The sequence below is a fragment of the Calidifontimicrobium sp. SYSU G02091 genome (assembly GCF_022631395.1).
Lineage (GTDB): Bacteria > Pseudomonadota > Gammaproteobacteria > Burkholderiales > Burkholderiaceae_C > Calidifontimicrobium > Calidifontimicrobium sediminis.
This window is the reverse complement of record NZ_JALBGB010000006.1, coordinates 109,110-164,250: the sequence shown is the minus strand read 5'-3', so window position 1 is coordinate 164,250 and position 55,141 is coordinate 109,110. Positions and strand designations below refer to the sequence as shown.

The following is a 55,141-nucleotide window of genomic DNA, read 5'->3' as shown; positions in this document are numbered from 1 at the left end:
AGACCAGTGCGCGGTAGGCGCGCAGGCTCGCGTCGCTGATCTCGGCGGCGGCGTCGAGGAACGACCGCGGTGCGCTCTTCGTCGGGTGCAGCAGCGTGGCCTCGAGCGTCGCGGCCACCAGCGTCTCGAGGTTGCGCCGCCCGATCTCGGGGTGGGCGTACTTCGAGTGGATCACCTCGCCCTGCTCGGTCAGGCGGATCTGCCCGTTCACGGTGCCCGGCGGCTGCGCGAGGATCGCGTCGTAGCTCGGGCCGCCGCCGCGGCCGACGGTGCCGCCGCGGCCGTGGAACAGGCGCAGCGTGATGCCGTGCTCGCGCGCCAGCGGCTCGAACATCGCCGCCAGCGCGACTTCGGCGCGGTACAGCTCCCAGTTGCTCGTGAAGAAGCCGCCGTCCTTGTTGCTGTCGCTGTAGCCGATCATCACGTCCTGCTCGCCGCCGGCGCGCTGGATCATCGCGAGCACGCCGGGCAGCGCGTAGAACTCGCGCATGATGGTCTCGGCGCGCCGCAGGTCGGCGATGGTCTCGAACAGCGGCACGACGATCAGGTCGTTGACGGCGCCGGCATCGAGCGTGCCGCGCAGCAGGCCGGTTTCCTTCTGCAGCAGCAGTACCTCGAGCAGGTCGCTGACGTCCTCGGTGTGGCTGATGATGCAGTGGCGCAGCGCCGCCGCGCCGTAGCGCCGGCGGCCTTCGAGCGCGGCTTCGAAGACGGCCAGCTCGCGCTGCGCGAGTGCCGAGTACGCGTGGCCGATCACGCGCAGCGGCCGCGCGTCGTCGAGCAGGCGCAGCAGCTCGGCGACCACCGCCTCGTGCTGGTCGGAACTCTGCCGCAGGTCCAGCGTCGCCAGGTGGAAGCCGAACACCTGCACCGCGCGCATCAGCGGCGCGAGCCGCGGCGCGACGAGCGCGCTGGCGTGGTGGTGGTGCAGCGACGCCTCGATCACGCGCAGGTCGGCGAGGAAGTCGTCGGCGCTCGCGTACGGGTCCTGCGGGGCGACGGCGTGGCGCAGCGCCTCGGTGCCGGTCAGCTCGTGCAGCGTCGCGGCCAGCCGCGCGTAGATGCCGGTCAGCGCGCGGCGGTACGGCTCGTCGGCGCGGTGCGGGTTGCGGTCGGGGCTGCGCTCGGCGAGCGCGAGCATCGCGGGCGTGACCGGTGCGAGCAGCTGCGAGGTCGACAGCTCGGCGCCGAGCTCGTGCACCTCGGTCAGGTAGAAGCGCAGCGCGACCTCGGCCTGGCGCGCGAGCGCCATGCGCAGCGTGCCGGCGTCGACGTTGGGGTTGCCGTCGCGGTCGCCACCGATCCACGCGCCCATGCGGAAGAACGGCGCCACCTCGCGCCCGGGCAGCGCGCGCTCGAGGTCGCGGTACAGCCGCGGCACCTGGCGCAGGAACGTCGTCGGGTAGTACGACAGCGCGTTCTCGATCTCGTCGGTCACCGTCAGCCTGGTGTAGCGCAGCATGCGCGTCTGCCACAGCTGCGTCACGCGCGCGCGCAGCAGCTGCTCGTTGTCGGCGCGCTCGGCATCGGTGCGCAGCGCGTCGCGCTGGCCGACGAGCTCGGCGATCGCGCGCTCGGCGTCGAGGATGCTCTTGCGCTGCACCTCGGTCGGGTGCGCGGTGAGCACCGGCGAGACGTAGGCGTGCTGCAGCGTGCGCGCGATGTCGTCGGGGCGCACGCCGGCGTCGGCGAGGCGCTCGAAGGTGCGCGCCAGCGAGCCGTCGAGCTTGCGCCCGCGGCGGTCTTGCGCGGCGAGCGCGCGCACCTGGTGGCGGTCCTCGGCGATGTTGGCCAGGTGGCTGAAGTACGTGAACGCGCGGATCACGCTGACCGTCTGGTCGACCGACAGGCGCTTGAGCAGGCGGTCGAGTGCGCGGCCGGCGTCGGCGTCGCGCTTGAGCCGGTAGGCCACCGACAGCTGGCGGATGCGCTCGACGAGCTCGAACGCCTCGCGTCCTTCCTGCTCGCGGATCACGTCGCCGAGGATGCGCCCGAGCAGGCGGATGTCGTCGACGAGCGGACGGTTGTGGGCGGCGGCGTCGACGGCGGTCGTCGCGCGCTTCGCGGCGGTGCGTGGCATTTTTCTCCCCCGGAATCCGGGCGCGATGCTAGCGACCCGCGTGCCAGGCGGCCGTGATGCGCGCGGTGCCGGCCCCGATAATGGCCCGCATGAGCCCACCGCTGACCATCGCCACCCGCGAAAGCCGCCTCGCCCTGTGGCAGGCCCACCACGTGCGCGACCTGCTGCGCGAGCGCTTCGGCGCCAGCGTCGAGCTGCTGGGCATGACGACGCGCGGCGACCAGATCCTCGACGTCACGCTGTCGAAGGTCGGCGGCAAGGGGCTGTTCGTCAAGGAGCTCGAGACCGCGCTCGAGGACGGGCGCGCGCAGCTGGCGGTGCACTCGCTGAAGGACGTGCCGATGGAGCTGCCGCCGGGCTTCGTGCTGGCCGCCGTGCTCGAGCGCGAGGACCCGCGCGACGCCTTCGTCAGCAACCGCTACGCAACGCTCGCCGAGCTGCCGGCCGGCGCGGTGGTCGGCACGTCGAGCCTGCGCCGCGAGGTGCAGCTGCGCGCACTGCGCCCGGACCTCGTCGTCGAGCCGCTGCGCGGCAACCTCGACACGCGGCTGCGCAAGCTCGACGACGGCGGCTACGACGCCATCGTGCTCGCCGCCGCCGGCCTCAAGCGCCTCGGGCTGGGCGCGCGCATCCGCGCGCACTTCGACGTCGACGCGATGCTGCCGGCCGCCGGGCAGGGCGCGCTGGGCCTCGAGGTGCGCGACGACGCGCTCGCGCTGCGCCAGATGCTGGCCGCGCTGACGCACGCACCGACGTGGCTGGCCACGCACGCCGAGCGGGCGGTGTCGCGCGCGCTCGGCGGCAGCTGCAGCATGCCGCTGGCCGCGCACGCGCGCTTCGACGGCGGCGTGCTGCGCTTGGACGCGCTGCTCGGCGACGCGCAACCCGACGCGCACGGACGGCGCCGGCCGCTGCTGCGCGCGCGCGTCGAGGCCGCCGTTGCCGACGCTGCGCAGGCCAGCGCGCTCGGCGAGCGCGCCGCGCAGGCGCTGCGCGCGCAGGGCGCGGCCGCGTACCTCGGCGGCTGAGCCGATGCGCGTGCTCGTCACGCGGCCGCAGCCGCAGGCCGACGAGTGGGTCGCGCGGCTGCGCGCGGCGGGCATCGACGCCGTCGCGCTGCCGCTGATCGGCATCGCCCCCGTCGATGACGCGGCGCCGCTCGACGCCGCGTGGCGTGAGCTTGGCGGCGACGCGGCGCCGGCGCTGGCCGTGTTCGTCAGCCCGAACGCGGTCGTGCAGTTCTTCGCCCGCCGCCCGCCGCATGCGCGCTGGCCGGCGGTCACGCGCGCCGGCGCGCCGGGGCCGGGCACCGCGGCCGCGCTCGCGGCACGGGGCGTGCCGGCCGCGGCGATCGTGCAGCCGGCCACCGACAGCGGGCAGTTCGACAGCGAGTCGCTGTGGCTGCAGCTGCGCGACGTCGACTGGCGCGGCGCGCACGTGTGGATCGTGCGCGGCGAGGGCGGGCGCGACTGGCTGGCCGACACGCTGCGCGCCGCCGGCGCCGACGTGCGCTTCGTGCAGGCCTACCGCCGCGGCGCGCCGGCGTGGACGGCTGCCGAGCGCGCGCGCTGCGACGCGGCGCTCGCGGCACCGGCGTCGCACCTGTGGCTGTTCAGCAGCTCGGAGGCGGCGGGCCACCTGCGCACGCTCGCACCCGATGCCGACTGGGCGGCGTCGGCCGCGCTCGCGTCGCACCCGCGCATCGCCGAGGCCGTACGCGCGCTCGGCTTCGGCCGCGTCGACGAGGTGCGGCCCGACTTCGACGCGGTGCGGCGCGCGATCGAGGCGCACGCCGCGCGCTGAGTGCATCCGAGGCGCCGGCGATTGGCCACAATCGCGGCATGAGTACCGTCCGTCAGGCCGTCACGCCCGAACTGCGGCGCTGGATCGTCGAGCAGGCGCGCGCCGGCCAGCCCCCCGAGTCCGTCCTCGCCGCGATGCGCGCCAGCGGCTGGCAGGAAGACGTCGCGCTCGACGCGCTCGAGACGACGCTGCGCGACTTCCTGCGCGAGCACGGCGTCGTGCCGCCGCCGGTGGCGGTGCCGGCGCCGCGGCTCGACGGCTCGCCCAGCGTCGTGCGTGCGGCCGACCGCGACGTGCGCGTGCTGATGCAGATGCAGCTGCCGCGCGTCGTCGTCTTCGGCGGCCTGCTCGCCGACGACGAGTGCGACGCGCTGATCGCGCTCGCGCGCCCGCGGCTCAAGCGCTCCGAGACCGTGCAGCAGACCACCGGCGGCAGCGAGGTGAACGCCGCGCGCACCAGCCGCGGCATGTTCTTCCAGCGTGGGGAGACCGAACTCGTCGCGCGCATCGAGCGGCGCATCGCCGCGCTCGTGCACTGGCCGGTCGAGAACGGCGAAGGGCTGCAGGTGCTGCACTACGCGCCCGGCGCGCAGTACGAGCCGCACCACGACTACTTCGACCCGGCGCAGCCGGGCACGCCGCGCATCCTCGAGCGCGGCGGCCAGCGTGTGGGCACGCTCGTGATGTACCTGAACACACCGCTCAAGGGCGGCGGCACGACGTTTCCCGACGTCGGTCTCGAGGTCGGTGCCGTCAAGGGCAACGCGGTGTTCTTCAGCTACGACCGTCCCGACCCGGCGACGAAGACGCTGCACGGCGGCGCCCCCGTCATCGAGGGCGAGAAGTGGGTCGCCACCAAGTGGCTGCGCGAGGGCGTGTTCCGCTGAGCCGCGCTCAGTCGGCAGCCAGCACGCGCGCGGCCGCGGCCGCGAGCCACGACAGCGCCAGCGTGCCGCCGACCGCGGCGGCGTAGCGCGCGCCGCCCGACGCGAACGCGACGGCGCTGCGCACGACGGTGTTGGTGCCGATCGCGGCGAGCACCGCGAGCGTCGCGGTGCCGACGTCGATGCGCCCCTGGCCGACGAGCCCGCCGAGCGCGACGATGCCCGACTGCGCGTCGACCAGCCCCGACAGCGCGCTGCCGGCGAGCACGCCGGCGTCGCCGAAGCGCGCCTGCGCGGCGCTGACGAGCAGCGTGACGCCGGCCAGCAGCAGCGCGACGGTGGCCGCCTCGCGCACGCGCAGCGGCCCGCGCCCGGCCGCCGGGGTCGCGGGCGTGGCGTCGGCCGGCGCGCGCGACAGCGCGAGCGCGCTGCCCACCGACACCGCCGCGCCGGCCACCGCGGCGGGCCAGAACCCGGCGGCGGCGGGTGGCGAGACGGCGGTCAGCATCACGAGGGCCTGCGTCCACGTCGCCGCGCTCGACATCGCGGCGCCGCCCATCGCGAGGCGCTGCGCCGCCGGCGTGCGCCGCGCGAGCGCGCCCATCGACGCGACGGTGGCGGTGCTCGAGACGAAGCCCGACGCGAAACCGGCCACCAGCAGGCCGCGCCGCGCGCCGAGCCAGCGCAGCGCGACGTGGCCGGCGGCCTGCAGCAGCAGGATCAGCAGCATCAGCGCCGCCAGCGTGTGCGGGCGCAGCCCGGCGAGCCACGGCAGCGGCGCGTCGGGCAGCAGCGGCAGCACGACGAGCGCGAGCGCGGCCAGCAGCAGCGCGTCGTGCAGCTCGGCCTCGGTGAGCAGCTGCGTCGCGAAGCGGTGCAGCCGCGTGCGCGCGGCGAGCACGACGGTCAGCACGACGGCCGCCGCGGCGGCCAGTGCCGGCTGCGAGACGGCGAGCACGCCCAGCGCGTAGGTCACGACGAGCGCGAGCTCGGTCGTCATGCCCGGGTCGCGCGAGCGGCCGCGCGCGTAGGCGATCGCCACCAGCGACACCACCGCGAGCGCACCGAGCAGCACCAGCCAGCCGGGCCGCGCGCCGCCGTCGGCGACCTGCGCCAGCGCGCCGCCGAGCGCGGCGATCGTGAACGTGCGGATGCCGGCCGGCTCGCGACCCGGGCCGCGCCCCTTGCGCCGCTCGCGCTCGAGACCGACGAGCAGCCCGGCGCCGAGCGCGACGGCGACGCCGACCACGGCGTCGGACGCGAGCGCGGAGCCGTTCACACGTCGAAGCGCCCGCCGTGAGGCGGCACGCGCACGCGCCAGCGCAGCTCGTCCTGGATGCGCACGCGCAGCGCGTCGGCAGCATCGGGTTCGCCGTGCACGACGAAGGTCTGCCGCGGCGCACGGTCGAAGCCGCGCAGCCACTGCATCAGCCCGTCGGCGTCGGCGTGGCCCGAGAACACCTCGAGGTGGCTGACCTGCGCGCGCACCGGCACGTGCTCGCCATGGATCTTGACCGTCGGCTCGCCGGCGATCATGCGCGCGCCGCGGCTGCCGGGCACCTGGAAGCCGGGGAACACGACGTGGTGACGCGGGTCGGGCGCCATCGCCTTCAGGTGGTGCAGCACGCGCCCGCCGGTGGCCATGCCGCTGGCGGCGATGATGATGGCCGGGTAGTGGCGGTGTGCCAGGCGCATCGACTGCTCGGCCTTCGCGACCATCGTCACGCCGTCGGTCAGCGTCGCGATCTCGCGCGCGGGCACGCGCAGCAGCCGGCGGTGGCGCTGGTACAGCGTGGTGGCCTCGATCGCCATCGGGCTGTCGAGGAAGATCGGCAGCTTGGCCGGGATCTGGCCCGCGGCCTTCAGGCGCTGCAGCACGAGCAGCAGCGCCTGCGCGCGGCCGACCGCGAACGAGGGCAGCAGCACCGAGCCGCCGCGGCCGATCGTGTCGCGCACGACCGCGCCGAGGTGCTGCATCGCGTCGTCGCGCGGGTGGTTGCGGTTGCCGTACGTCGACTCGACGAGCAGCACGTCGGCGTGCGGCACGCGCTGCGGTGGCGGCATCAGCAGGTCGTCGTCGCGGCCGAGGTCGCCCGAGTAGACCAGCGTGTCGCTGCCGGCGCGCAGCGTCACCGCGCACGCGCCGAGCAGGTGGCCCACCGGGGTCAGCCCGACGCGCACGCGGCCGATCGCCAGCTCGCGCCCGGGCGCAAGCGGCACGATCCTGGCTAGCGTGCGCTTCGCGTCGGCGGCCGTGTACAGCGGCAGCGCCTTCTCGTGCTTCGAGTAGCCGTAGCGGTTCGCGCGCCGCGCGTCCTCTTCCTGCAGGCGCGCGCTGTCGAGCAGCAGCACCTCGGCGAGGTCGCGCGTTGCCGGGCTGGCGTAGATCGGGCCCTTGAAGCCGGCCTTCACGAGCCGCGGCAGCCAGCCGCTGTGGTCGAGGTGCGCGTGGCTGAGCACGACGGCGTCGGCGGCGAGCATCTCCGCCGGCGGCGGCTGCCAGTTGCGCTCGCGCACCACCTTGAAGCCCTGGAACATGCCGCAGTCGAGCAGCAGCCGCGTGCCGGCCATCTCGACGACGTGGCGCGAGCCGGTGACGGTGTCGGCGGCGCCGAAGAAGTGCAGTCTCATGGCGCGAGCATGCCACGTCGCCGCGCATGGCCCGCTCCGGCGTGCCGGCTGGGAGTGCGCTCAGCGCTTGGGCTGTGTCAGCCGCGGCCCCGGGCGCGGTGCGTCGCGCCGGCCGTGCGGCTGACCGTGCGGTGCCGGTTGCGTCGAATGGCCGGCACCGGCACGGTCGTGGCGGTGGGCCGGCTCGTGGCGCGCCGCGGTGTGGTGGCCGCCGGCGTTCGGGCCGCGCGGCGCCTGCTGCTGTTGCGGCGGATGGCCGTGCGCACGGCCGCTCGCCGGCCCGCGCGCCGGAGTGCCTGCGCGCGGCGCGGGGCGGCCGGCACGCCGGGTGACGCCGACGCCGATCGTCATGCGGCCGAGCACGATCGGCTCGGCGCGCTCGCCCGGCGGCGGCTCGAAGCCCGGCACGGTTTCGCGCGGGATCGCGCGCTTGATCAGCTTCTCGATGTCGGCGAGGAAGATTTCCTCGTCGAGGCACACGAGGCTCACGGCCTCGCCCTGGGCGCCGGCGCGGCCGGTGCGGCCGATGCGGTGCACGTAGTCCTCGGGCACGTTGGGCAGCTCGAAGTTGACGACGTGCGGCAGCTGGTCGATGTCGATGCCGCGCGCGGCGATGTCGGTGGCCACCAGCACCTGCAGCGTGCCGGCCTTGAACTCGGCCAGCGCCTTCGTGCGCGCGCCCTGGCTCTTGTTGCCGTGGATCGCCATCGCGCTGATGCCGTGGTCGTTGAGGTACTCGGCCAGCCGGTTCGCGCCGTGCTTCATGCGCGTGAAGACGAGCACCTGGTGCCAGTCGCCGCTGCGGATCAGGTGCGCGAGCAGCTCCTTCTTCTTGTCGCGCCCGACCGGGATCACCTTCTGCGCGATCGTGTCGGCGGTGGCGTTGCGGCGCGCGACCTCGATCAGCGCCGGCCGGTTCAGCAGGCGGTCGGCCAGCGCCTTGATCTCGTCGCTGAAGGTGGCCGAAAACAGCAGGTTCTGCCGCTGCGGCGGCAGCAGCGCGAGGACCTTGCGGATGTCGTGGATGAAGCCCATGTCGAGCATGCGGTCGGCCTCGTCGAGCACGAGGATCTGCACGTGGCTCAGGTCCAGCGTGCCCTGCTGGTGGTGGTCGAGCAGCCGCCCGGGCGTGGCCACGAGGATGTCGACGCCCTGACGCAGGCGGTCGATCTGCGGCTGCATGCCCACGCCGCCGAACATCACCATGCTGGAGAGCTTCAGGTACTTGCCGTAGGTGCGAACGCTCTCCTCGACCTGCGCGGCGAGCTCGCGCGTCGGCGTGAGGATCAGCGCGCGGATCGCGATGCGGCCGCGCGCGTCGCGCGCCGGCGGCTCGCTCGACAGGCGCTGCAGCAGCGGCAGCGTGAAGCCGGCGGTCTTGCCGGTGCCGGTCTGCGCGCCGGCGAGCAGGTCGCCGCCGGCCAGCACGGCGGGGATCGCCTGCGCCTGGATCGGCGTGGGGGTGTCGTAGCCCTGCTCGCGCACGGCGCGCAGGATCGGCTCGGCGAGGCCGAGGTCGGTGAATTTCATCGGTGAGGGGGCCGCACGGGCGGCCAGGTCGCTGCCTGCGGCACCCGGGCGGGCGCACCAGTCGGCAAGGCAGCAGGGCAGGGGGAAACGTCGGAGCGACGGGGTCGCGGCGACTGGGGTCGCGACCGTTGGCCACAGTGTAGCCGCTGTGCCGCGGCGACGAGCGCGCGCCCGCCGGCCGGCGGTGCGGGCCGGCTCACGCCGCCGTGTCGGCGAGCGGCGCGTCCAGCCGCACGTGCAGGCCGCCGAGCGCGGCACTGCGCCCGACGTCGACCTCGATGCCGTGCACGGCGGCGATGCGCCGCACGATCGACCAGCCCAGCCCGCTGCCGCTGGCGGCGCTGCCGGGCACGCGGAAGAAGCGCTGGCCGAGCTGCGCGATCGCGTCGGGCGGCAGTCCGGGGCCGCCGTCGTCGACGTCGACCACGGCGCTTGCGCCGAGCGCGCGCACCGCGACGCGCACCGGTGCGCCGGGCGGGCTGTAGCGCAGCGCGTTGTCGACGAGGTTGCGCAGCAGCACCGCGAGCAGCGTCGCGTCGCCGCGCACTTCGCAGGCGGGCGCGGCGTCGAGCTCGAGCACCTGTTCGCGCGCCAGCGCCTTCGGCGTGAGGTCGGCGACGACCTCGCGCGCGACGGCTGCGAGGTCGACGCGCTGCAGCGCCGGCGCGCTCCCGGCCTCCAGCCGCGACAGCGTCAGCAGCTGCTCGACGAGCCGCGTCGCGCGGTCGCAGCCTTCGAGCGTGGCGCGCAGCGCGTGGCGGCGTGCCGCGTCGTCGGTCTCGCCGAGCGCGACCTGCGCCTGCGTGCGGATCGCGGCGATCGGCGTGCGCAGCTCGTGCGCCGCGTCGGCGGTGAAGCGCCGTTCCGACTCGAGCAGCTCGCCGATGCGCGCGAACAGCGCGTTCAGCGCGTCGACCAGCGGCGCGATCTCGCTCGGTGCACCGTCCACCCGCAGCGGCTGCAGCGACGCCGGCGTGCGCTCGACGAGCGCCTTGCGCAGCCGGCGCAGCGGCGCCAGACCGCGGCGGATCGCCCACCACGCCGCGAGCGCCAGCAGCGGCAGCGCGAGCGCCATCGGCCACAGCGTGTCGCGCAGCACGGCGCGCAGGATCGCTTCGCGCGAGCGCGTGCGCTCGGCGACGTAGACCTGCACGTCGCGCTCGGTGCCGTGCGCGGCGAACACGCGCCACGGCTCGCCACCGAGCCGAATCGTCGTGAAGCCGGTGCGAAAACCGCGCTCCGGCGCGACCAGCGGCGAGGTCGGTGCGTTGGCCGAGCGCAGCGCGAGCTGCCCTTCGTGGAACACCTGGAACGCCACGCGCGGCGCGTAGCGGTGCAGCGTCGGCGCGTCGAGCGTGCGTCCGTCGTCGTGTTCGATCTCGCCGGCGGCCTGCACGACGAGCAGCGCGGCGGCCTGCGCGAGGTGCGCGTCGAGCAGCTCGTCGAGCTCGTGGCCGACGTCGACGTAGACGGTCACGGCCGCGGCCGCCCACACGGCGGCGACGACGGCCAGCGCGAGGGCCAGCAGCCGGCCCTGCAGCGAGCGCCGTCGCAGGTTCACGATGCGGCGTCGCGCGGCAGCAGGTAGCCGACACCGCGCACGGTCTGGATCAGTGCGGCGCCGAGCTTGCGGCGCAGGTGATGCACGTGCACCTCGACGGCGTTGCTCTCGACCTCCTGGCCCCACGCGTACAGGTGCTGCTCGAGCTGCTCGCGCGTCATCACGCGCCCGGCGTTGAGCATCAGCGCGTGCAGCAGGTCGAACTCGCGCGTCGACAGTGCGACCGGCTCGCCGTGCAGCGTCACGGCGCGTGCGGCCGGGTCGACGACGACACCGTGCGCCGCGAGCCGCTCCTGCGGCTGGCCGTGCGCGCGGCGCACCAGCGCGCGCAGCCGCGCGGCGAGTTCGTCGAGGTCGACCGGCTTGACGACGTAGTCGTCGGCGCCGACGTCGAGGCCGCGCACGCGGTCGGGTACCGCGTCGCGTGCCGTCAGCACGAGCACCGGCAGCGTCACGCCGGCACGGCGCGCGGCGGCGAGCACCGCCAGGCCGTCGCGGCCCGGCAGGCCGAGGTCGAGCACGGCAGCGGCGTAGGGTTCGGCGCGCAATTCGCGCTCGGCGGCCAGACCGTCGCGCACCCAGTCGACCTGGAAGCCGCGCTGGCGCAGGCCGGCGCGCAGCCCGTCGCCGAGCAGCGGGTCGTCTTCGACGAGCAAGATGCGCATGCCGCGATTCTGCGTGCCGCGAGGGCGCGACCCCGTCGGGGCGCGCCCTCGCCCAGGTCATCGACGTCAGTCGTCGTCGTCCTCGTCGGCGCGCCCCGCCTTGGCGCCGTGGCCCGCGTCGCCGGTCAGCGCCGGGCGGTCCGCCCCGATGGCCGGGGCCGACTGCCACTGCAGCGCCCAGAAGCCCAGCGCCGCGGCCAGCATCAGCGCACCGACGCCGGTCCACGCGCGGCGGATGCCCTCGCGCGGGTCGCCATGCTTGTAGCCGGTGAACATCGCGCCGACCAGGTTCTCGCGGTGCATCCAGCTCGCGATCGCGACGCCGGCCACGTGCACGAGCACGACGGCCATCATCGCGTTGGCCGCGCCCTCGTGCAGGTCCTCGAGCGCCTCGCCGAAGACTTCGTTGTAGGTGGCCCAGCCGGAGAAGGTCAGCACCGACGCCAGCGCCAGCATCGCGACGATGGCCAGCGCGCCGGCCGGGTTGTGGCCGACGTGGTGCTCGGGCCGGCCGCGCAGCAGCGCGCCGAGGTAGCGCGCGACGGCACGCGGGCCGCGCACGAAGTCGGAAAAGCGTGCGTGCTTCGTGCCGATCAGCCCCCACACGAGGCGGAACGCCACGAGGCCGGCCATCGTGTAGCCGAGCGTGACGTGCAGCAGGCGCCAGCGCTCGCTCTCGGCGGTGATCCACGCGCCGGCGAAGCTCAGCACCATCAGCCAGTGGAACACGCGCACCGGCACGTCCCACACGAGGATGCGCGGGCCTCTCGTGGCGGCGGGCGTCGCGGGCGCGTCAGCGGGGGATGCGGACGTGGCGTTCACTGTAGTCTCCCTGGTCGGCACGGGTGTGGCAGGCCGCGCAGTTCGAGGCGCTCTTGACGGCAGGCGAAGTCCACGTCGCCGGTCGCACCTCGCGGTGCTCGCGCTGGAACCACGCGCTGCGGGTGATGCGGTCTTCGGGTGGCGCGGCGGCCTCGCGCTGCGTCTTGCGGTAGGTGCCGGCGTGCTGGTCGAGCCAGGTGGCGATCTCGGCCAGCGTCTGTGCGTCGAGCGACGCGTCGGTGCCGAAGTGGTTCGGCAGGTTGGACATCAGGCGCTGCCACGACGCCGCGGGCAGCATGCCCGGCGGGTAGGCGGTGTGGCACGCGCCGCACTCCTGCCGGTACTTCGGCAGCAGCGGCACGCGGGCGGCGAGGCCGTCGTCGTCGGCACGGGCGGCGCCGGCCCAGGCGACGGCAGCGAGGGCGCCGAGCCAGGCCAGGCGGCGCCTGGGGGTGGGGGTGTGGGTCATCGCGGCACTCCGGTCGCAGTGGAGGGGGATCAGGGCTTGAGCGTGAGCAGCCACGCGAGCACGTCGGCCTTCTCGCCGGCGGTGCACTCGCGGCCCATCACGTCGTTGCAGTTGCGGCGGAACCACTTCTCGACCTTCGCCGGGTTGGTGAAGCGCTCGGCGTTGGCCGCGGGGGCCAGCGGCTGGATCGCCTTGCCGGTCGACGCGTGCTTGCCGGCGGTGGTCGGCGTGGCCCCGTGGCACGACGCGCAACTCCACTCGCGGCCGTGCGCGACCGTGAACAGCCGCTGGCCGCGCTCGGCGACGGCCGGGGTGCCGGCTGCCGCCTGGTAGGCGGCGAGCTGCTCGGCGGCGGTGGCCGCCGATGCGGTGCCCGGCACGCCGAGCGCGCCCGCGAGCGCGGTGGCGAGGGCAGTGACGAGGGGAATGACGGGTGGTTTCATGGCAGCTGTGGGTCGGGATCGCATGGCACGCATGTTTCCCCGCCGCGCTTAGGGCTTTCTTAAGCCGCGGCGCGGCGCTGCCGGATACCCGGCGGCGCATAATCTCGGGGCGCGCGGTTGCCGCCTCGGGGGCGCGGCCGGCGCGGTGTCGACAAGGAGCGTGTGCCATGCGTGAGCTGCGGTGGATTCGGGTGCTGGGTCTCGTCGTGCCGCTGCTGCTGGCCGGCGTGCCGGCGCGTGCCGCCGACGCCGCGACCGACGCGATCCAGGCCGCTTACGCGCCGTACCGTGCGGCGCTGGTGCGCACCAATGCCAAGGCGCAGGCGGAGTCGGAGCGCGCGATCGCCGACGCGATCGCGGCGTGGCGCAGCGTCGTCGAGCGCTTCGGGGCCGCCGCGCCACCGCCGTACGACCGCGATGCGCGCTTTGCGGCCACCCTGGCCGAGGTGGCTTCGATCTACGACGAGGCGCAGCGGCGCGCGCGCGCCGGTGACCTCACCGGGGCGCACGAGGTGCTCGAGCGCGTGCGTGACCTGCTGGCGGACTTGCGGCAGCGCAACGGCATCGTCGTGTTCAGCGACGCGATGAACGCCTACCACGCCGAGATGGAGCACGCGATCGCCGAGGGCCAGCGCCTGCTCGACGAGCCGCAGGGCACGCTGAAGCTGATGGCGCGCGTGGGCACGCTCGAGTACCTCGCGGCGCGCCTGCGCACGCAGGCGCCCGCCACGCTGCAGGCCGACGCCGACTTCGCGGCAGCACAGCGGGCGGTGGCCGAGTCGGTCGCGGCGCTGCGCGCGGCCGTGCTGGCGGGCGACCGCGCAGCCATCGACCGCGCGCTGGCCGCGCTCAAGGGGCCGTACGGGCGCATGTTCCTGCGCTTCGGCTGAAGCCGCCACCGGCGGGCGGTGCGCGCGGCGGGCGCGGCCTTGAAATGCGCTGCCGCGCGCCCCATTTTCCGTCGCAGTGACCGGCCCTTTGCCGGCATGCTGGACCCGCGATGAACCCGCCCTCGACGAACGACCCGAACGCCATGCTCGTCATCCCGGCGCGCCTGGGCTCGGTCGCGCTGCTGGCCCGACTGCTGCAGCGGCTCGAGCAGCAGCCGCAGCGCGTGGCCCCAGAGCAGTACCGTGCCGTCGCGCAACGGCTCGCGCAGGTGCTGGCCGATGTGCCGACCGACGACGAGTCGCAGCGCGCGCTGCGTGCGCTGATGGACGCGATGCCGGTGCTGGCCGAGGTCTACGAGAACCTGCACTACGAGCGCGCCGGGCTGTGCCGCGCACCGCTGGTGGCCGCCGCGCGCGCCGAAGTCGCCGCGCGCGCAGCGATCGCGCGCGCCGCAGCGGCGCGCTGAACGCACGGTGCTGGGCTGACGCCGCGCGGTGCCGGCGGCGCGCCGCCGTGCGCGCGCTCGCGCGACAATAGCCCCCATGGCAGGCGCGTCCTGCCGTTTCGCTTTTCTGGGCGTGCGCCGTGCGCCCCGACCTTCGAGGACAAGCCGATGGCCCAATACGTCTACACGATGAACCGCGTCACCAAGATCGTCCCGCCGAAGCGGGAGATCTTGAAGGACATCTCGCTGTCGTTCTTCCCCGGCGCCAAGATCGGCGTGCTCGGCCTCAACGGCGCGGGCAAGAGCACGCTGCTGAGGATCATGGCCGGCGTCGACAAGGAGTTCGAGGGCGAGGCGATCCCGATGCCGGGTATCAAGATCGGCTACCTGCCGCAGGAGCCGCAACTGAACCCCGACCAGACCGTGCGCCAGGCCGTCGAGGAGGGCATCGGCGGCGTGCTCGCGGCCAAGCAGCGGCTCGAGGAGGTCTACGCCGCCTACGCCGAGCCCGACGCCGACTTCGACAAGCTCGCCGCCGAGCAGGCCGAGCTCGAGGCGCTGATCGCCGCGGCCGGCAGCGAGAACACCGAGCACCAGCTCGAGATCGCCGCCGACGCGCTGCGCCTGCCGCCGTGGGAGGCGCGCATCGGCGTGCTGTCGGGCGGCGAGAAGCGCCGCGTCGCGCTGTGCCGGCTGCTGCTGTCCAAGCCCGACATGCTGCTGCTCGACGAGCCGACGAACCACCTCGACGCCGAATCGGTCGACTGGCTCGAGCAGTTCCTCAAGCGCTTCCCCGGCACGGTGGTCGCGATCACGCACGACCGCTACTTCCTCGACAACGCCGCCGAGTGGATCCTCGAGCTCGACCGCGGCCGCGGCATCCCGTACCACGGCAACTACAGCACCTGGCTCGAGCAGAAGGAAAAGCGCCTCGAGCTCGAGCAGCGCACCGAGGACGCGCGCACGAAGGCGATGAAGCGCGAGCTCGAGTGGGTGCGCAAGAACCCCAAGGGCCGCCAGGCCAAGAGCAAGGCGCGGCTGGCGCGCTTCGAGGAGCTCTCCGACTTCGAGTACCAGAAGCGCAACGAGACGAACGAGATCTTCATCCCGGTGGCCGAGCGCCTCGGCACCGAGGTGATCGAGTTCAGCAACGTCAGCAAGAGCTTCGGCGACCGGCTGCTGATCGACAACCTGAGCTTCAAGGTGCCCGCCGGCGCGATCGTCGGCATCATCGGCCCGAACGGCGCCGGCAAGTCGACGCTGTTTCGCATGATCCAGGGCCGCGAGCAGCCCGACAGCGGCACGATCAAGATCGGGCCGACCGTCAAGATGGCGTTCGTCGACCAGAGCCGCGAGGCGCTCGAGGGCGACAAGACGGTGTGGGAGGACGTCTCGGGCGGGTTGGACAACATCACGGTCGGCAAATTCGTGATGCCCAGCCGCGCGTACCTCGGCCGCTTCAACTTCAAGGGCAACGACCAGCAGAAGCTGGTCAAGAACCTCTCCGGTGGCGAGCGCGGGCGGCTGCACCTGGCCAAGACGTTGGCGCGCGGCGGCAACGTGCTGCTGCTCGACGAACCGAGCAACGACCTCGACGTCGAGACGCTGCGCGCGCTCGAGGACGCGCTGCTCGAGTTCGCCGGCAGCGTGCTCGTGATCAGCCACGACCGCTGGTTCCTCGACCGCATCGCGACCCACATCCTCGCGTGCGAGGGCGACAGTCAGTGGGTGTTCTTCGACGGCAACTACCAGGAGTACGAGGCCGACAAGGTCAAGCGCCTCGGCGAGGAAGGCGCGCGGCCGCACCGGCTGCGTTTCCGCGCGCTGAAGTAAGGAGCGCCCGCGGCGGTTACACCCTGTGACCGCCGCGGCGCGATCGCCGTTACGATTCGGTGCATCGTCAACCCGCCACGGAGACCCGTCATGCCCGTCCTGCGCCGCCTGATCGCCACCATCGCCGCCGTCGCGCTGATGCACGCCGGTCTCGTGCACGCCGCGCCGCAGGGTTTGATCTCGGCCGAGCAGGTGGCTGCCGCGCAGACGACCAGCGCTGGCGCGACGTCGCCCGGTCACGCCGCGCTGTATGCGCAGCTCGACCGCGCCGAGGTCGCGCAGGCGCTGCGCGAGCGCGGCGTGTCGCCCGAAGCCGCGCGCGAGCGCGTCGCGGCGCTGACCGACGCCGAGGCGCTGCAGGTCGCACAGCACATCGACCAGGCGCCCGCCGGCGGCGACGTGCTCGGCGTCATCGTCTTCATCTTCGTGCTGCTGCTGATCACCGACATCCTCGGCTTCACGAAAGTCTTCCCGTTCACGCGCTCGGTGCGCTGACGCTGCCGGTGCTGCGCCGTCGCCGGGCGCTCGCGCTGGCCGCGACGCTGCCGGGGCTCGCCGCGGGCTGCGCGTCGCTCGACCCGCTGCAGTCCGGCGCGCCGTGGCCGGCGGACCTGCCGCCGCGTGTCGAGCTCACCGCGGTGCCGTTCGTCGCGCAGGCGCGGTTCCACTGCGGGCCGGCGTCGCTCGCGATGGCCGCCGGCGCGGTGGGCGTCGACGTGTCGGCCGATGTGCTGGCCGACCAGGTGTTCCTGCCGGCGCGCGAAGGCTCGCTGCAAGTCGAGATGCTCGCCGCCGCGCGCCGCCAGGGGCTGCTGGCCGTCGTGCTGTCGGGTGAGCTGCGCGCGCTGTTCGCCGAACTGGCCGCGGGCCACGCGGTCGTCGTGCTGCAGAACCTGGGCCTGTCGATCTCGCCGCGCTGGCACTACGCGGTGGCGATCGGCTACGACGCGCCGGCGCGCGAGGTGCTGCTGCGCAGCGGCGACGAGCCGCGGCAGCGGCTGTCGTGGTTCACGTTCGAGCAGACCTGGGCGCGCGGCGGGCGCTGGGCCTTCGTCGCGCTGCCGCCCGACCGGCTGCCCGCCACCGCGCGCGAGGCCGACGCGGTGCAGGCGGCCATTGGCTTCGAGCGCGTCGCGGCGCCGGCGCAGGCGGCTCAGGCGTGGCGCGCGGTGCGGCAGCGCTGGCCCGACAACCTGCCGGCCGCGATCGGGCTCGGCAACGCGCTCGTCGCGCAGGGCGACCTCGACGCCGCTGCACAGGTGCTCGCGCAGGCTGCGGCGCGCCACGACAGCGCCGCAGCGTGGAACAACCTGGCGCAGGTCCAGCTGCAGCGCGGCGACCGCGCCGCCGCGCGCGACGCGGCGCGGCGTGCCGTTGCCGCGGCCGAACGCCCCGGTGCCGACGCGCACTGGCGCGACGCCGCGCTCGCGACGCTGCGCGAGGCCGAGCGCTAGCACAGGCGCGTGGGCGTCGCCGCGCGGCGGCCGTGGCGAGCAGGGGATTGACCCGCCGCGTGCCGCACGACGACGATGGCGCGCATCACGGCCCAAGGAGCGCCCATGCCCACGCGTCGCAACCCCCGCCCATCGGTCCGCTCCGGCGGCAAGTCCCCTGTGGCGTCGACCGCGACGCCACGCTCGCCTGCGGTGTGGAAGCGCGCCGCGCGCCCCGACGCGATCGACTTTCGCGACCGCTGGTTCGTCCCGGCGATCTCGTCGGCGCCGCCGCCGACGCTGTTCCCGGCCGAGCCGCTGCCGGTCAAACACCAGGGCGAGACCAACGCGTGCACCGGCTTCGCGCTCGCGCTCGTCGTCGAGCACCTGCTGCGCCGCGCCGGGCGCGAGGCGCAGCCGGCGATCTCGCCGTTCATGCTGTACTCGATGGCGCGCCGCTACGACGAGTTCCCGGGCTCGGTGGCCGACGAGGGCTCGAGCTTGCGCGGTGCGCTCAAGGGCTGGTTCAAGCACGGCGCCTGCCGCGAGGCGCTGTTCCCCGGACTGCAGATGCCGCCGGCCGCGGCGCGCATCGACGACGACTGGTGGTACGACGCCGTGCGCCGCCCGCTCGGCGCGTACTACCGCATTGCGCCGACGCAGCTCACCGACATGCACGCCGCGCTCCACGAGGTTGGCGTCCTCTACGTCAGCAGCGGCTGCCACGCGGGCTGGGACGAGGGCATGCGGCGCCGGCCGATGCGCCGGCCGCCGGTGTCGTTCGACGAGGTGTGGGAGATCCCGGTGCGCGGCGGCGAAGCCGAGCACGCCGGCCACGCGTTCGCGATCCTCGGCTACAACGAGCGCGGCTTCCTGATCCAGAACTCGTGGGGCCCCGACTGGGGCTCGCACGGCTACGCGCTGCTGACCTACGGCGACTGGCTGGCCAACGCGATGGACTGCTGGGTCGCGCAGCTCGGCGTCGTCACGCAGGACCACCGCGACCTCGCGCGCAGCGACACGCTGCGCCGCGACAAGCGCACCGGCAAAGTCGTGCTCGCGGCCAGCGACGTGCTGCGCCACCGAGAGCTCGCGCCGTTCATCCTCAACATGGGCAACAACGGCGCGCTGTCCAACAGCGGCGTGTTCCGCACCACGCCCGACGACGTGCGCGCGATCGCCGACGTGCAGCTCGAGCGCGCGCGCGCCGAGTGGGCGCCGGCCGACGACGTCGTCGACGTGTGCGTCTACGCGCACGGCGGGCTGGTCGGCGAGAAGGACGCGGCGAAGACGGCGGCGCGCTGGATCCCGGCGCTGTACGAGGCGCGCGTCTTCCCGATCTTCCTGATGTGGGAGACCGACTTCTGGAGCACGCTCGCCGGCCTCGTGGCCGACACCGTCAAGGGCGTGCCGCGCACGACGGCCGCCGGCGCCGCGTTCGAGCGCTGGTGGAACCGCCGCCTCGAGCGCGCGCTGGCGCGGCCGGGCACCGCGCTGTGGGGCGAGATGAAGCAAAACGCCGACGCGATCAGCCTGTTCCGGCCCCACGTGGCCGACGACGAGCAGGCTGGCGCCGTGCTGCTGTACCGCCACTTCAAGCACCACGTGCAGAACAAGAACGTACGCATGCACTTCGTCGGCCACTCGGCCGGCAGCATCGTTGGCAGCCTGATGCTCAGCCGCCTCGCGGCCGAGGGGATGCGCTTCGAGTCGGTGAGCTTCATGGCGCCGGCGGTGCGCTGCGACACGTTCACGGCCCACGTCGCGCCGCTGCTGAAGAAGGGCACGGTCGCGCGCTACCAGCAGTTCTCGCTGACGGCACAAGCCGAAGAGGACGACCCCACCTGCGGGCCGTACCGCCGCTCGCTGCTGCACCTGGTGGCCGAGTCGTTCGAAGGCGGCAGCCGCCAGGCCATCCTCGGCCTCGAGGCCGACGCGCGCGCCGCGCTCGACGGGCTGCCCAACACGACGCTGCACCTCGCGCCCGGTGCGCGCAGCAAGGCCAGCACGCACGGCGGCTTCGACGACGACGAGACGACGCTCAGGCAGGTGATCCGCTTCATCCACGGCGCCTGACGCGCTCTCGGCGTGCCCCGATTGACCGCGCGCGGGCCGCGCGGTCTACTGCGCGCCGGCGCCGCCACGCGGCGGCGAGGACACATCGTTCGAGGAGCAACGCGCATGGGCAGCACGATCGAATTCGCACGACCCGACGGCAAGACCGTCCGGGGCTACCTCGCCGAGCCGGCATCGCCCGGCCCCGGCGTCGTCGTGATCCAGGAGTGGTGGGGACTCAACGACCAGATCCGCGGTGTCGCCGACCGCCTCGCGCTGGCCGGCTACACGGCGCTGGTGCCCGACCTGTACCGCGGCCGCTCCACCGTCGAGGCCGAGGAGGCGCACCACCTGATGACGAACCTCAACTTCGGCGACGCCGCGTCGCAGGACGTGCGCGGCGCCGTGCAGCACCTGAAGGGCCGCGGCTGCGCCAAGGTCGGCGTCACCGGCTACTGCATGGGCGGCGCGCTGACGATCCTGGCGCTGACGATGGCGCCCGAGGCCGACGCTGGTGTCGTGTGGTACGGCTACCCGCCGCTCGACTTCGTCGACGCGAGCAAGATCAAGGCGCCGATGATGGCGCACTGGGCGACGCAGGACGCCGCGTTCGCGATGGACGGCGTCGAGGCGCTCGAAGCCAAGCTCAAGGCCGCCGGCGTCGCCTACACCGGCCACCGGTACCTCGCGCACCACGCGTTCGCCAACGAGACCGCGCAGGGGCCGCGGCGCATCGCGGTGACGCAGTACGACGCCGCGTGGGCGCAGGTGGCGTGGGACCGCACGATGCGGTTCTTCGGTCGGCACCTGGGCTGAACGCGTCCCACCCCTTGGTGCGGCGGCACCCCCTGCGAATGGGGGGTGCCGCCGCGTTGTTCTGGTACGTCCCGATGCACGCCGCGGTCGGCGCCGCTAGCGTGGGTCGGCCATTGCGTGACGTAACACGTGCCGGAGGACCGATGACTGCATCCCTGTACCGAATCGCGCGCCTGGGCGCGCCGCTGCTGATCGCGCTCGGCCTGGCCGCCGGCGTGGCCCACGCGAAGAAGCCCGCGCCGCCCGACCTGGGCTGGCAGAAGATCGAGAACCCGGCGCCCGTCACGATCGGCGGCAAGACGTACAGCGCGACCTGCTCGAACTACCCGGGTACCAACAAGACGTTCTCGTTCTGGGCGCGCAAGGGCACGGCAAAGAACACCGTCGTGTTCTTCGAAGGCGGCGGTGCCTGCTGGGACAACCTGACCTGCTCGCACCCGATCGCCGGCCTGCCCGCTAACGTGCCGCAGTTCTTTGTGCCGCAGGTCGCGCCGGGCACCGATCCGGCGACGTTCGACGGCATCTTCCGCACCGACCGTGCCGACAACCCGGTGCGCGACTGGAACATGGTCTACATCCCGTACTGCACCGGCGACCTGCACGCCGGGTCGGCGACGAAGACCTATACCAGTGTCGGCAATTCGGCGCTTGGGTTGCCGGCCGGAGTGCCCCTGACGATCGAGCACCGCGGCTTCGACAACTTCATGGTCGTGCTCGACTGGATGAAGAAGAACCTCGACCGGCCGAAGAACCTGCTGGTCACCGGCTCGAGCGCCGGGGGTTATGGTGCCAGCCTGAACTTCCCGTATCTCGCGCGCGCCTACCCGCAGGCGCACCTGTACGTCGTCGCCGACGCCAGCCAGGGCGTGACGACACCGGACTGGGACCAGTTCGGCCGCAGTTCGTGGAACCTGCAATTCGCGCCCGGCGCCTTCGGTCCGAACCCTGCGGCGCTGCCGAGCGCCGACCTGCTGCGCGCCGCCGCGCAGTCTCACCCGCGCGCGAAGGTGGCGCAGTTCACGACGACGTTCGACGAGGTCCAGATCCTCTTCTACGGTGTTATGAAGCAGTACTACCCGCCGGGCGGCGCGTGCCCGAACCCGGCGATCGACTGGAACCAGCAGATGATCACCAAGCTCGTCGAGTACGACGACGAGGTGAAGAATTTCCGCTACTACCTGGCCGGTGGCACCTACCACACGCTGATGCGCAGCCCGCTCTTCTACACCGAGGCATCGACCGGAACGCCGTTCAACGAGTGGCTGCGCCAGATGCTGGCCAACCGTGGGGGCACGGGCGGCCACGGCGGGCGCTGGACCAACGAAGCCTGCCCCGGCTGTCTCGCGACCTACCCCTGCCCGACACCCTGAGGCTCACCACAGCCACGCCGCACCGCGCACCCCCGACGCATCGCCGTGCGCGGCCGGCGCGAGCCGGGTGCGCACCGGCTCGTCGGCGCCGGCGCTGAAGACCCAGCGCGACCACAGCGCCGGCACGCGCCGGTACAGCGGGTCCAGCCGCGACAGCCCGCCGCCGAGCACGATCACGTCGGGGTCGAGCAGGTTGATGACGGACGCCAGCGCCCGCGCGAGGCGGTTCGCATGGCGTTCCAGCGCCGCGGCGCATGCGGTGTCGCCCGCCGCGGCGCGCTGTGCGATCTGCGCCGCATCGAACGCCTCGCCGCCGTGGCGCGCGTGGTCGGCGGCCAGCGCGGGGCCGCTCAGCCAGGTCTCGATGCAGCCGCGCTGGCCGCAGTAGCACGCCGGCGGCGTCTCGTCGGGCGTGGCCCACGGCAGCGGGTTGTGGCCCCACTCGCCGGCCAGCCCGTTGGGTCCGCGCAGCACGCGGCCGTGCACCGCGATGCCGGCCCCGACGCCGGTGCCGAGGATCACCGCGAACACGACGTCGGCACCGGCGCCCGCGCCGTCGGTGGCCTCCGACAGCGCGAGGCAGTTGGCGTCGTTGGCCAGCCGCACCGGCTGGCGCAGCCGCGCCTCGAGGTCGCGCTGCAGCGGCCGGCCGTTCAGGCACGTCGAGTTGGCGTTCTTGACGAGGCCGGCGGGCGTCAGCGTGCCGGGGTGGCCGACGCCTACGGTGAACTCGCCGCCGACGGCGCGCCGCGCCGCGCCGACGAGCGCCGCGACGGCGGCCAGCGTCTCGTCGTAGCGGCCCGCCGGGGTGGCCATGCGCTCGCGCCAGCGCACGGCGCCGGCGTCGTCGAGCACGGCGGCCTCGATCTTCGTGCCGCCGAGGTCGACACCCAGGCGCAGCGGCGCCGCCGTCATGCCGTCACAGCGGCTGCGTGCGCGCCTCGAGCCACGCGAGCGCGTCGCCGTCCAGCAGCGGCGCGAGGCGCTCGCGCACGGTCGCGTGGTAGCGGTCGAGCCAGTCGATCTCGTCGATCGTCAGCAGGCTGCGGTCGATGCAGCGCGTGTCGATCGGGCACAGCGTCAGCGTCTCGAACTCGAGGAACTCGCCGAACTCTTCGGCCACGTCGAGCCGCGCCGGCACGTTGAGCACCAGGTTCTCGATGCGCACGCCCCAGCGCCCGGGGCGGTACACGCCGGGCTCGATCGACGTGATCATCCCCGGCTCCATCGCCATCGTCGCGTCGGGCACCGCGCGGCTGATCGACTGCGGGCCCTCGTGCACGTTGAGGAAGTAGCCCACGCCGTGGCCGGTGCCGTGGCCGAAGTCGAGGCCCGCGGCCCACAGCGGCGCGCGCGCGAGCGCGTCGAGCGCGGGGCCCGGGATGCCGCGCGGGAAGCGCGCGCGCGACAGCGCGAGCGTGCCCTTGAGCACGAGCGTGTAGTCGCGCCGCATCGCGGCGCTGGGCGTGCCCACCGGCCACACGCGCGTGATGTCGGTCGTGCCGCCGAGGTACTGGCCGCCGGAGTCGATCAGCAGCAGCGAGTCGCCTTCGATCACCGCGTGCGACGCGGGCGTCGCGCGGTAGTGCGGCATCGCGCCGTTGGGGCCGAAGCCGGCGATCGTCGGGAAGCTCGGGCCCACGAAGCCGGGCTGCTTCGCGCGCTCGGCGGTGAGCCACTCGTCGACGGTCAGCTCGGTCAGCCGCTCGCCGCGCTCGAGCGCGGCCTCGAAACGCGCGTAGAAGCGGCACATCGCGGCGCCGTCGAGTGCCATCGTCTCGCGCACGAAGGCGGCCTCGGCGTCGGTCTTGCGGCTCTTGGCCAGCGTGCTCGGGTTGATCGCCTCGACGACTTTCACGCCCTCGGGCACGCGCTCGCGAAACGCGAGCGTCACGCGCTTGGGGTCGACGAGCAGCGTGCTGCCCGGCGGCAGCGCCGCCAGCGCATTGGCGGCCCGCTCGTACGGCGCGAGCGCGATGCCGTCGGCAGCCAGCGCGGCGGCGACATTGGCCGGCACCTTGCCGGCGCCGACGAACAGCGTCGCGCGCTCGGCGTCGACGAGCAGGTGCGCGAGGAACACCGGGTTGTAGGCCACGTCGGCGCCGCGCAGGTTCGTGATCCACGCGACGTCGTCGACGGTCGAGACGAAGTGGTGCGTCGCGCCATGCGCACGCATCGCGGCGCGCACCTGCGCGAGCTTGTCGGCGCGCGTGACGGCGGCGTGCGGCGCGCGGTGCTCGTAGACCGGCGCGGCGGGCAGCGCGGGGCGGTCGGGCCAGGTCTCGGCGAGCAGGTCGACGTCGGTGCGCAGCTTCACGCCGGCCTTGTCGAGCGTCTCGCGCAGCGTCTTGGCTGCCGCCAGCCCGAGCACGGCGCCGTCGACGACGACGGTCTCGCCGGGCTTGACGTGGCTCGCGAGCCACTCGGCGTGCAGCGCCGAGCTGCCGGTGGGGATCTTCTGCAGCTCGATGCCGCTGCCTTCGAGTTCGGCGGCGGCCTGCACCCAGTAGCGACTGTCGGCGAACAGCGCCGCCTCGGTGGCGGTGACGGCCAGCGTGCCCATCGAGCCGGTGAAGCCCGACAGCCACTCGCGCCCCTGCCAGCGCTCGGGCAGGTATTCCGACAGGTGCGGGTCGCTCGACGGCACGAGCAGCGCCGCCGCGCCGTGGCGCGCGAGCGCCTCGCGCACGCGCGCCAGGCGCAGTCGGATCGGGGAGGTGCGTGTGTCCATGCGCGGGCCTGTGCGGTGCCGGCTCATTCTAGGGAGCGAGCGATCGCCGCGTCGGCGGTGCCGGCTGCGCCGGGCGCGGCGGCCGCGTCGCGCGCGAGCACGCGCCGGCGCACCAGCTGGATGTGGCTGCGCAGCGCGTACAGCTCCTCGGCGTACGACAGCGGCACCGCGATGTGCTCGACGCGGTGGTCGACCTCGTCGAGCTCGCGCAGCAGCTCGGCCGTCGGCCGCTGGCCCGCGGCGTCCTCGATCGCGCGCAGCTGCGCGTACCAGCGGAAGATGCGCGAGCGGATGCGCCACTCCACGAGCGGCGGCAGCACCTTCGACAGCGGGATCACGACGGCGATCACCGACAGCGCGACGAGCCACATGCGGTCGATCAGGTTGGCGGCCCAGAACGGCAGGTAGCGCTGCAGCCACGGCGTGCCGCTGCGGTAGACGCGCTGCGCCTCGGCGGCCAGCGGCCATTCGCTGCGCTCGGGGCTCGGGAAGTCGCCGGCGCGCTGGAACCAGCCGGCGTCGCCGTGCACCTGGCGCGCGGCCTGCACCAGCAGCTGCACCAGCGCCGGGTGCAGCGTCTCGCGCGCGAGCAGCGACGCGCTCGGCGCGACGAGGTGCACGTCGGCCGGCGGGCGGTCGGCCGCGAGGTCGACGATGCCGCGCGGCAGCACGACCGGCGTCATGAACGGGAAGCGCCGCGACAGCGCCTCGGCCTGCGCGAAGTCGAACAACCGGATGCCCGGCGTGCGCAGCAGCATCTGCACCATCGCCGCCTCAGGGGCGGAGGCGACGACGACGGCGTCGAGCCGGCCTTCGAGCAGCTCGACGACGGCCGGCGTCAGCGGCAGCTGCGACACCTGCAGCGCGTCGAGCCCGGTGCCGTAGGCGTCGAGCAGCCGGCCCAGCAGCGGCGGCACGCCGCTGCCCGCCGGGCCGACGTTGACGCGCCAGCCGGCGAGCTGCGCGAGGTTCTCGAGCGGGCGCCCGCGCAGCAGCCGGCGCGCGCTGTCGTCGCGGTAGAACAGCCACACCGGCTCGTGGAACACGGTGCCCAGCGAGACGATGCCCTCGTTCGGCGGCTCGTCGACCGGGCGCTTGCCGCTGCTGCCGCCCTGCACGAACGCGACGTCGACGCCCGAGTCGGCGTCGCGCAGCAGCGCGAGGTTCTCGGCCGCGCCATTGGTGTTGCGCAGCGTCACGGTGATGCCGTGACGCGCGAGCAGCTCGGCGTAGCGGCGGCCGAACTCGGCGTACGCGCCCTGCGCGCCGCCGGTGGCCATCGTCAGCGTCGCGGGCGGCGTCGGCTGCAGCCACCGGTACGCGACGACGAACGCGGTCACCGCCAGCAGCACGATCGGCAGCTGCGCCGCGAGGAAGGCGCGCAGCGAGTGCCAGGCCGAGCGCAGCGTGCTCAGGCGCGCGTCCATCTCGAGCGGTCGCTTCGGCGGGGTCGTCATCGGCGGGCGGGGCAGGGCGGCAACGGACAGGGCGTCGACGGTAGCACGCTACGATGCCGCACCGCCCGTTCCCCGCCGCCGATGTCCACGACCCTGCCGCCGCTGGCCGCGCGCAACGCGCGCATCGCGCCGTTCCACGTGATGGAGCTCGTCAAGCACGCCGACGCGCTCGCCGCGGCCGGCCGCTCGATCATCCACCTGAGCATCGGCGAGCCCGACTTCACCGCGCCGCCGCCGGTCGTCGCCGCGCTCGAGCGCGCCGCGCGCGACGGCGACACCGGCTACACGCAGGCCACCGGGATCGAGCCGCTGCGCCGCGCGATCGCGCGCTGGCACGGCGACGAGTTCGGCGTCGACGTCGACCCGGCGCGCGTGCTCGTCACCGCCGGCGCGTCGGGTGCGCTGCTGCTCGCGTGCGCGGCGCTCGTCAACCCCGGCGACGCGGTGCTGATGAGCGACCCCGGCTACCCGTGCAACCGCCACTTCGTCGCGGCGTTCGACGGCGTCGCGAAGGCCGTGCCGGTCGGTGCGGCGCAGCGCTTCCAGCTCGACGCCGCTGCGGTGCGCGCGCACTGGAGCCCCGAGGTGCGCGGCGTGCTGCTCGCGAGCCCGAGCAACCCGACCGGCACCTCGATCGCGTTCGACGAACTCGGCCGCGTCGTCGACGCCGTGCGCGAGCGCGGCGGCTTCACGATCGTCGACGAGATCTACCTCGGCCTGACCTACGGCCACGCGCCGCGCAGCGCGCTCGCGCTCGGCGACGACGTCGTGACGGTCGGCAGCTTCTCGAAGTTCTTCCACATGACGGGCTGGCGGCTGGGCTGGCTGGTGCTGCCGCCGGCGTGGGTCGCGCCTGTCGAGAAGCTGGCGCAGAACCTGTTCATCTGCGCGTCGGCGCTGGCGCAGCGCGCCGCGCTGGCGTGCTTCGAGCCCGAGGCGATGGCCGTCTTCCGCGCGCGGCGCGACGAGTTCCGCGCGCGGCGCGACTTCATCGTGCCGGCGATCCACGAACTGGGCTTCGGCGTGCCGGTCGAGCCCGACGGCGCGTTCTACGTCTGGCTCGACGCGAGCCGCTTCACCGACGACAGCGACCGCTTCGCGATCGAGCTGCTCGAAGCCACCGGCGTCGCGCTGGTGCCGGGCAAGGACTTCGGTGCGCACGAGCCGCACAAGTGGCTGCGGCTGTCGTACGCGACCGACATGGCGTCGCTGCGCGAGGCGGTGGCGCGCATGCGCGGCTGGCTCGCGTCGCGGCCGGTGCGCTGAGCGCGTCCGGCGGCACGACGCCCGGCTCAGCCGCTGCGGCGCGAGGCGGCGACGACGGCGGCCTGCACGCGCGAACTCAGGTTGAGCTTGCGCAGGATGTGCTGCACGTGGATCTTGACCGTCGTCTCGGCGATCGCCAGTGCGCGCGCGATCTCCTTGTTGCTGTGGCCGAGTGCGATCAGCTCGAGGATCTCGCGCTCGCGCGGTGACAGGCTGGCCAGCGCGTCGTCGTCGGCCGGGGCCGGCGTGTCGGGCGCGGCCGCTGCGCCGCCACCGAACGCGGCGGCGAGCTTGGGTGTCATCGCGGCGCTGAAGCTCGCCTCGCCGCGCGCGGCGCGCTCGATGGCCTGCGCGAGCTCGTCGCTGTCGGCGGTCTTCAGCAGGTAGCCGGCGGCGCCGCCGCGCAGCGCCGCGGCGAGGTCGCGTTCGTCCTCGCTCACCGTCAGCATCAGCACGCGCGCCTGCGGCACCGCGGCGCGCAGCGCCGGCAGCGCGTCGACGCCGGCGACGCCGGGCAAGTGGTTGTCGAGCAGGATCACCTGCGGGCGGCACTGTGCCGCGGCGCGCTGCGCCTCGTTGGCGTCGGCCGCCTCGCCGACGACCTCGAAGCGGCCGTCGGCGGCGAGCAGCGCGACGAGCCCGCGCCGGAACAGCGTGTGGTCGTCGACGACGAGCACGCGCACCTTCGATCCGGAGTCGGCGTGGGTGTCCATCGTGCGGGCGGGTGACGATCAGGCCGCCAGCGGCTCGCGCTCGGGCAGCGCGACGACGACGCGCGTGCCGCGCCCCGGCGTCGAATCGACGTGCACCGACGCGCCGATGCCCTCGGCGCGCTCGCGCATGATGCGCAGGCCCACGTGCGTCTCGTCGTCGCCGCGCGCACGGGCGTCGAAGCCGCGGCCGTCGTCGCGCACTTCGATGCGCCACGCCGGCTGCTGCCGCACGTCGAGCCACACGGCGCTCGCGCCGGCGTGCTTGCGCACGTTCGACAACGCCTCCTGCACGACGTGCAGCAGCTGCACCTGCACGTCGGGCGGCAGCGGCACGCCGGCGCCGTGCACCTCGAGGTGCGCCGGCAGCCCCGTCTGGTGCTCGAACTTGTGCAGCGTCGCCTTCAGTGCAGCGACGAAGTCGTCGCTGTTGGTGCGCGTGCGGAAGTGCAGCAGCAGCTCGCGCACGTCGGCCGTGCTCTCGCGGATGCCGGCGTCGAGCTCGTCGATGGCGCGCTCGACCTGCGCGGCGTCGCCACGCCGCAGCGCGCCGCGCAGCAGCTGCAGCTGGATCTTCAGGAACGCCAGGCCCTGCGCGATCGAGTCGTGCAGCTCGCGCGCGAGCAGCGTGCGCTCCTCGGCGACCGCCGCCTCGCGCTCGAGCGCGGCGGCGCGCACGCTCTCCATGCCGCTGGCCAGGTGGCTGGCCAGGCTCTCGAGCAGCGCACGGTCGGCGTCGGACCACGCGGCGACGCTGCCGCGGTACAGCAGGTCGACCTCGCCGAGCGTCTGGTCGTGCAGGCGCACCGGCACGACGACGACGTGCTCGAAGCCGTGGCGCTCGCACGCCGCCGCGCCGGCGCCGGGCGCGAGCGGGCGGATCGCGATCACGCGCGCGTGGCCACCGGCGTCGGGCTGCCCGCAGTGGCAGCTGCCGTCGTACAGGCAACGCTCCTGCTCGAGCATCTCGGCGGGCACGCAGTCCGACGCGAGCAGCACGTGGCGGCGCTGCGCGGCGTCGTGCCAGCGCAGCAGCGCGGCGTCGGCGCGGCCGACGGCGCGCAGCCGGCGCGCGAAGCCCTGCGCCAGCGCCTCGAGCGTCGGCGCCGTCGCGATGAAGGCGCTGGCCTCGTAGAGCACGGCCAGGCGCTCGCGCTCGGCGCGCAGGCTCTCGGTTTTCTCGCGCACCTTGGCTTCGAGGTCGCGGTAGAAGCCTTCCAGCGTCGCCGCCATGCGGTTGAAGCCCTGCGCCAGCCGGCCGAACTCGTCGTCGGCATCGACGACCACGCGCGCCGAGAAGTCGCCCTGCTCGACCTGCTCGACCCCGGCTTGCAGCCGTGCGAGCGGGTTGAAGACGAACAGCACCGCCGCGTACAGCAGCGCGACGCCGCCGGCGAGCGCGAGTCCCATCAGGCCGAGCTGGAACGTCGTCAGCACCGCGGTCCAGCGCGACAGCTGCGCCTCGATCGCGCCGACGAAGGCGTCGATGTCGGCCACGAGCGCGTCGGCCTCGGCCGCCACGCCCCCCGGCTGCAGCGCGCCGGGGGCGAGCCACGCCGCGCGCACCGTGTCCCAGTGCGCCCGCACGCGCTCGAACGCGGCGCGCGTCGTCTCGCCGCGCGGCACGAACAGCGGGCGCGCCGGGTCGCCGCGTTCGAGCAGTGCGATCGAATCGTCGAACTGCAGCGCCTGCGCGTGCAGACGCTGCGGGTCGCCGGCGTGCACCGCCTGCGCGAGCCGCCAGGTCTGCATGCGCAGCCGACCGGCCTCGTTGACCGCGGCCGCGCCGCCTTCGAGCTGCCAGGTCACCCACAGCGTCAGCCCGATCGAGCCGAGGGCGAGCAGCAGCAGCACGGCGCCAATCGCACCGAGCTTGGCCGACAGCGAACGCGGACGCGGCGACGTGGGCATCGTGGCGCGCACTCTAGGGCGGCGCACCCGCGCCGACCTTGACGGGCGTCAAGTGGCGTGGCGTCGGTGGGCGGCCATCTCGCGGCCCATCGCGTCGAGGGTCGAGGCGTCCAGCGCGGCGGCCACCGGCGGGTAGGCCTGCGTCTCTTCGACGGCGATGTGCTCGGCGTAGCCTTGCGCGAAAGCGTGCCAGCCGGCGAGCGTCGCCGCATCGCCCGTCCAGCGACCGGCCGCCACCGGCTCGAGGGCCGCGCGCACCGCGCGCCACTGCTCGGCCATCGCTTCGTGGTCGGCGTGCAGGCGTTGCGCGAGCGCCTGCCGTCCGTGCGCGCGAAGCCACGGCAGCACGTGCAGTTCCTCGTCGGCGTGGTGCGCCGGGCCGGCGACGTCGAAGTAGCGCATCACGCTGCGCGCAGCGTCGGCGGCCTGCGCGTCGGCGCCGTGGCGCTGCAGGTGTTCGCCCAGCCGCAGCAGCAGCGCGAGCATGCGCTGCACGCGTTCGTGGCACGCGTGCAGCATCTCGAACGGCTGCTCGAAGCCGGCCGCCGGCGCCGCGTGCAGCGCGCCGGACCGTGCGTCGTGCATGCGGTCGTTCATCCGGTGCTCCACGCGCGCGGGCGTTTCATGCCGGCGATGCGGCACGCCTGCGCGACGTAGCCATACGGGAACAGCTCGAACATGCGCTTGCGGCCCTCGCCGGGGTAGCGCTGCTCGAGGTGCTTCATCGCGTGGCGCGCATCGGCACACACCTGATGCTCGTGGTACCAGTCGCGCATGAAGCGGATCACGAACCAGTGGTCGTCGCCGAGCGCGATACCCTGTGCGCGCGCCAGCGCTTCGGCCAGCGTCTCATCCCACTGCTCGGGATCGACGAGGTAGCCTTCGCCGTCGAGGCGCGGGTCGTCGGGCGGCATCGTCGTCATCGCGTCGTCTCCGCGGGTCGTGGCACTGCGCGCAGCCGGCTCATCCTGCGCTCGGCACCCCGCTGGCGTCGAGGGTGCGCGACGGGTCGTCGGGGTCGCCGAGCAGGTACGGCGCGGTGCCGGCATTGTCGGCCGCCGACGCCGGCACGAAGCCGCCGCGGCCAATGTCGAACACGTGCACCTCGCCGTCCTCGATCACGTAGTGCCAACCGTGCAGCGTCAGCGTGCGCGCCTCGACGCGCGCGCGCACCATCGGGTAGTCCATCAGCCGCTCGAGCTGCAGCACGACGGCGCGCTGCTCGGTGCGGCGCAGCGCCTCGGCGCCGGGCTCGGCCACCGGCAGCGCCGCTTCGCGGCCGAGTTCGAGCCAGCAGCGCAGGTTCTGCGCCTGCGGCGGCATCTCGCCGTACAGCGCGCGGATCGCGCCGCAGTGGCTGTGGCCGCACACGACGATGCGCCTGACCTCGAGGTTCAGCACCGCGAACTCGATCGCGGCGGCCGTGCCGTGGAAGCCCTCGGACTGGTCCCAGGGCGGCACGAACGCGCCGACGTTGCGCACGAGGAACAGCTCGCCCGGGCCGGCGCCGGTCAGCAGGTACGGCACGAGGCGCGAGTCGGAGCAGCCGATGAACAGCGTCGTCGGGTGCTGGCCGTCGTCGACGAGGTGGCGAAACAGCGAGCGCTGCGTCGGGAACGCGTCGTCGTGGAAGCGCCGCAGCCGCTCGAGCAGTTCGTCGGGCATCGCCGCAGATCCGTCGTAGGCCACTACTGCACGAGCGGCGAGGCCGTCGCGTCGAGGTCGACGCCGCGCACGTCGGCGGCGCCCGCGAGGCGCTGCAGATACTGGCGCAGCGCGGTCACGAACGCCTGCGCCTCGAGGGTGCGTCGCACCGCGCCGCGCACCGCCTCGTAGGGCGGCAGCGCGCCCGCGCGGCGCTCGAGCACCTCGACGACGTGCAGCCCGAAGCGGCTGTGCACGAGGCGTGGCAGCACGCCGACCTCGGGGTGGCCGAAGACCTCGCGCGCGAACTCGGGCGCGCAGTCCTCGGCGCCGAGCCAGCCGAGGTCGCCACCGGCCTGAGCGCTCGGGCAGTTCGACCACTGCGCCGCCGCCGCGGCGAAGCGGTCGGCCTCGCCGGGAGCGCGGGCGCGCAGGTCGATCAGCAGCGCCTCGGCGCGGCGGCGCAGTGCGCCGACGTCGACGCCGGGCGTCACCGCGAACAGCACGTGGCGCAGCCGCACGCGCTCGCCGCGGGCGAAGCGCGCGGCGTTCGCGGCGTGGTAGCGCCGGCACGCCTCGTCGTCCGGCTCGGGCCGCACGAGCTCGCGGTCGAGCAGCGCCTCGATCGCGGCGGTCGCGGCCTCGCTCGTCGCGCCGCGCACCGGCGCCGGGTCGTCGGCGGCCAGCAGGCCGGCCGCGATCGCGGCCTGCCGCAGCAGCTCGACGCTGGCGCGCTGGCGCAGCGCCGCGGCGTCGAGCGCCTCGTCGTCCGACGCGAGCGGCACGCCGTTGACCGACGGCCGGGGGGCGAGGAGCATCGCGGGGGCGTTCATCGGCCGTCTCCCGTCACAGCGCGCGGCGCGGCAGGTTCTGCCCCGCTGGCACGTTGAGCCGGCGCGAGCGCACGACCTGGTACGGCCGGAACAGATACGCCACCGTCGCGAACCCGCTCCAGATGTGCACGAGGCGGCTGAACGGGAACAGCAGGAAGATCGTCATGCCGAGCAGCATGTGCGCCAGGTAGTGCCACGCGATGCCCATCAGCGGCGTCGCGTCGGGGCGGAAGGTGGCGATGCCCTGCAGGTAGCTGGCCAGGATCAGCATCGTCTGCGGGTCCTTCACGTGGGCGTACGACGCGGGCAGCGTGGCCAGCCCGAGCGCGAGCTGCACCCACAGGATGATCAGGATCGCGAGGTCGGTGCGGTGGCTCGTCAGCCGGATGCGCGGGTCGAACAGGCGCCGGTGCAGCAGCATCGTCAGACCGACGAAGCACACCAGCCCGGCGATGCCGCCGGCGACGACGGCGAGCAGCTGCTTCTGCTGCGCCGTCATCACGAGCTCGTAGACCGAGTGCGGCGTGAGCTGGCCGAACAGGTGCCCGAAGAACAGGAACAGGATGCCGAAGTGGAACAGGTTGCTGCCGATCTTGAGCTGGCGCGCGCGCAGCAGCTGCGAGCTGTCGCTCTTCCACGTGTACTGGTCGCGGTCGAAGCGCGCCAGGCTGCCCATCAGGAACACCGACAGGCACACGTAGGGGTAGACGACGAAGAGGACGTTGTAGAGCGTTTCCATGCGGGGCTCCGTGGGGGCGTCGAAGGGGCGGTCAGCGCAAGGCGGCGCGCGGCGGGGCCGCGGGGCGCACGACGTGGATCGGCTGCGGCTGGTCCGGCCGCGCCTGGCCGCGCGTCGAGCAGCCGCCGAAGGCTTCGGGCTCGGCCCAGGCCTCGTCGAGCGGCGGCTCGTCGGGCAGCTCGACGCGCTCGGCGCGCTCGCCGGCGAGGTCGAGCACGGCGGCCAGCACGCTGGCGTAGGCGCTGCGGCGCGCGAGCAGCGCACTGAAGATCGCGCGCACGATGTGCGCGGTCTCGCGCAGGAACTCGCGCGCCTGCGCCGGCGGCTGTGTGCTCGCGAACTCGAGGACGACCGGCAGGTGGTCGGGCAGTTCGCCGGGCGCGAGCAGCAGGCCGGCGCGCTCGTAGGTCTGGGCGAGGTCGATCATCGCCTGCCCGCGGTCGCGGCTGTCGCCGTGCACGTGCTCGAACAGGTACAGCGCGGTGCGCCGGCCGCGGTCGAACAGCTCGACGTACTCGGCCTCGGCGCGCAGCCCGGTCTGGGCGCGCAGGCCGTCGATCAGCGCATCGAGCTCGGCCAGGCGCCCGAACGTCAGCGCGCGCTCGTCGTGCAGCGCGTCGCGCACCGCGGGCAGCGCCTCGCGCATCTCCGCGTCGGGGTAGCGCAGCAGCCACGCGAGCGCGCGCAGCGTGTGGGTCATGCGGCGGGAGGTACCGTGGAGCAGCGACATGGTCAGACCTCCGCCTTGATGGGAATGGTGCGCTTCTTCTCGCTGCCGAACAGGCTCGTCTCGGTGACGCCCTCGGAGCAGCCGTTGCCGAAGCTGAAGCCGCAGCTGCCGCGCACGTTGAACGCGTTCTCGGCGTACTCGCGGTGCGTGCTCGGGATCACGAAGCGATCCTCGTAGTTGGCGATCGCCATGATCCGGTACATGTCCTCGACCTCCTCGACGCTCAGCTGCACCTGGTCGATCGCGGCGCGATTGGGCGTGCCGTCGACGTGCTTGGCGCGCTGGTACGCACGCATCGCGAGCATCCGTTCGAGCGCGCGCACGACGGGCATCGTGTCGCCGGCGGTCAGCAGGTTCGCGAGGTACTTGACCGGGATGCGCAGCTGGCCGACGTCGGGGATCTCGCCGTTGGCGCCGACGTGCCCGGCGTTGGCCGCCGCGGTGATCGGCGACAGCGGCGGCACGTACCACACCATCGGCAGCGTGCGGTACTCGGGGTGCAGCGGCAGCGCGACCTTCCACTGCATCGCCATCTTGTAGACGGGGCTGTGGCGCGCGGCCTCGAGCCAGGCTTCGGGCACGCCGTCGCGTCGCGCCTGCTCGATGACCGCCGGGTCGTGCGGGTCGAGGAAGAGGTCGAGCTGCGCCTGGTACAGGTCCTGGTCGCGCGTCACCGCGGCGGCCTGCCCGATGCGGTCGGCGTCGTACAGCAGCACGCCCAGGTACCGGATGCGCCCGACGCAGGTCTCCGAGCACACGGTCGGCTGGCCGGCCTCGATGCGCGGGTAGCAGAAGATGCACTTCTCGGCCTTGCCGCTCTTCCAGTTGTAGTAGATCTTCTTGTACGGGCAGCCCGAGACGCACATGCGCCAGCCGCGGCACTTGTCCTGGTCGATCAGCACGATGCCGTCTTCCTCGCGCTTGTAGATCGAGCCCGACGGGCAGCTCGCGACGCACGCCGGGTTCAGGCAGTGCTCGCACAGCCGGGGCAGGTACATCATGAAGGTGTGCTCGAACTGGCCGTAGATGTCCTTCTGGACGTCGTCGAAGTTCCTGTCCTTGCTGCGCTTGGCGAATTCGCCGCCGAGGATCTCCTCCCAGTTCGGGCCCCACTCGATCTTCTCCATGCGCAGGCCGGTGATCAGGCTGCGCGGCCGCGCGGTGGGCTGGTGCTGCATCTCGGGCGCCGAGTGCAGGTGGTCGTAGTCGAACGTGAATGGCTCGTAGTAGTCGTCGATCTCGGGCAGGTTGGGGTTCGCGAAGATCTTCATCAGCAGCTGCCACTTGCCGCCCTGGCGCGGCACGATCGTGCCGTCGGCCTTGCGGACCCAGCCGCCGTTCCACTTGTCCTGGTTCTCCCACTCCTTCGGGTAGCCGATGCCGGGCTTGGTCTCGACGTTGTTGAACCAGGCGTACTCGACGCCGGGACGGCTGGTCCAGACGTTCTTGCAGGTGACGCTGCAGGTGTGGCAGCCGATGCACTTGTCCAGGTTCAGCACCATGCCGATCTGTGCGCGCACTTTCATCTCGATGCTCCTTGTTCGCGGCCGGTGGCGGTTCAGGGGTTCTCGCCCTGGCTCTGGTACGCCTTCGCGAGGTGATCGTCGCGCGGCGTGTCGAGCCAGTCGACCTTGGCCATCTTGCGCACGACGACGAACTCGTCACGGTTGGTGCCGATCGTCCCGTAGTAGTTGAAGCCGTAGGCGAGCTGCGCGTAGCCGCCGATCATGTGCGTCGGCTTCGTGACGATGCGCGTGACGCTGTTGTGGATGCCGCCGCGCACGCCGGTGATCTCCGAGCCCGGCGTGTTGATGATCTTTTCCTGCGCGTGGTACATCAGCGTCATGCCGGGGTTGACGCGCTGGCTGACCACCGCGCGTGCGGCGATCGCGCCGTTGATGTTGAACAGCTCGACCCAGTCGTTGTCCTCGATGCCGGCCTTCTTCGCGTCGACCTCCGACAGCCAGATCACCGGCCCGCCGCGGTTGAGCGTGAGCATGATCAGGTTGTCCGAGTACGTGCTGTGGATGCCCCACTTCTGGTGCGGCGTGATGAAGTTCAGCAGGATCTCGGGGTTGCCGTTGGGCTTGACGCCGTGGATGCCCGACGTCGTCTTCAGGTCCACCGGCGGGCGGTAGCTCGACATCGCCTCGCCGAACGCGCGCATCCACGGGTGGTCCTGATAGAACTGCTGGCGGCCGCTGAGGGTGCGCCAGGGGATCAGCTCGTGGACGTTGGTGTAGCCGGCGTTGTACGAGACCTTCTCGCTCTCCAGCCCGCTCCACGTCGGCGAACTGATGATCTTGCGCGGCTGCGCCTGGATGTCGCGATAGCGAATCTTCTCGTCCTCGCGGTGCAGCGCCAGGTGTGCGTGCTCGCGGCCGGTGGCCTTGGACAGCGCCTCCCAGGCCTTGACCGCGACGTGGCCGTTGGTCTCGGGCGCGAGCTGCAACACGACCTCGCAGGCGTCGATGTCGCTGACGATGCGCGCGCGGCCCTCGGCGTCGGTGCCGTTGAGCTCGCGCAGCTGTGCGACTTCGGTGGCGGTGTTCCACGCGATGCCCTTGCCGCCGTTGCCGACCTTCTCCATCAGCGGCCCGAGCGACGTGAAGCGCTTGAACACGCCCGGGTAGTCGCGCTCGACGACGGTGATCTGCGGCGCCGTCTTGCCCGGGATCAGCTCGCACTCGCCCTTCTTCCACTCCTTGACGTCGAGCGGCTGCGCGAGCTCGGCGGGCGTGTCGTGCATCAGCGGCGTGAGCACCACGTCCTTCTCGACGCCGAGGTGTCCGACGCAGACCTCGCTGAACGCCTTCGCGAAGCCCTTGTAGATCTCCCAGTCGCTGCGGCTTTGCCACACCGGGTCGACGGCGGCCGACAGCGGGTGGATGAACGGGTGCATGTCGCTGGTGTTGAGGTCGTTCTTCTCGTACCAGCTCGCGGTGGGCAGCACGACGTCGCTGTACAGGCACGTCGTGCTCATGCGGAAGTCGAGCGTGACGAGCAGGTCGAGCTTGCCTTCGGGCGCGCGGTCGTGCCACGCGACCTCGGTCGGCTTGGCGCCGTCGGCGCCCAGGTCCTTGCCCTGGATGCCGCTCTCGGTGCCGAGCAGGTGGCGGCAGAAGTACTCGTGGCCCTTGCCGCTCGAGCCGAGCAGGTTCGAGCGCCAGACGAACAGGTTGCGCGGCCAGTTCTGCGGCGCGTCGGGGTCCTCGCAGCTCATCTGCAGCGTGCCGTCCTTCAGCGCCTTGACGACGTAGTCCTTCGGGTCGAGGCCGGCGGCCTGCGCGTCGCGCACGACCTGCAGCGGGTTGGTCTTGAGCTGCGGCGCTGAAGGCAGCCAGCCCATGCGCTCGGCGCGCACGTTGTAGTCGATCAGGCTGCCGCCGAACTTCGAGCGGTCCGCGAGCGGCGACAGGATCTCGTCGACGCCGAGCTTCTCGTAGCGCCACTGGTCGGTGTGCGCGTAGAAGAAGCTCGTGCTGTTCTGCTGCCGCGGCGGGCGGATCCAGTCGAGCGCGAACGCCAGCGGCAGCCAGCCGGTCTGCGGGCGCAGCTTTTCCTGGCCGACGTAGTGCGCCCAGCCGCCGCCGCTCTGGCCGACGCAGCCGCACAGCATCAGCAGGTTGATCACGCCGCGGTAGTTCATGTCGGCGTGGTACCAGTGGTTCATCGCCGCGCCGATGATGATCATCGACTTGCCGTGCGTCCGGTCGGCGTTGTCGGCGAACTGGCGCGCGACGGTGACGACCTGGTCTCGCGGCACGCCGGTGATCCTCTCCTGCCACGCTGGCGTGTAGGGGTAGTCGTCGTCGTAGTCCTTCGCGCCGCTGCCCAGGCCGCGGTCGATGCCGTACTGCGCAGCCTGCAGGTCGAACACGGTGGCCACCAGCGCCTGGCGTTCTTCACTGGCCTTGCCCAGCCGCAGCCGCACGGCGGGCACGCGCACGCGGTGCAGGTTGCCGTCCCGCTTGCTGCTCGGGAAGTGCGGCACGTCGGCGCCGGCGAAGTACGGCAGCGTCACGTCGACGACTTCGTGCGCCTGTGCGCCGTCCTCGAGCACCGACAGCTTGAGCTTGACGTCGGCGCCGTGCCGCGCCTCCTTGGCCTCGAGGTTCCACTTGCCGGCGTCGGCGCGGCCCTCGGGGCCCCAGCGGAAGCCGATCGAGCCGTTGGGCAGCACGGCGCGGCCGGTGGTGTCGAACGCGACGGTCTTCCACTCGGGGTTGTTCGTCTGGCCGAGCTTGCCGTTGAAGTCGCTCGCGCGCAGGTAGCGCCCGGGCGTGAGCACCGTCGAGCCGTCGGGCAGCGTGCGCTCGTCGAGCAGCACGAGCATCGGCAGGTCGGTGTAGCGGCGCGCGTAGTCGTCGAAGTACGCCGACCGCTTGTCGAAGTAGAACTCCTTGAGCGCGACGTGGCCCATCGCCATCGCGAGCGCCGCGTCGGTGCCCTGCTTGGGGTGCAGCCACAGGTCGGCCAGCTTGGCGACCTCGGAGTAGTCGGGCGTCACCGCGACCGTCTTCGCGCCCTTGTAGCGCACCTCGGTGAAGAAGTGCGCGTCGGGCGTGCGCGTCTGCGGCACGTTCGAGCCCCACGCGATCAGGTACGTCGAGTTGTACCAGTCGGCGCTCTCGGGCACGTCGGTCTGCTCGCCCCAGATCTGCGGGCTCGCCGGCGGCAGGTCGCAGTACCAGTCGTAGAAGCTCATGCACACGCCGCCGATCAGCGACAGATAGCGCGAGCCCGCCGCGTAGCTGACCATGCTCATCGCCGGGATGGGCGAGAAGCCGATCACGCGGTCGGGGCCGTGGGTCTTGATCGTGTAGACGTTGGCCGCCGCGATCAGCTGGTTGACCTCGTCCCAGGACGAGCGGACGAAGCCGCCCATGCCGCGCACCTGCTGGTAGTCGCGGCGCGCGGCGGGGTCCTCGACGATGCTGGCCCACGCGTCGACCGGGTCGCGGTGCGCCTTCAGCGCCGCGCGCCAGCGCTCGAGCAGCCGCCCGCGCACCATCGGGTACTTCAGCCGGTTGGCGCTGTAGAGGTACCAGCTGTAGCTCGCGCCGCGCGCGCAGCCGCGCGGCTCGTGATTGGGCAGGTCGGCGCGCGTGCGCGGATAGTCGGTCTGCTGCGTCTCCCACGCGACGATGCCGCCCTTGACGTAGATCTTCCAGCTGCAGCTGCCGGTGCAGTTGACGCCGTGCGTGCTGCGCACGATCTTGTCGTGCGCCCAGCGGTTGCGGTAGGCGTCTTCCCAGGTGCGGTCTTCGCCGGTGACGACGCCGTGCCCGTTGGCGAACGCCTCCTTGGGCAGCGAGAAGTGCAGCAGGCGGTCGAGGAAGTGACTCATGGTCGCAGGTCCTTTCAGCAGGGCAGGGGCGCGAGCGGGCGGGCGTAGAACCACCACGTGATCGCGATGCAGGTCAGGTAGAAGACGACGAAGGCGACGAGCGCCACCTCGGGCCCGCCGGTCAGCGCGATCGACGAGCCGTAGCTCTTCGGGATGAAGAAGCCGCCGTAGGCGGCGATCGCACTCGCGAAGCCGAGCACCGCGGCACCCTCGCGGCTGCCCTCGCGCTGTGCCTGCGCCTGCGCGGCCGGCGTCGTGGCGGCCGCGCGCTGGCGCTCGGCGAGGAAGATCAGCGGAATCATGCGGAACGTGCTGCCGTTGCCGATGCCCGAGGCCACGAACAGCACGAGGAAGCTGGCGACGAAGCCGGCGAACGAACCGGCCCGTGCGTCGCCGGGCAGGCACAGCAGCACCGCGACCACACCGGAGGCCATCGCGACGAAGCTCCACAGCGTGACGCGCCCGCCGCCGAGGCGGTCGGCGAGCGCACCGCCCAGCGGACGCGCGAGCGCACCGAGCAGCGGCCCGAGCCATGCCGCGTGCGTCACGGTCGCGTCGGGGAACTGGCTGTGCGCCAGCAGCGGGAAACCGGCCGCGTAGCCGATGAAGCTGCCGAACGTGCCGAGGTACAGCCAGCTCATCAGCCAGTTGTGGCGCCGCCGGAAGATCACGACCTGCTCGGCGAAGCGCGCGCGCACGTCGGTCAGGTCGTTCATGCCCCACCACGCGGCCAGTGCGCTGGCCGCGATCAGCGGCACCCAGACGAAGCCGGCGTTCTGCAGCCACAGCGTCTGCCCCTGCGGCGTCGTCTGCGGCGCCCCGCCGAGCGCGCCGAACGCGCCCGTCGTGACGACGACCGGCACGACGAACTGCACGAGCGGCACACCGAGGTGCCCGAGCCCCGCGGCGATGCCGAGCGCGTAGCCCTTGCGAGAGCGTGGGTAGAGGAAGCTGACGTGCGCCATCGTGCTCGCGAAGTTGCCGCCGCCCAGCCCGCACAGCAGCGCCAGGCCGAGCATCACTTCGTACGGCGTGTCGGGGTTGCGCACCGCGAGGCCCACGCCGAGCGCCGGCAGCAGCAGGCTCGCGGTCGACCAGGCCGCCCAGCGCCGCCCGCCGAACACCGGCACCGCGAAGCTGTAGACGATGCGCAGCGTCGCGCCGCTGAGCGCGGGCAGCGCCGCGAGCCAGAACAGCTGGTTCGTCGAGTAGCGGAATCCCGCCGCGCCCAGGTACACGACGAGCGCCGACCACAGCATCCACACCGCGAACGACAGCGTCAGCGTCACGACCGACAGCCACAGGTTGCGCGCGGCGATGCGCTGGCCGCGCGCCGCCCAGAACCCGGCGTCTTCCGGGTCCCAGTGCGCGATGACGTGCGTCGCAGCCATGGCCGTCGGTGTGCGGGCGGGGGCCTCAGCAGGGGTTGGCCGCGCCGCGGCGTGCGTACATCCACCAGTTCAGCGCGGCGTTGAAGGCGAAGAACGCCGCGAGCCCGTAGAAGATCGGTGTGGCCGACTTGAAGGTCGCGAACGACCACGCGAACAGCATCCCGAAGATGAACGGGCCGTAGGCCGCGATCGCGCCGGTGAAGCCGATCACGCCGCCGGCCTGCCGCGGCTCGAACAGCATCGGCATCTGCTTGAACGTCGACGCGTTGCCGATGCCGGCGAAGAAGAACAGCGTCAGCATCCCGGCGACGAACAGCGGGAAGCTGTCGAGTCCGGTCGGCGACGTCAGCGTCGTGACCCACAGCGTCGCGCCGAGCATGCCCAGCGCCGCCCAGTGCGTGACGCGCGCACCGCCGAGCTTGTCTGACAGCGGCCCGGCGATCACGCGTGACGCCGAGCCCACCAGCGGCCCGTAGAAGGCCCAGGCCAGCGGGTCGGGCGCACCCTCGAAGCCGCCGTAGATCTGGCGGATCAGCAGCGGGAACGTCGCCGACAGGCCCGAGAACGCGCCGAAGGTCATGATGTACAGCGACGTCATCGACCACGTGTGGCGCGAGCGGAAGATGTCGAACTGCTGCGCGAAGTTGGCCTTGATCGGCACCGACTTCAGCATCAGCCACGCGCTGATGCCGAACACGACGACGAAGGGGATCATCACCGCCGGCGCGTTCTGCAGCCACACCTGGCTCTGCACGCCGGCCTTGGTCATCGTCTGGCTCTCGCCCATGAAGGCCGCGCCGCCGAGCAGCGAGAAGCCGATCACCCACGGCGTCACGAACTGCACGATCGAGACGCCGAAATTGCCGACGCCGGCCTGGATCGCCAGCGCCGTGCCCTGCAGCCGCTTCGGGAAGAACAGGCTCGTCGACGGCATGAACGACGAGAAGTTGCCGCCGCCCAGCCCGGCGAGGAAGGCCAGCACGAGCAGCACCCAGTACGGCGTCGCGGGGTTCTGCACCGCGTAGAACCAGCCCACCAGCGGCACCAGCAGCGACAGCGTCGACAGGCTGACGACGTGCCGCGTGCCGAACATCGGCGTCAGGAACATGTGCACGAGGCGCAGCGTGCCGCCGGCCAGCCCCGGCATCGCGGCGAGCCAGAACAGCTCGGTCGGCGTGAACTTGAAGCCGATCTGCGGCAGCCGCACGACGAGCGCCGAGACGAGGAACCACGCCATGAAGGCCATCGTCAGGTTCAGCGTCGTGATCGTCAGCGTGCGCCACGCGAGCGCCGAGCCGCCGCTGTTCCAGAACTGCTCGTTCTCGGGCTCCCAGCGCTGCAGCCAGGTGCCGGACGCGCGCGGCGCCGGTGTCGTGTTGCTTGCGGACATGTGCATTCCTCGTTCGTTGCGGGCTCGCCGGTGGGCTCTCAGCGCAGGGCCGCGAGCGGCGACGGCGGCGCCTTGTCGCCCATGACCTCGGTCCTGCGCACCTCGGTCCAGTACATCCAGATCAGCGAGACCCAGACCACGCCGTACATCAGCATGAAGGCGCTCGAGCGGATGCCGGTGAGGTCCATCAGCGCGCCGAACATGATCGGCAGCACGAAGCCGCCGAGCCCCCCGGCCAGACCGACGATGCCGCTGACGGTGCCGATGTTGTGCGGGTAGTCGTCGCCGATGTACTTGAAGACGCTCGCCTTGCCGAAGGCCCACGCGATGCCGAGCACGAACATCAGCAGCGTGAACAGGTAGACGTTCAGGCCGATGTGGAACGTCTTCGGGCCGTCGACGGTGAGGATCGTGAACTGCGTCTGCGGGTAGCTGAGCAGGAACAGGCAGATCCAGCTGACCCACAGCACCCACCACGTCACGCGGTGCGCGCCGTACCGGTCCGAGAGCACCCCGCCGATCGCGCGCAGCACGCCGCCGGGCAGCGAGAACGCCGCCGCCAGCAGCGCGGCGACGCGGATGTCCAGCCCGTACTCGCCGACGTAGTACTGCACCATCCACAGCGCCAGCGCGACGTAGCCGCCGAAGACGATGCTGTAGTACTGGCAGTACTTGAGCACCTTCGGGTCCTTCAGCATCTTCAGCTGGTCGACGAAGCGGGTGCTCGAAGGCACGAGGTGGTCCGGGTCGCTGGCGCTGAAGAGCCAGAACAGGACGACCGTGCCGGCCATGATCGCGGCGTAGACCTGCGGCACCATCGTCCAGCCGAAGGCGACGACGAGCGCCGGGGCGACGAACTTGTTGACCGCCGCGCCCGAGTTGCCGGCGCCGTACACGCCCATCGCCATGCCGCGGCGGTTCGGCGGGAACCAGCGCGCGACGTACGGCGTGCCGACCGAGAACGAGCCGCCCGCCAGCCCGACGAACAGGCCGATGACGAGGAAGTGCCAGAACTCGGTGGCATAGGCCATCAGCCAGATCGCCGGCACCGTGACCGCCATCAGCACCGCCATCACGATGCGCCCGCCGTACTTGTCGGTCCAGATGCCCAGCGGCACGCGCACGAGCGAGCCGGTGAGCACCGGCGTGGCGGTCAGCAGGCCGAACTCGGTCGCGTTCAGGCCGAGCTGCTGCTTGATCGGGATGCCGATGACGCCGAACATCATCCACACCATGAAGCACACGGTGAAGGCCCAGGTGCTGACGATCAGCACCGACCAGGCCTGGCGGGGGATCGGGGTGGCTTGGGCGGCCATGGGGTTCGCTCCGTTCGTGGACGGTCCTCACTGTGGCCCGCGGGCGTGGCGTTGCCCATCCTGCCGTCGGTCAACCGGGCCGCGGCAACGGAACGATGGCACCGCGCGGGCGCATCGTCCGGAAGAACGAGGGCGTCGCCGGATCGCAGCGGGTTTGCGCTGCGTCAACCGCGGCGGCGGCGGCCCGTGCGATGCAGTTGCCGCGTGCCTGTCCGCGGACGGCGCCGCCGTGGGCTGCGCGCACCGGCGTGCAGGTGTGCGGGGCTGCCGCTATCCTCGCGGCCGCGTCAGCGAGGCGGTACGCGTGTCGCGCCGCCGGGTGCATGCGCCGCGCACGGCGCGACCCCGCGACGCCGCATCCGACGCCGCCTGCCGAACGGAGCCCCGCCGCAATGAACAATGCCCCCGCACGCACCGCCGAGCCCCGCCTGACGTCGCTGTCGCACGGCGGCGGCTGCGGCTGCAAGATCGCCCCCGGCGTGCTCGCCGACATCCTCCAGGGCACCGCGGCCACGCCGGTGCCGAAGGAATTGCTGGTGGGCATCGAGACGGCCGACGACGCCGCCGTCTACCGGCTCAACGACGAGCAGGCGCTCGTGGCCACCACCGACTTCTTCATGCCGATCGTCGACGACCCGTACGACTTCGGCCGCATCGCCGCCACCAACGCGATCAGCGACGTCTACGCGATGGGCGGGCGGCCGATCATGGCGCTGGCGCTGGTGGGCATGCCGATCAGCGTGCTGAGCACGGCGACGATCGCGCGCATCCTCGAAGGCGGGGCCAGCGTCGCGCGCGAGGCGGGCATCCCGATCGCGGGGGGGCACACGATCGACTCGGTCGAGGCGATCTACGGTCTGGTCGCGCTCGGTCTCGTGCACCCGAAGCGCGTCAAGCGCAACGCCGACGCGAAGCCCGGCGACGTGCTCGTGCTCGGCAAGCCGCTGGGCGTCGGCGTGATGAGCGCGGCGCTGAAGAAGGATGCGCTCGGCGACGCCGGCTATGCGCAGATGATCGCGACGACGACGCGGCTGAACACGCCGGGGCCGGAACTCGCCGCGCTCGACGGCGTGCACGCGATGACCGACGTCACCGGTTTCGGGCTCGCAGGCCACGCCCTCGAGATCGCGCGCGGCGCGGGCTGCACGCTGCACATCGACTGGGCCGCGGTGCCGCTGCTGCCCGGCGTGCGCGAGCTGGCGGCGCAGGGTTTCGTGACGGGCGCGTCGGCGCGCAACTGGGCCGGCTACGGCCACGACGTCGCGCTGGCCGCCGACTTCGCCGCGCCCGACCGCGCGCTGCTGACCGATCCGCAGACCAGCGGCGGGCTGCTCGTGTCGTGCGCGCCGGGTGCCGTCGACGGGGTGCTCGCGGTGTTCCGCCGCCACGGCTTCGACGCGGCGGCGCCCATCGGCCGCGTCGAGACGGCGACGCCGGCGACGGCGCGGCTGATCGTGGGCTGAGCGCGCCGCCGCGTCCGCGCGGCGCCGGCCGCCGTCACAGGTCGGTGCGCAGTTTCCAGATCTCGGGGAACAGCACCGTGTCGAGCATCCGGCGCAGGTAGGCCACGCCGCTCGTGCCGCCGGTGCCGCGCTTGAAGCCGATCACGCGCTCGACGGTCGTCATGTGGCGGAAGCGCCAGAGGCGAAACGCGTCCTCGAGGTCGGTGAGCTCCTCGCCGAGCTGGTACAGGTCCCAGTGGTGCTGCGGGTCGCGGTAGACCTGCAGCCACGCCGCTTCGACCTCGTCGCTGGCGACGTAGGGCTGCGTCCAGTCGCGCTCGACGTGGCTCGCCGGCACCGGCAGGCCGCGGCGCGCGAGCAGGCGCAGGCTCTCGTCGTACAGGCTCGGTGCGCGGTACGCGGCCTCGACGTGCGCGAGCAGGTCGGGGCGGTGCGCGTGGGGCCTGAGCATCGCGGCGTTCTTGTTGCCGAGGCGGAACTCGATGCAGCGGTACTGCCAGCTCTGGAAGCCGCTCGAGTTCGCGAGGTAGGCGCGGATCGCGCTGTACTCGGGCGGCGTCATCGTCGCGAGCACGTCCCACGCGTGGACGAGCTGCTCCATGATGCGGCTCACGCGCGCGAGCATCTTGAACGCCGGCGGCAGCTCGTCGGCGGCGATCGCGCGGATCGCCGCGCCGAGCTCGTGCAGCATCAGCTTCATCCACAGCTCGCTGGTCTGGTGCTGCACGATGAACAGCATCTCGTCGTGGCCCGGGCTCAGCGGGTGCTGGGCGTTCAGTACCTGGTCGAGGTGCAGGTAGTCGCCATAGCTCATGTCGGCGCTGAAGTCGAGCTTGGCGCCGTGGTGCTCGATCGCGTCCGTCGCGGCGGCCGGGGAGGGCGGTGCGTCGTCGCCGCCGTGGCCAAAGGGGCATCCACTCATGTCACGTCACCGTGCTGCGCTGGTTGAACTCGGGGCGGCGCCACTGGCCGGACTCCAGCACTTGGCGCAGCTGCTCGACGGCGTCCCAGACGTCGACGAAGCGCGTGTACAGCGGCGTGAAGCCGAAGCGCATCACGTCCGGCACACGGAAGTCGCCGACGACGCCGCGCGCGATCAGCGCCTGCACGATCGCGTAGCCGCCCTCGGCGCGCCGCCAGCTGACCTGGCTGCCGCGCAGCGCCTCGTCGCGCGGCGTCACGAGCTCGAGCCCGTGGCCGGCGCAGCGCGCCTCGACGAGTTCGATGAACAGCCGCGTCAGCGCGAGCGACTTCGCGCGCAGCGCCGCCATGCCGCCGAACGGCTCGGCAGCGAGCACGGTGTCGACGCCGCACTCGAGCGCGGCCAGCGACAGGATCGGCGGCGTGCCGACGAGGTAGCGCGCGATGCCCGGCGCCGGCCGGTAGCCGGGCGTGAAGTCGAACGGCGCCGCGTGGCCGATCCAGCCCGCCAGCGGCTGCCAGAAACGCTCGACGTGGCGCGGGTGCACCCACACGAAGGCCGGCGCGCCGGGGCCGCCGTTGAGGTACTTGTAGCCGCAGCCGACGGCGAAGTCGGCGTCGGCGCCTTGTAGGTCCACCGGCAGCGCGCCGGCCGAGTGCGCGAGGTCCCACACGGTGAGCGCGCCGGCGTCGTGCGCGGCGCGCGTCAGCGCGGCCATGTCGTGCAGGCGGCCGCTTCGGTAGTCGACCTGCGTGAGCATCAGCACCGCGCAGCGCTCGTCGAGGCAGGCCGCCAGGGCGTGCGCATCGTCGACGAGCACGAGCTCGGCGCCATGCTGGCGCGCGAGCGACTCGGCGATGTAGAGGTCGGTCGGGAAGTTGCCCCGCTCGCTGACGATGCGCGTGCGTCGCGGCGCTTCGGCGTGCTGGATCGCGAGCGCGGCGCTCAGCACCTTGAACAGGTTGGCCGACGTCGAGTCGGTGACGACGAGCTCGCCCGGCCCCGCGCCGACGAGCCGCGCGATCTTGTCGCCGACGCGCTGCGGCAGCGTGATCCAGCCCGCCTTGTTCCAGCTCGTGATCAGGTCGCGGCCCCATTCGTCGGCGACGACCTGCTGCAGGCGCGCCGGCGTGACCTTCGGCAGCACGCCGAGCGAGTTGCCGTCGAGGTAGATCGTGCCGGCGGGCAATGCGAACTGTTCGCGCAGCGGCGCCAGCGCGTCGGCCGCGTCGAGCGCGAGGCAGTGGTCACGGGTCGTCATCGGGCCTTCCTAGAGCTCGCGCAGCACCGCACGCACCGGCGAGGCGTCGGCCTCGACGAGCTTGAGCGGCAGCGCGATCAGTTCGTAGTCGCCTTCGGGCACGTCGTCGAGCACGAGGTTCTCGAGCACGCGCAGGTTGCGGCGGCGGATCACCTGGTGGCTCGCGAGCGTCTTGCTGTCGGCCGGGTCGATGCTCGCACTGTCGATGCCGATCAGTTGCACGCCGGCGTCGGCGAGACGCTCGACCGTCTCGGGCGCGTACGCGGGGAGCGCGGGGTCCCAGCGGTCCACCGGCGCGCGCGCGTAGGTGCGCACGAGCACGCGCGGCGGCAGGTCGGCGAGTGCGTGCTCGAGGTGCCGCCATTCGACCAGGCGCACGCCGACGGCGTGGATCACGCGGCAGTGGCCGAGGTACGGCGCGAGGTCGAGCGCGCCGGCGGCGGCGCCGGCCGTGTCGTAGTGCAGCGGGGCATCGGCGTGCGCGCCGGTGTGTGGCGACAGCGTGATCGTCGCGACGTTGACGGGGCAGCCGGGGCCGAGCGTCATCGCCCACTGCTGGCGGTACGGCGCGTCGCCCGGGAACACCGGCGAGCCGGCGTGCACCGGCGGCGAGAGGTCCCACAGGCGTCGCGTGCGCATCGAAGTATTTTGCGACTAAAAAGTTTAGAGGTAAAGTAAATGCCGTCGCCCCACCGTCAGCCGGATGCCGCCATGACCCGCAGCGCCCACGTCGACACCTTCGCCCGCGACCATCTGCCGCCACGCGACCAGTGGCCCGAGTTCGTGTTCGACCGGCCCGAGCTGCAGTTCCCGCCGCAGCTCAACTGCGCGACCGAGCTGCTCGACCGCTGGGTGCAGCGCGGCGAGGGCGCGCGCACCGCGATCCTCGGTGCCGGCGGGCTGCGCTGGACGTATGCCGAGCTGCTCGCGCAGGCCAACCGCGTCGCGCGCGTGCTCGTCGAGGACATGAAGCTCGTGCCCGGCAACCGCGTGCTGCTGCGCGGCGCCAACTCGCCGATGCTCGCCGCGTGCTGGCTCGGCGTCGTCAAGGCCGGCGGCATCGCGGTCGGCACGATGCCGCTGCTGCGCGCGCGCGAGCTGACGACGATCGTCGACAAGGCGCAGGTCAGCCACGCGCTGTGCGACCGGCGCCTGGCCGACGAGCTCGCTGCAACGCAGGCGCAGTGCCCGACGCTCAAGCACGTGCTGCACTACGGCCCGCACGACGCGCCCGACGAGCTCGAGGCGCGCATGGCCGGCAAGCCGCCGACGTTCGCCGACGTGCCCACCGCGGCCGACGACACGGTGCTGATCGCGTTCACGTCGGGCACCACCGGCGTGCCGAAGGGCACGATGCACTTCCACCGCGACGTGATGGCCGCCTGCGCCTGCTGGCCGCCGCACGTGCTGCGGCCCCGCGCGGACGACGTCTTCATCGGCAGCCCGCCGCTGGCGTTCACGTTCGGGCTCGGCGGGCTGCTGCTGTTCCCGCTCGCCGTCGGCGCGAGCACGGTGCTGCTCGAGAAGGCCACGCCCGAGGCGCTGCTGCCGGCGATTGCGCAGTACCGCGCGAGCATCGTCTTCACGTCGCCGACCGCGTACCGCGCGATGGCCGCGCACGCGAAAGAGCACGACCTGTCGAGCCTGCGCAAGTGCGTCTCGGCCGGCGAGGCGCTGCCGGCGGCGACGCGGCAGCTGTGGAAGGAGGCGACCGGCATCGAGATGATCGACGGCATCGGCTCGACCGAGATGCTGCACATCTTCATCTCGGCCGACGAGGCGCACGCCAAGCCCGGTGCCACCGGGGTGCCGGTGCCCGGCTACCAGGCCTGCGTGCTCGACGACGAGGGCCGGCCGCTGCCGAAGGGGCAGGTCGGCCGGCTCGCGGTCAAGGGCCCCACCGGCTGCCGGTACCTGGCCGACGAGCGGCAGAAGGTCTACGTGCAGCACGGCTGGAACGTCACCGGCGACGCGTACCTGATCGACGACGACGGCCAGTTCGTCTACCAGGCGCGCACCGACGACATGATCATCAGCGGCGGCTACAACATCGCCGGCCCCGAGGTCGAGGGCGCGCTGCTGCTGCACCCGGCGGTCGCCGAATGCGGCGTGATCGGCGTGCCCGACGCCGAGCGCGGGCAGATCGTCAAGGCCTTCGTCGTGCTCAAGCCGGGCCACGAGCCCGGCCCCGCGATGGCCGCCGAGCTGCAGGACTTCGTCAAGCGCACGATCGCGCCGTACAAGTACCCGCGCGCGGTCGAGTTCCGAGCGAGCCTGCCGCGCACCGAGACGGGCAAGCTGCAGCGCTTCAAGCTGCGCGACGGCGGCTGATGCGCTTCGAGGCCACGCGCACGGTGCGCTTCGCCGACTGCGACCCGGCGGGCATCGTGTTCTTCCCGCAGTACCTCGTGATGGTCAACACGCTGGTCGAGCAGTGGTTCGACGAGGGGCTCGGCGTACCGTACGCCGACGTCATCGGCGCGCGACGCACCGGGCTGCCCACGGTGCGGCTCGAGGCCGACTTCACCGCGATCAGCCGCCACGGCGAGCATCTCGCGCAGTGTCTCGCGGTGCGCCACCTCGGGCGCAGCTCGCTGCACCTGCACCACGAGTTCCACGGTGGCGGCGAGCTGCGGCTGCGCGTGCGGCAGGTGCTGGTGTGCACGTCGCTGGCCACGCACCGCCCGCAGCCGATCCCCGACGACCTGCGTGCCGCGATGCAACCCTACCTGGAGACCGCATGAAGACCGTCCTGCAACCGCCCGGCTGGGCCACGCCGAAGGGCTACGCGAACGGTGTGGCCGCACGCGGCCGGCAGGTGTTCGTCGCCGGCATGATCGGCTGGGACGCCGAGCAGCGCTTCGCCAGCGACGACTTCGTCGCCCAGGTGCGGCAGGCGCTGGCCAACGTGGTCGCCGTGCTCGCGCAGGCCGGCGCCGAGCCGCGCCACATCACGCGCATGACGTGGTACCTCACCGACAAGCGCGAGTACCTCGCGCGTGCCCGCGAAGTGGGTGCCGTGTTCCGCGAGGTGATCGGCGACTACGCGATCGCGATGACGGCCGTCGTCGTCGCGGCGCTGATCGAGGACCGCGCGAAGGTTGAGATCGAGGTCACCGCCGTCGTGCCCGAGTGAGCGTGCGGGTACGATGCCGCGGATGAACGCCAGCGACCCGCGCGACCCCGACCGCGACTCCGACGGTCTCGACGACGCCCCGGACGCGCCGCCGGCGCCGCTCGAAGGCCTCGAACTCGCCAGCGGCGACGACCCGACCGCCAGCGTCATCGTGCTGCACGGGCTCGGCGCCGACGGCACCGACTTCGTGCCCGTGGCACAGATGCTCGACCTGGGCAGCGTCGGCGCCGTGCGCTTCGTGCTGCCGCACGCGCCGGTGCGCGCGGTGACGGTCAACGGCGGCTTCCCGATGCGCGCGTGGTACGACATCCTCGCCGACGACTTGGGCCAGCGCAGCGCGCGCGAGGACGAAGCCGGGTTGCGCGCCTCGCAGGCGCTGGTGCAGGCGCTGATCGAGCGCGAGGTCGCGCGCGGCATCGAGCCGCGGCGTATCGTGCTCGCGGGCTTCTCGCAGGGCTGCGCGATGACGCTGCTCGCCGGGCTGCGCTGCCCGCTGCCGCTGGCCGGGCTCGCGGGCCTGTCGGGCTACCTGCCGCTGGCGGCCACGACGGCCGCCGAGCGCCATGCGGCCAACGCCGCGGTGCCGGTGTTCCTCGCGCACGGCAGCGACGACGCCGTCGTGCCGATCGCGCGCGGCGCGGCGGCGCGCGACGCGCTCGTCGCGCTCGGCCACGACGTCGAGTGGCACGACTACCCGATCCCGCACACCGTCTGCCAGGAGGAGGTCGAGGACCTGAACCGCTGGCTGCGGCGCGTGCTGGCTTGACTTCGGACAAGCCGCGGGGTCCGCTTTTTGCCGTCACCCCTTGACGGGGGGCGCCTGGCGTCCATCTTGCAGGGCAGGAGGAGCCGCCGATGCCCCAGACGATCCGTCCCGCCGCCGTGGCGGGCCTGTTCTACCCCGACGACCCGCGCACGCTGCGCGCCCAGGTGGCGCAGTACCTCGCGCAGGTGGGCGCGCGTGCGGCCGCGCCGAAGACGGCACCGAAGATCGTGCTCGTGCCGCACGCCGGCTACGTCTACTCGGGGCTGGTGGCCGCGCACGCCTACGCGGCGCTCGCGAACGCGGCCGGTCGCATCCGCCGCGTCGTGCTGCTCGGGCCGACGCACCGCGTCGCGGTGCGCGGCATTGCGGCGCCCACGGTCGACGCGTTCGCGACGCCGCTGGGCACGGTGCGCCTCGACCGCGCCGCGATCGACGCACTGGCCGACCTGCCGCAGGTCGTCGCGCACGACGCCGCGCACGCGGCCGAGCACGCGCTCGAAGTCCAGCTGCCGTTCCTGCAGACCGTGCTCGGCGAGTTCACGCTCGTGCCGCTGGCGGTGGGCCACGTCGCGCCCGAGGCGGTCGCGCAGGTGCTCGAGCGGCTGTGGGGCGGGGACGAGACGCTGATCGTGATCAGCTCGGACCTGTCGCACTACCTGCCCTACGCGCGTGCGCAGGCGGTCGACCGCGCGACGGTGCAGCGCATCCTCGCGCTCGACGCCGACCTCGACCACGACGAGGCCTGCGGTGCGACGCCGCTGGCCGGCGCGCTGCGGGTGGCGAAGCGCCACGGACTCGCGGCGCGGCTGCTCGACCTGCGCAACTCGGGCGACACCGCCGGCGACCGCTCACGCGTCGTCGGCTACGCCGCGGTCGCGTTCGAGCCGCGCGCCGACACGGCGGGCGACGCGACCGACGCCACGCTCGGCGTCGCGCTGACGCGCCGCGCCCGCAACGCGATTGCCGACACGTTCGGCCTGCCCACGGCGGCCGAGCCGCACCACGCCGCACTCGCGCAGCCCGGTGCCACGTTCGTGACGCTGCACCGCGCCGGCGAGTTGCGCGGCTGCATCGGCTCGCTCGAGCCGTACCGGCCGCTCGAGCACGACGTGCGTGCCAACGCGCTGGCGGCGGCGTTCCGCGACCCGCGCTTCGCGCCGGTGGCGGTGCACGAGGTCGCGTCGCTCGAGATCGAGGTCTCGCTGATCGGCGCCGCGCAGCCGCTCGCGGTGCGTGATGAAGCCGACGCGCACCAGCGCCTGCGCCCGTACGTCGACGGCGTGATCCTCGAGTGGCGCGGCCGGCGTGCGACTTTCCTGCCGCAGGTGTGGGAACAGCTCGAGCGGCCGCAGGACTTCCTGCGCGCGCTCAAGCGCAAGGCGGGGCTCACCCCCGACTTCTGGGCCGCCGACCTGCGGCTGCACCGCTACGAGGTGCGCAAGTTCAAGGAGACGCGGGAGACGACGTTCGCATGAATGCACGAGACGACATGATCGAGACGACGCACCCCGCGCAGTGGTGGCACCGGCTCGACGACGGGCGCATCCAGTGCGACCTGTGCCCGCGCGACTGCAAGCTGCACGACGGCCAGCGCGGGCTGTGCTTCGTGCGCGCGCGTGAAGGCGACGCGATGGTGCTGACGACGTACGGGCGCAGCTCGGGCTTCTGCATCGACCCGATCGAAAAGAAGCCGCTCAACCACTTCCTGCCCGGCTCGAGCGTGTTCAGCTTCGGCACCGCCGGCTGCAACCTGGCGTGCAAGTTCTGCCAGAACTGGGACATCAGCAAGAGCCGCGAGATGGACCGCCTGATGGACCAAGCGAGCCCCGAGCGCATCGCGCAGGTCGCCAGGCAGTCCGGCTGCGCGAGCGTGGCCTTCACGTACAACGACCCGGTGATCTTCGCCGAGTACGCGATGGACACGGCCGATGCGTGCCACGCGCTCGGCGTCAAGACGGTGGCGGTGACGGCGGGCTACATTCACGCGCAGCCGCGGCGCGCGTTCTTCGACAAGATGGACGCCGCCAACGTCGACCTGAAGGGCTTCACCGACGAGTTCTACTTCCGCCAGACCGGCGCGCACCTGGCGCCGGTGCTCGACACGCTGCAGCACATCGTGCACGAGACCGGCTGCTGGCTCGAGATCACGACGCTGCTGATCCCCGGCCACAACGACAGCGACGCCGAGCTCGCCGCGATGACGCGCTGGATCGCCGACCACCTCGGCCGCGACGTGCCGCTGCACTTCACCGCGTTCCACCCCGACTACAAGATGACCGACGTGCAGCGCACGCCGGCGGCCACCCTCACGCGCGCGCGCCGCATCGCGCTCGACGCCGGACTGCGCTACGTCTACACCGGCAACGTGCATGACGCCGAAGGCGGCACCACGCTGTGCCCGAGCTGCGGCGAGCCGGTGATCGAGCGCGACTGGCACCGCATCCTGCGCTACGACCTCGACGACGCCGGCCGCTGCGTGCACTGCGCGACCGCGCTGCCCGGGCGCTACGGCCGCTTCGAAGGCGCGTTCGGACGCCGCCGCATTCCGGTGCGCGTCGCGATGGCCTGAGAAACGCCGCGATGCCGTGGACCGTCGAGCGCCCGCCGGCGGCGATGGCGCACCTGCCGTGGCCGGTGCGCGAGAAGGCGGTCGAAGTGGCCAACGCGCTGCTCGAGCGCGGCCGCGACGAGGGGCAGGCGATCCGCATCGCGATCGCGGTGGCGTGGCGCTGGGCCCGCCGGCGCGGGCTGGCCTGACGCGAGGACGCGCGCCGCGCGTCGGCACCCGTTCGGTGGCGCGTCAGTGATCTTCGAGGCGCGTGTGCGTCTCTTCGGCGGGTTCGCCGGTCTCGGGGTCGATCCAGTCGGCGATGCCGAGCTCTTCCTCGGCTTCCTGCAGCGTCTCGCCGGGCTCGATGCCCTCGTCGTCGGCAGCGGCGAGCATGTCGGCGCGCGCCTCCTCGGCGGTCTCGAAGGGGCCGAACTGGTTCTTGCCGTCGGGCGCGAGCCAGTACCAGCCGTCGGGGTGCTGCACGAGGCCTTCGGCGTCGGGCGGCGTCAGGTCGTCGGGAAGCACCGCGTCGGCGGCCGGTTCGGGGGCTTTCGTCTTGCGCGGCGAGGCCATGATGGTCACGATCCTTTCTGAGTCCTGATGCTAACGCGCGTCGCGGACGCGTCCTTGTCCGAGGTCAACGGCCGCCGGCGAGCTCGAGCGCGCGCGCCGTGCCGGTGGCCGAAGGGCGAGCGGCTCAGTGCGGCAACGGCGGCAGGCCGTGGCGCGCGCGGGCGCGGTCGCAGGCGTCGTCGCCGAGGCCCAGCGGCGCGCGCAGCCCGAACTCGCGGCACGGCGACGGGCGCCACTCGTGGATTGCGCAGCGCACGCGCTCGCCGACGCGGCCCACGAGCGCCGCGCAGCGCGGCGGCGCGTGGTCGGTGCCGCGCAGGCGGCAGGCGGCGCCGCCGAGGTCGACGGCCAGCGCATCGGGCACGCAGCCGCCTTCGCTTTGCAGCTCGGCGCGCGCGAAGTCGACGCGAAAGCTCGCGCAGCAGGCGCCGCAGCGGATGCAGGGGTTGTCGGCGGCGGTCATCGTCGCCGATCATCGCCGATGCCGCAGCAGCGGGCTGCGGCGTCAGGCCGACGCAAGCGCCGGCCTCAAAATCGGCCGTCGAAGTCCACACCAAGATCCCGAGGAGACGCCGCATGTCGTACGCCGACTTCCACCGCCGCTCGATCACCGACCGCGACGCGTTCTGGGCCGAGCAGGCGAAGCTGATCGACTGGCACCGCCCGTTCACGCAGGTCTGCGACTACGCGAACCCGCCGTTCGCGAAGTGGTTCGTCGGCGGCCAGACCAACCTGTGTCACAACGCGGTCGACCGCCACGTCGCCACGCGCGGCGCGCAGAACGCGCTGATCTGGGTCTCGACCGAAGTCGACAAGGAGGTCGTCTACAGCTTCGCCGAGCTGCACGCCGAGGTGCAGCGCACCGCCGCGATGCTGCTCGAGCTCGGCGTGAAGGCCGGCGACCGCGTGCTGATCTACATGCCGATGATCCCCGAGGCGGTGTTCGCGATGCTCGCGTGCACGCGCATCGGCGCGCTGCACTCGGTCGTGTTCGGCGGTTTCGCGAGCGTGAGCCTCGCCAGCCGCATCGACGACGCCGAGCCGACCGTGATCGTCAGCGCCGACGCCGGCAGCCGCGGCGGCAAGGTCGTGGCCTACAAGCCGCTGCTCGACGAGGCGATCCGCCTGGCGAAGCACAAGCCGTCCAAGGTGCTGCTCGTCGACCGTGGGCTGAGCCCGATGGAGCGCGTGGCCGGGCGCGACGTCGACCATGCGCCACTGCGCGCCAAGCACATGGCCGCGCAGGTGCCGTGCACCTGGGTCGAGTCGA

Annotated in this window: 51 protein-coding genes (2 of these 51 only partly in view); 21 read left to right on the top strand and 30 right to left on the bottom strand. The window is 73.0% G+C overall.

All coding sequences use genetic code 11. The features are described 5' to 3' along the window. Window positions 1-2,080: the 5' portion of a phosphoenolpyruvate carboxylase gene (locus MOJ79_RS06350; RefSeq protein WP_241923378.1), read on the bottom strand. It extends 653 nt beyond the left edge of the window; only the first 2,080 of its 2,733 coding nucleotides appear in the window; it begins with the start codon at window positions 2,078-2,080; its stop codon lies beyond the left edge, outside the window. Between the two features lie 89 nt (window positions 2,081-2,169). On the opposite strand from MOJ79_RS06350, the gene hemC reads away from it, so the two are divergent. Genes hemC through MOJ79_RS06335 form a run of 3 tightly spaced genes read left to right on the top strand, consistent with a single transcriptional unit; the run spans window position 2,170 to window position 4,770 of the window. Next, complete coding sequence (hemC, locus tag MOJ79_RS06345) at window positions 2,170-3,108, top strand: hydroxymethylbilane synthase (protein ID WP_442863100.1); 939 nt, start codon at window positions 2,170-2,172, stop codon at window positions 3,106-3,108. A 4-nt stretch (window positions 3,109-3,112) separates the two neighbouring features. After that, window positions 3,113-3,883: a uroporphyrinogen-III synthase gene (locus MOJ79_RS06340; RefSeq protein WP_241923376.1), complete on the top strand. Its 771-nt coding sequence runs from the start codon at window positions 3,113-3,115 to the stop codon at window positions 3,881-3,883. Window positions 3,884-3,921: 38 nt separating this feature from the next. Then, window positions 3,922-4,770, top strand: a complete 849-nt coding sequence (locus MOJ79_RS06335) for a 2OG-Fe(II) oxygenase (protein WP_241923375.1) — start codon at window positions 3,922-3,924, stop codon at window positions 4,768-4,770. Window positions 4,771-4,777: 7 nt separating this feature from the next. Here the strand turns inward: MOJ79_RS06335 and MOJ79_RS06330 are convergent, their stop codons facing one another. The 8 genes from MOJ79_RS06330 to MOJ79_RS06295 all read right to left on the bottom strand — a co-directional run bounded on the left by MOJ79_RS06330 (window position 4,778) and on the right by MOJ79_RS06295 (window position 12,888). Next, window positions 4,778-6,046: a DUF4010 domain-containing protein gene (locus MOJ79_RS06330; RefSeq protein WP_241923374.1), complete on the bottom strand. Its 1,269-nt coding sequence runs from the start codon at window positions 6,044-6,046 to the stop codon at window positions 4,778-4,780. Continuing rightward, entirely contained in the window at window positions 6,043-7,398 is a 1,356-nt protein-coding gene (locus MOJ79_RS06325) for an MBL fold metallo-hydrolase RNA specificity domain-containing protein (RefSeq protein WP_241923373.1), read from the bottom strand. Before MOJ79_RS06325 ends, MOJ79_RS06330 begins: the two co-directional genes overlap by 4 nt. Window positions 7,399-7,458: 60 nt before the next feature. Further along, a complete protein-coding gene (locus MOJ79_RS06320; RefSeq protein WP_241923372.1) occupies window positions 7,459-8,928 on the bottom strand; it encodes a DEAD/DEAH box helicase in 1,470 nt (489 codons plus the stop codon). 196 nt (window positions 8,929-9,124) lie between these two features. Next, window positions 9,125-10,489, bottom strand: a complete 1,365-nt coding sequence (locus tag MOJ79_RS06315) for an ATP-binding protein (RefSeq protein WP_241923371.1) — start codon at window positions 10,487-10,489, stop codon at window positions 9,125-9,127. Next, window positions 10,486-11,154 carry a winged helix-turn-helix domain-containing protein gene (locus MOJ79_RS06310; RefSeq protein WP_241923370.1) on the bottom strand — a complete coding sequence of 223 codons (669 nt, stop codon included), beginning with the start codon at window positions 11,152-11,154 and terminating at the stop codon, window positions 10,486-10,488. Before MOJ79_RS06310 ends, MOJ79_RS06315 begins: the two co-directional genes overlap by 4 nt. Window positions 11,155-11,220: 66 nt before the next feature. After that, window positions 11,221-11,976, bottom strand: a complete 756-nt coding sequence (locus MOJ79_RS06305; RefSeq protein ID WP_241923369.1) for a cytochrome b/b6 domain-containing protein — start codon at window positions 11,974-11,976, stop codon at window positions 11,221-11,223. After that, window positions 11,948-12,445 (bottom strand): diheme cytochrome c, encoded by a 498-nt coding sequence (locus MOJ79_RS06300; RefSeq protein WP_241923368.1) that lies wholly within the window; start codon window positions 12,443-12,445, stop codon window positions 11,948-11,950. The genes MOJ79_RS06305 and MOJ79_RS06300 overlap by 29 nt, the downstream gene beginning before the upstream one ends. Window positions 12,446-12,474: 29 nt before the next feature. Continuing rightward, window positions 12,475-12,888 (bottom strand): DUF1924 domain-containing protein, encoded by a 414-nt coding sequence (locus tag MOJ79_RS06295; RefSeq protein ID WP_241923367.1) that lies wholly within the window; start codon window positions 12,886-12,888, stop codon window positions 12,475-12,477. Between the two features lie 167 nt (window positions 12,889-13,055). On the opposite strand from MOJ79_RS06295, the gene MOJ79_RS06290 reads away from it, so the two are divergent. The 8 genes from MOJ79_RS06290 (at window position 13,056) to MOJ79_RS06255 (ending at window position 21,731) form a co-directional block, all read left to right on the top strand. Next, on the top strand, window positions 13,056-13,778 hold the full coding sequence (locus MOJ79_RS06290; protein WP_241923366.1) for a hypothetical protein: 723 nt from the start codon (window positions 13,056-13,058) through the stop codon (window positions 13,776-13,778). A gap of 110 nt (window positions 13,779-13,888) precedes the next feature. Next, window positions 13,889-14,245 (top strand): hypothetical protein, encoded by a 357-nt coding sequence (locus MOJ79_RS06285; RefSeq protein WP_241923365.1) that lies wholly within the window; start codon window positions 13,889-13,891, stop codon window positions 14,243-14,245. Between the two features lie 147 nt (window positions 14,246-14,392). Beyond that, window positions 14,393-16,057, top strand: coding sequence for an energy-dependent translational throttle protein EttA (ettA, locus tag MOJ79_RS06280; RefSeq protein ID WP_241923364.1), 1,665 nt, complete (start codon window positions 14,393-14,395; stop codon window positions 16,055-16,057). Between the two features lie 90 nt (window positions 16,058-16,147). Next, window positions 16,148-16,552 (top strand): PA2779 family protein, encoded by a 405-nt coding sequence (locus MOJ79_RS06275; protein WP_241923363.1) that lies wholly within the window; start codon window positions 16,148-16,150, stop codon window positions 16,550-16,552. An 8-nt stretch (window positions 16,553-16,560) separates the two neighbouring features. Next, window positions 16,561-17,511 carry a PA2778 family cysteine peptidase gene (locus MOJ79_RS06270; RefSeq protein ID WP_241923362.1) on the top strand — a complete coding sequence of 317 codons (951 nt, stop codon included), beginning with the start codon at window positions 16,561-16,563 and terminating at the stop codon, window positions 17,509-17,511. Between the two features lie 192 nt (window positions 17,512-17,703). Next, a complete protein-coding gene (locus tag MOJ79_RS06265; protein ID WP_241923361.1) occupies window positions 17,704-19,566 on the top strand; it encodes a C1 family peptidase in 1,863 nt (620 codons plus the stop codon). Window positions 19,567-19,671: 105 nt separating this feature from the next. After that, a complete protein-coding gene (locus MOJ79_RS06260) occupies window positions 19,672-20,361 on the top strand; it encodes a dienelactone hydrolase family protein (protein WP_241923360.1) in 690 nt (229 codons plus the stop codon). Window positions 20,362-20,504: 143 nt separating this feature from the next. Then, window positions 20,505-21,731: a pectinacetylesterase family protein gene (locus tag MOJ79_RS06255; protein ID WP_241923359.1), complete on the top strand. Its 1,227-nt coding sequence runs from the start codon at window positions 20,505-20,507 to the stop codon at window positions 21,729-21,731. Window positions 21,732-21,734: 3 nt separating this feature from the next. On the opposite strand, the gene MOJ79_RS06250 is transcribed toward MOJ79_RS06255, so the two are convergent. Genes MOJ79_RS06250 through MOJ79_RS06240 form a run of 3 tightly spaced genes read right to left on the bottom strand, consistent with a single transcriptional unit; the run spans window position 21,735 to window position 25,919 of the window. Continuing rightward, entirely contained in the window at window positions 21,735-22,646 is a 912-nt protein-coding gene (locus MOJ79_RS06250; protein ID WP_241923358.1) for an ROK family protein, read from the bottom strand. 4 nt (window positions 22,647-22,650) lie between these two features. Then, a complete protein-coding gene (locus MOJ79_RS06245) occupies window positions 22,651-24,462 on the bottom strand; it encodes an aminopeptidase P family protein (protein WP_241923357.1) in 1,812 nt (603 codons plus the stop codon). Between the two features lie 23 nt (window positions 24,463-24,485). Continuing rightward, window positions 24,486-25,919, bottom strand: a complete 1,434-nt coding sequence (locus MOJ79_RS06240; protein WP_241923356.1) for a TAXI family TRAP transporter solute-binding subunit — start codon at window positions 25,917-25,919, stop codon at window positions 24,486-24,488. A gap of 81 nt (window positions 25,920-26,000) precedes the next feature. On the opposite strand from MOJ79_RS06240, the gene MOJ79_RS06235 reads away from it, so the two are divergent. Further along, entirely contained in the window at window positions 26,001-27,185 is a 1,185-nt protein-coding gene (locus tag MOJ79_RS06235; protein WP_241923355.1) for a pyridoxal phosphate-dependent aminotransferase, read from the top strand. Window positions 27,186-27,211: 26 nt separating this feature from the next. Here the strand turns inward: MOJ79_RS06235 and MOJ79_RS06230 are convergent, their stop codons facing one another. From MOJ79_RS06230 to MOJ79_RS06170, 13 genes are read right to left on the bottom strand one after another with little or no spacing between them, the layout of a single operon-like run. Next, window positions 27,212-27,898 (bottom strand): response regulator, encoded by a 687-nt coding sequence (locus tag MOJ79_RS06230; protein ID WP_241923354.1) that lies wholly within the window; start codon window positions 27,896-27,898, stop codon window positions 27,212-27,214. 18 nt (window positions 27,899-27,916) lie between these two features. Beyond that, a complete protein-coding gene (locus MOJ79_RS06225) occupies window positions 27,917-29,806 on the bottom strand; it encodes a type IV pili methyl-accepting chemotaxis transducer N-terminal domain-containing protein (RefSeq protein ID WP_241923353.1) in 1,890 nt (629 codons plus the stop codon). Window positions 29,807-29,854: 48 nt separating this feature from the next. Next, window positions 29,855-30,403 carry a hemerythrin domain-containing protein gene (locus MOJ79_RS06220; protein ID WP_241923352.1) on the bottom strand — a complete coding sequence of 183 codons (549 nt, stop codon included), beginning with the start codon at window positions 30,401-30,403 and terminating at the stop codon, window positions 29,855-29,857. Then, window positions 30,400-30,729 (bottom strand): TusE/DsrC/DsvC family sulfur relay protein, encoded by a 330-nt coding sequence (locus tag MOJ79_RS06215; RefSeq protein ID WP_210757035.1) that lies wholly within the window; start codon window positions 30,727-30,729, stop codon window positions 30,400-30,402. The genes MOJ79_RS06220 and MOJ79_RS06215 overlap by 4 nt, the downstream gene beginning before the upstream one ends. Before the next feature lie 40 nt (window positions 30,730-30,769). Then, complete coding sequence (locus MOJ79_RS06210; protein WP_241923351.1) at window positions 30,770-31,471, bottom strand: carbonic anhydrase; 702 nt, start codon at window positions 31,469-31,471, stop codon at window positions 30,770-30,772. A 23-nt stretch (window positions 31,472-31,494) separates the two neighbouring features. Continuing rightward, window positions 31,495-32,283 (bottom strand): peptidylprolyl isomerase, encoded by a 789-nt coding sequence (locus tag MOJ79_RS06205; protein WP_241923350.1) that lies wholly within the window; start codon window positions 32,281-32,283, stop codon window positions 31,495-31,497. 13 nt (window positions 32,284-32,296) lie between these two features. Then, window positions 32,297-33,022 (bottom strand): respiratory nitrate reductase subunit gamma, encoded by a 726-nt coding sequence (narI, locus tag MOJ79_RS06200; protein ID WP_241923349.1) that lies wholly within the window; start codon window positions 33,020-33,022, stop codon window positions 32,297-32,299. A gap of 31 nt (window positions 33,023-33,053) precedes the next feature. Further along, a complete protein-coding gene (narJ, locus tag MOJ79_RS06195; RefSeq protein WP_241923348.1) occupies window positions 33,054-33,752 on the bottom strand; it encodes a nitrate reductase molybdenum cofactor assembly chaperone in 699 nt (232 codons plus the stop codon). 2 nt (window positions 33,753-33,754) lie between these two features. Continuing rightward, on the bottom strand, window positions 33,755-35,278 hold the full coding sequence (narH, locus tag MOJ79_RS06190; protein WP_241923347.1) for a nitrate reductase subunit beta: 1,524 nt from the start codon (window positions 35,276-35,278) through the stop codon (window positions 33,755-33,757). 32 nt (window positions 35,279-35,310) lie between these two features. After that, complete coding sequence (locus MOJ79_RS06185; protein WP_241923346.1) at window positions 35,311-39,102, bottom strand: nitrate reductase subunit alpha; 3,792 nt, start codon at window positions 39,100-39,102, stop codon at window positions 35,311-35,313. A gap of 14 nt (window positions 39,103-39,116) precedes the next feature. After that, entirely contained in the window at window positions 39,117-40,493 is a 1,377-nt protein-coding gene (locus tag MOJ79_RS06180; protein WP_241923345.1) for a NarK family nitrate/nitrite MFS transporter, read from the bottom strand. A gap of 25 nt (window positions 40,494-40,518) precedes the next feature. Next, window positions 40,519-41,883 carry an MFS transporter gene (locus MOJ79_RS06175; RefSeq protein WP_241923344.1) on the bottom strand — a complete coding sequence of 455 codons (1,365 nt, stop codon included), beginning with the start codon at window positions 41,881-41,883 and terminating at the stop codon, window positions 40,519-40,521. A gap of 38 nt (window positions 41,884-41,921) precedes the next feature. Beyond that, entirely contained in the window at window positions 41,922-43,199 is a 1,278-nt protein-coding gene (locus MOJ79_RS06170; RefSeq protein ID WP_241923343.1) for an MFS transporter, read from the bottom strand. 392 nt (window positions 43,200-43,591) lie between these two features. Between MOJ79_RS06170 and selD the strand changes: the two genes are divergently transcribed. Continuing rightward, window positions 43,592-44,662 carry a selenide, water dikinase SelD gene (gene selD, locus MOJ79_RS06165; RefSeq protein WP_241923342.1) on the top strand — a complete coding sequence of 357 codons (1,071 nt, stop codon included), beginning with the start codon at window positions 43,592-43,594 and terminating at the stop codon, window positions 44,660-44,662. Between the two features lie 34 nt (window positions 44,663-44,696). On the opposite strand, the gene kynA is transcribed toward selD, so the two are convergent. The 3 genes from kynA to kynB are packed head-to-tail and all read right to left on the bottom strand — an operon-like array spanning window position 44,697 to window position 47,484. Continuing rightward, window positions 44,697-45,584 (bottom strand): tryptophan 2,3-dioxygenase, encoded by an 888-nt coding sequence (gene kynA, locus MOJ79_RS06160; protein ID WP_241923341.1) that lies wholly within the window; start codon window positions 45,582-45,584, stop codon window positions 44,697-44,699. A 1-nt stretch (window position 45,585) separates the two neighbouring features. After that, a complete protein-coding gene (gene kynU, locus MOJ79_RS06155) occupies window positions 45,586-46,845 on the bottom strand; it encodes a kynureninase (protein ID WP_241923340.1) in 1,260 nt (419 codons plus the stop codon). 9 nt (window positions 46,846-46,854) lie between these two features. Further along, window positions 46,855-47,484 carry an arylformamidase gene (gene kynB / locus MOJ79_RS06150; protein ID WP_241923339.1) on the bottom strand — a complete coding sequence of 210 codons (630 nt, stop codon included), beginning with the start codon at window positions 47,482-47,484 and terminating at the stop codon, window positions 46,855-46,857. Window positions 47,485-47,556: 72 nt separating this feature from the next. On the opposite strand from kynB, the gene MOJ79_RS06145 reads away from it, so the two are divergent. The 7 genes from MOJ79_RS06145 (at window position 47,557) to MOJ79_RS06115 (ending at window position 53,504) form a co-directional block, all read left to right on the top strand. After that, window positions 47,557-49,176 carry an AMP-binding protein gene (locus MOJ79_RS06145; RefSeq protein WP_241923338.1) on the top strand — a complete coding sequence of 540 codons (1,620 nt, stop codon included), beginning with the start codon at window positions 47,557-47,559 and terminating at the stop codon, window positions 49,174-49,176. Further along, window positions 49,176-49,589 carry an acyl-CoA thioesterase gene (locus MOJ79_RS06140; protein WP_241923337.1) on the top strand — a complete coding sequence of 138 codons (414 nt, stop codon included), beginning with the start codon at window positions 49,176-49,178 and terminating at the stop codon, window positions 49,587-49,589. The genes MOJ79_RS06145 and MOJ79_RS06140 overlap by 1 nt, the downstream gene beginning before the upstream one ends. Beyond that, complete coding sequence (locus MOJ79_RS06135) at window positions 49,586-49,981, top strand: RidA family protein (RefSeq protein WP_119352385.1); 396 nt, start codon at window positions 49,586-49,588, stop codon at window positions 49,979-49,981. Before MOJ79_RS06140 ends, MOJ79_RS06135 begins: the two co-directional genes overlap by 4 nt. Window positions 49,982-50,003: 22 nt before the next feature. Further along, on the top strand, window positions 50,004-50,747 hold the full coding sequence (locus MOJ79_RS06130) for an alpha/beta hydrolase (RefSeq protein ID WP_241923336.1): 744 nt from the start codon (window positions 50,004-50,006) through the stop codon (window positions 50,745-50,747). Between the two features lie 89 nt (window positions 50,748-50,836). Further along, on the top strand, window positions 50,837-52,222 hold the full coding sequence (gene amrB, locus MOJ79_RS06125) for an AmmeMemoRadiSam system protein B (protein ID WP_241923335.1): 1,386 nt from the start codon (window positions 50,837-50,839) through the stop codon (window positions 52,220-52,222). Beyond that, window positions 52,219-53,316: an AmmeMemoRadiSam system radical SAM enzyme gene (gene amrS, locus MOJ79_RS06120; RefSeq protein WP_241923334.1), complete on the top strand. Its 1,098-nt coding sequence runs from the start codon at window positions 52,219-52,221 to the stop codon at window positions 53,314-53,316. The genes amrB and amrS overlap by 4 nt, the downstream gene beginning before the upstream one ends. An 11-nt stretch (window positions 53,317-53,327) precedes the next feature. Next, entirely contained in the window at window positions 53,328-53,504 is a 177-nt protein-coding gene (locus MOJ79_RS06115) for a DUF2188 domain-containing protein (RefSeq protein ID WP_241923333.1), read from the top strand. A 43-nt stretch (window positions 53,505-53,547) separates the two neighbouring features. On the opposite strand, the gene MOJ79_RS06110 is transcribed toward MOJ79_RS06115, so the two are convergent. Both MOJ79_RS06110 and MOJ79_RS06105 read right to left on the bottom strand, forming a co-directional pair. Continuing rightward, entirely contained in the window at window positions 53,548-53,871 is a 324-nt protein-coding gene (locus MOJ79_RS06110; RefSeq protein WP_241923332.1) for a hypothetical protein, read from the bottom strand. 124 nt (window positions 53,872-53,995) lie between these two features. Beyond that, window positions 53,996-54,334 (bottom strand): YkgJ family cysteine cluster protein, encoded by a 339-nt coding sequence (locus MOJ79_RS06105; RefSeq protein WP_241923331.1) that lies wholly within the window; start codon window positions 54,332-54,334, stop codon window positions 53,996-53,998. 113 nt (window positions 54,335-54,447) lie between these two features. On the opposite strand from MOJ79_RS06105, the gene MOJ79_RS06100 reads away from it, so the two are divergent. Beyond that, window positions 54,448-55,141: the beginning of a propionate--CoA ligase gene (locus MOJ79_RS06100; RefSeq protein WP_241923330.1), read on the top strand. Its footprint extends 1,202 nt past the window's final position; only the first 694 of its 1,896 coding nucleotides appear in the window; it begins with the start codon at window positions 54,448-54,450; the stop codon falls past the right edge of the window.

What these genes read in the sequence shown, in the direction of transcription:
- amrB (WP_241923335.1), top strand. Translation starts at nt 50,837, where the DNA reads ATGCCCCAGACGATCCGTCCCGCCGCCGTGGCGGGCCTGTTCTACCCC.
- kynA (WP_241923341.1), bottom strand. Translation starts at nt 45,584, where the DNA reads ATGAGTGGATGCCCCTTTGGCCACGGCGGCGACGACGCACCGCCCTCC.
- MOJ79_RS06285 (WP_241923365.1), top strand. Translation starts at nt 13,889, where the DNA reads ATGAACCCGCCCTCGACGAACGACCCGAACGCCATGCTCGTCATCCCG.
- MOJ79_RS06250 (WP_241923358.1), bottom strand. Translation starts at nt 22,646, where the DNA reads ATGACGGCGGCGCCGCTGCGCCTGGGTGTCGACCTCGGCGGCACGAAG.
- MOJ79_RS06320 (WP_241923372.1), bottom strand. Translation starts at nt 8,928, where the DNA reads ATGAAATTCACCGACCTCGGCCTCGCCGAGCCGATCCTGCGCGCCGTG.
- MOJ79_RS06215 (WP_210757035.1), bottom strand. Translation starts at nt 30,729, where the DNA reads ATGACGACGATGCCGCCCGACGACCCGCGCCTCGACGGCGAAGGCTAC.
- narJ (WP_241923348.1), bottom strand. Translation starts at nt 33,752, where the DNA reads ATGTCGCTGCTCCACGGTACCTCCCGCCGCATGACCCACACGCTGCGC.
- MOJ79_RS06300 (WP_241923368.1), bottom strand. Translation starts at nt 12,445, where the DNA reads ATGACCCACACCCCCACCCCCAGGCGCCGCCTGGCCTGGCTCGGCGCC.
- MOJ79_RS06205 (WP_241923350.1), bottom strand. Translation starts at nt 32,283, where the DNA reads ATGAACGCCCCCGCGATGCTCCTCGCCCCCCGGCCGTCGGTCAACGGC.
- MOJ79_RS06180 (WP_241923345.1), bottom strand. Translation starts at nt 40,493, where the DNA reads ATGGCTGCGACGCACGTCATCGCGCACTGGGACCCGGAAGACGCCGGG.
- ettA (WP_241923364.1), top strand. Translation starts at nt 14,393, where the DNA reads ATGGCCCAATACGTCTACACGATGAACCGCGTCACCAAGATCGTCCCG.
- MOJ79_RS06210 (WP_241923351.1), bottom strand. Translation starts at nt 31,471, where the DNA reads ATGCCCGACGAACTGCTCGAGCGGCTGCGGCGCTTCCACGACGACGCG.
- MOJ79_RS06235 (WP_241923355.1), top strand. Translation starts at nt 26,001, where the DNA reads ATGTCCACGACCCTGCCGCCGCTGGCCGCGCGCAACGCGCGCATCGCG.
- MOJ79_RS06170 (WP_241923343.1), bottom strand. Translation starts at nt 43,199, where the DNA reads ATGGCCGCCCAAGCCACCCCGATCCCCCGCCAGGCCTGGTCGGTGCTG.
- MOJ79_RS06110 (WP_241923332.1), bottom strand. Translation starts at nt 53,871, where the DNA reads ATGGCCTCGCCGCGCAAGACGAAAGCCCCCGAACCGGCCGCCGACGCG.
- MOJ79_RS06105 (WP_241923331.1), bottom strand. Translation starts at nt 54,334, where the DNA reads ATGACCGCCGCCGACAACCCCTGCATCCGCTGCGGCGCCTGCTGCGCG.
- MOJ79_RS06175 (WP_241923344.1), bottom strand. Translation starts at nt 41,883, where the DNA reads ATGTCCGCAAGCAACACGACACCGGCGCCGCGCGCGTCCGGCACCTGG.
- kynB (WP_241923339.1), bottom strand. Translation starts at nt 47,484, where the DNA reads ATGCGCACGCGACGCCTGTGGGACCTCTCGCCGCCGGTGCACGCCGGC.
- MOJ79_RS06225 (WP_241923353.1), bottom strand. Translation starts at nt 29,806, where the DNA reads ATGCCCACGTCGCCGCGTCCGCGTTCGCTGTCGGCCAAGCTCGGTGCG.
- MOJ79_RS06230 (WP_241923354.1), bottom strand. Translation starts at nt 27,898, where the DNA reads ATGGACACCCACGCCGACTCCGGATCGAAGGTGCGCGTGCTCGTCGTC.
- MOJ79_RS06295 (WP_241923367.1), bottom strand. Translation starts at nt 12,888, where the DNA reads ATGAAACCACCCGTCATTCCCCTCGTCACTGCCCTCGCCACCGCGCTC.
- MOJ79_RS06310 (WP_241923370.1), bottom strand. Translation starts at nt 11,154, where the DNA reads ATGCGCATCTTGCTCGTCGAAGACGACCCGCTGCTCGGCGACGGGCTG.
- MOJ79_RS06140 (WP_241923337.1), top strand. Translation starts at nt 49,176, where the DNA reads ATGCGCTTCGAGGCCACGCGCACGGTGCGCTTCGCCGACTGCGACCCG.
- narH (WP_241923347.1), bottom strand. Translation starts at nt 35,278, where the DNA reads ATGAAAGTGCGCGCACAGATCGGCATGGTGCTGAACCTGGACAAGTGC.
- MOJ79_RS06240 (WP_241923356.1), bottom strand. Translation starts at nt 25,919, where the DNA reads ATGACGACCCCGCCGAAGCGACCGCTCGAGATGGACGCGCGCCTGAGC.
- MOJ79_RS06220 (WP_241923352.1), bottom strand. Translation starts at nt 30,403, where the DNA reads ATGAACGACCGCATGCACGACGCACGGTCCGGCGCGCTGCACGCGGCG.
- MOJ79_RS06245 (WP_241923357.1), bottom strand. Translation starts at nt 24,462, where the DNA reads ATGGACACACGCACCTCCCCGATCCGACTGCGCCTGGCGCGCGTGCGC.
- MOJ79_RS06130 (WP_241923336.1), top strand. Translation starts at nt 50,004, where the DNA reads ATGAACGCCAGCGACCCGCGCGACCCCGACCGCGACTCCGACGGTCTC.
- MOJ79_RS06290 (WP_241923366.1), top strand. Translation starts at nt 13,056, where the DNA reads ATGCGTGAGCTGCGGTGGATTCGGGTGCTGGGTCTCGTCGTGCCGCTG.
- MOJ79_RS06255 (WP_241923359.1), top strand. Translation starts at nt 20,505, where the DNA reads ATGACTGCATCCCTGTACCGAATCGCGCGCCTGGGCGCGCCGCTGCTG.
- MOJ79_RS06325 (WP_241923373.1), bottom strand. Translation starts at nt 7,398, where the DNA reads ATGAGACTGCACTTCTTCGGCGCCGCCGACACCGTCACCGGCTCGCGC.
- MOJ79_RS06185 (WP_241923346.1), bottom strand. Translation starts at nt 39,102, where the DNA reads ATGAGTCACTTCCTCGACCGCCTGCTGCACTTCTCGCTGCCCAAGGAG.
- amrS (WP_241923334.1), top strand. Translation starts at nt 52,219, where the DNA reads ATGAATGCACGAGACGACATGATCGAGACGACGCACCCCGCGCAGTGG.
- kynU (WP_241923340.1), bottom strand. Translation starts at nt 46,845, where the DNA reads ATGACGACCCGTGACCACTGCCTCGCGCTCGACGCGGCCGACGCGCTG.
- MOJ79_RS06260 (WP_241923360.1), top strand. Translation starts at nt 19,672, where the DNA reads ATGGGCAGCACGATCGAATTCGCACGACCCGACGGCAAGACCGTCCGG.
- hemC (WP_442863100.1), top strand. Translation starts at nt 2,170, where the DNA reads ATGAGCCCACCGCTGACCATCGCCACCCGCGAAAGCCGCCTCGCCCTG.
- MOJ79_RS06335 (WP_241923375.1), top strand. Translation starts at nt 3,922, where the DNA reads ATGAGTACCGTCCGTCAGGCCGTCACGCCCGAACTGCGGCGCTGGATC.
- selD (WP_241923342.1), top strand. Translation starts at nt 43,592, where the DNA reads ATGAACAATGCCCCCGCACGCACCGCCGAGCCCCGCCTGACGTCGCTG.
- narI (WP_241923349.1), bottom strand. Translation starts at nt 33,022, where the DNA reads ATGGAAACGCTCTACAACGTCCTCTTCGTCGTCTACCCCTACGTGTGC.
- MOJ79_RS06135 (WP_119352385.1), top strand. Translation starts at nt 49,586, where the DNA reads ATGAAGACCGTCCTGCAACCGCCCGGCTGGGCCACGCCGAAGGGCTAC.
- MOJ79_RS06275 (WP_241923363.1), top strand. Translation starts at nt 16,148, where the DNA reads ATGCCCGTCCTGCGCCGCCTGATCGCCACCATCGCCGCCGTCGCGCTG.
- MOJ79_RS06145 (WP_241923338.1), top strand. Translation starts at nt 47,557, where the DNA reads ATGACCCGCAGCGCCCACGTCGACACCTTCGCCCGCGACCATCTGCCG.
- MOJ79_RS06115 (WP_241923333.1), top strand. Translation starts at nt 53,328, where the DNA reads ATGCCGTGGACCGTCGAGCGCCCGCCGGCGGCGATGGCGCACCTGCCG.
- MOJ79_RS06340 (WP_241923376.1), top strand. Translation starts at nt 3,113, where the DNA reads ATGCGCGTGCTCGTCACGCGGCCGCAGCCGCAGGCCGACGAGTGGGTC.